This window comes from Jatrophihabitans sp. YIM 134969 (assembly GCF_054456675.1).
Genome location: NZ_JBTJEQ010000012.1, coordinates 1 through 57,671, shown reverse-complemented (window position 1 = coordinate 57,671; position 57,671 = coordinate 1). Strand labels below are relative to the sequence as shown.

The 57,671-nt window shown below is 72.1% G+C and carries 45 protein-coding genes and 1 pseudogene (1 of these 46 running past the window's edge); 28 read left to right on the top strand and 18 right to left on the bottom strand.

Annotated features, from left to right (window positions below; translation table 11 throughout):
* The 11 genes from ACXR2U_RS08695 to ACXR2U_RS08645 all read left to right on the top strand — a co-directional run.
* Positions 1 to 1,002, top strand: partial view of a sugar transferase gene (locus tag ACXR2U_RS08695; RefSeq protein WP_458824577.1) — the 3' portion only. Its footprint begins 543 nt before the window's first position; 1,002 of the gene's 1,545 nt are visible here — the last part of the coding sequence; the start codon falls outside the window, past its left edge; it ends in the stop codon at positions 1,000 to 1,002.
* A gap of 108 nt (positions 1,003 to 1,110) precedes the next feature.
* Positions 1,111 to 1,920, top strand: coding sequence for a glycerophosphodiester phosphodiesterase (locus ACXR2U_RS08690; protein WP_458824616.1), 810 nt, complete (start codon positions 1,111 to 1,113; stop codon positions 1,918 to 1,920).
* 92 nt (positions 1,921 to 2,012) lie between these two features.
* The gene (locus tag ACXR2U_RS08685; RefSeq protein WP_458824576.1) at positions 2,013 to 2,543 is read left to right on the top strand and encodes a hypothetical protein; all 531 of its coding nucleotides are present in this window, start codon (positions 2,013 to 2,015) and stop codon (positions 2,541 to 2,543) included.
* Positions 2,544 to 2,546: 3 nt separating this feature from the next.
* On the top strand, positions 2,547 to 4,448 hold the full coding sequence (locus ACXR2U_RS08680) for a DUF4012 domain-containing protein (RefSeq protein WP_458824575.1): 1,902 nt from the start codon (positions 2,547 to 2,549) through the stop codon (positions 4,446 to 4,448).
* Between the two features lie 64 nt (positions 4,449 to 4,512).
* Positions 4,513 to 5,352: a LolA-like protein gene (locus ACXR2U_RS08675; protein WP_458824574.1), complete on the top strand. Its 840-nt coding sequence runs from the start codon at positions 4,513 to 4,515 to the stop codon at positions 5,350 to 5,352.
* A 25-nt stretch (positions 5,353 to 5,377) separates the two neighbouring features.
* A complete protein-coding gene (locus tag ACXR2U_RS08670) occupies positions 5,378 to 5,932 on the top strand; it encodes a sulfotransferase family protein (protein ID WP_458824573.1) in 555 nt (184 codons plus the stop codon).
* A 17-nt stretch (positions 5,933 to 5,949) separates the two neighbouring features.
* Entirely contained in the window at positions 5,950 to 7,026 is a 1,077-nt protein-coding gene (locus ACXR2U_RS08665; RefSeq protein ID WP_458824572.1) for a glycosyltransferase family 4 protein, read from the top strand.
* Between the two features lie 46 nt (positions 7,027 to 7,072).
* The gene (locus tag ACXR2U_RS08660) at positions 7,073 to 8,158 is read left to right on the top strand and encodes a glycosyltransferase family 2 protein (RefSeq protein WP_458824571.1); all 1,086 of its coding nucleotides are present in this window, start codon (positions 7,073 to 7,075) and stop codon (positions 8,156 to 8,158) included.
* Positions 8,155 to 9,753 (top strand): hypothetical protein, encoded by a 1,599-nt coding sequence (locus ACXR2U_RS08655; RefSeq protein WP_458824570.1) that lies wholly within the window; start codon positions 8,155 to 8,157, stop codon positions 9,751 to 9,753. Before ACXR2U_RS08660 ends, ACXR2U_RS08655 begins: the two co-directional genes overlap by 4 nt.
* A gap of 2 nt (positions 9,754 to 9,755) precedes the next feature.
* Positions 9,756 to 11,393 (top strand): tyrosine-protein kinase domain-containing protein, encoded by a 1,638-nt coding sequence (locus tag ACXR2U_RS08650; RefSeq protein ID WP_458824569.1) that lies wholly within the window; start codon positions 9,756 to 9,758, stop codon positions 11,391 to 11,393.
* Positions 11,394 to 11,403: 10 nt separating this feature from the next.
* Positions 11,404 to 12,846 (top strand): hypothetical protein, encoded by a 1,443-nt coding sequence (locus ACXR2U_RS08645; protein ID WP_458824568.1) that lies wholly within the window; start codon positions 11,404 to 11,406, stop codon positions 12,844 to 12,846.
* Here ACXR2U_RS08645 and ACXR2U_RS08640 read toward each other — a convergent pair.
* On the bottom strand, positions 12,813 to 13,784 hold the full coding sequence (locus ACXR2U_RS08640; RefSeq protein ID WP_458824567.1) for a glycosyltransferase: 972 nt from the start codon (positions 13,782 to 13,784) through the stop codon (positions 12,813 to 12,815). The genes ACXR2U_RS08645 and ACXR2U_RS08640 overlap by 34 nt on opposite strands.
* Positions 13,785 to 13,847: 63 nt before the next feature.
* On the opposite strand from ACXR2U_RS08640, the gene ACXR2U_RS08635 reads away from it, so the two are divergent.
* The 6 genes from ACXR2U_RS08635 to ACXR2U_RS08610 all read left to right on the top strand — a co-directional run bounded on the left by ACXR2U_RS08635 (position 13,848) and on the right by ACXR2U_RS08610 (position 20,079).
* Positions 13,848 to 14,915, top strand: coding sequence for a glycosyltransferase (locus ACXR2U_RS08635; protein ID WP_458824566.1), 1,068 nt, complete (start codon positions 13,848 to 13,850; stop codon positions 14,913 to 14,915).
* A gap of 15 nt (positions 14,916 to 14,930) precedes the next feature.
* Entirely contained in the window at positions 14,931 to 15,860 is a 930-nt protein-coding gene (locus tag ACXR2U_RS08630; RefSeq protein WP_458824565.1) for a sulfotransferase family protein, read from the top strand.
* A complete protein-coding gene (locus ACXR2U_RS08625) occupies positions 15,857 to 16,774 on the top strand; it encodes a sulfotransferase family protein (RefSeq protein WP_458824564.1) in 918 nt (305 codons plus the stop codon). Before ACXR2U_RS08630 ends, ACXR2U_RS08625 begins: the two co-directional genes overlap by 4 nt.
* A 42-nt stretch (positions 16,775 to 16,816) precedes the next feature.
* Positions 16,817 to 17,596 (top strand): hypothetical protein, encoded by a 780-nt coding sequence (locus tag ACXR2U_RS08620; RefSeq protein ID WP_458824563.1) that lies wholly within the window; start codon positions 16,817 to 16,819, stop codon positions 17,594 to 17,596.
* A gap of 66 nt (positions 17,597 to 17,662) precedes the next feature.
* Positions 17,663 to 18,433: a sulfotransferase family 2 domain-containing protein gene (locus tag ACXR2U_RS08615; protein ID WP_458824562.1), complete on the top strand. Its 771-nt coding sequence runs from the start codon at positions 17,663 to 17,665 to the stop codon at positions 18,431 to 18,433.
* 101 nt (positions 18,434 to 18,534) lie between these two features.
* Positions 18,535 to 20,079: a lipopolysaccharide biosynthesis protein gene (locus ACXR2U_RS08610; protein ID WP_458824615.1), complete on the top strand. Its 1,545-nt coding sequence runs from the start codon at positions 18,535 to 18,537 to the stop codon at positions 20,077 to 20,079.
* A gap of 104 nt (positions 20,080 to 20,183) precedes the next feature.
* On the opposite strand, the gene cysC is transcribed toward ACXR2U_RS08610, so the two are convergent.
* Both cysC and cysD read right to left on the bottom strand, forming a co-directional pair.
* Positions 20,184 to 22,040: an adenylyl-sulfate kinase gene (gene cysC, locus ACXR2U_RS08605; RefSeq protein ID WP_458824561.1), complete on the bottom strand. Its 1,857-nt coding sequence runs from the start codon at positions 22,038 to 22,040 to the stop codon at positions 20,184 to 20,186.
* Positions 22,041 to 22,042: 2 nt separating this feature from the next.
* Positions 22,043 to 22,936, bottom strand: coding sequence for a sulfate adenylyltransferase subunit CysD (cysD, locus tag ACXR2U_RS08600; RefSeq protein ID WP_458824614.1), 894 nt, complete (start codon positions 22,934 to 22,936; stop codon positions 22,043 to 22,045).
* Positions 22,937 to 23,216: 280 nt separating this feature from the next.
* Between cysD and ACXR2U_RS08595 the strand changes: the two genes are divergently transcribed.
* The 3 genes from ACXR2U_RS08595 (at position 23,217) to ACXR2U_RS08585 (ending at position 27,763) form a co-directional block, all read left to right on the top strand.
* On the top strand, positions 23,217 to 24,812 hold the full coding sequence (locus ACXR2U_RS08595) for a sugar transferase (RefSeq protein ID WP_458824560.1): 1,596 nt from the start codon (positions 23,217 to 23,219) through the stop codon (positions 24,810 to 24,812).
* A 157-nt stretch (positions 24,813 to 24,969) separates the two neighbouring features.
* Positions 24,970 to 25,503, top strand: coding sequence for a hypothetical protein (locus ACXR2U_RS08590; RefSeq protein ID WP_458824559.1), 534 nt, complete (start codon positions 24,970 to 24,972; stop codon positions 25,501 to 25,503).
* 190 nt (positions 25,504 to 25,693) lie between these two features.
* Entirely contained in the window at positions 25,694 to 27,763 is a 2,070-nt protein-coding gene (locus ACXR2U_RS08585) for a DUF4012 domain-containing protein (protein WP_458824558.1), read from the top strand.
* 34 nt (positions 27,764 to 27,797) lie between these two features.
* On the opposite strand, the gene ACXR2U_RS08580 is transcribed toward ACXR2U_RS08585, so the two are convergent.
* Positions 27,798 to 29,147 carry a UDP-glucose dehydrogenase family protein gene (locus ACXR2U_RS08580; RefSeq protein ID WP_458824557.1) on the bottom strand — a complete coding sequence of 450 codons (1,350 nt, stop codon included), beginning with the start codon at positions 29,145 to 29,147 and terminating at the stop codon, positions 27,798 to 27,800.
* Positions 29,148 to 29,345: 198 nt separating this feature from the next.
* Between ACXR2U_RS08580 and ACXR2U_RS08575 the strand changes: the two genes are divergently transcribed.
* A complete protein-coding gene (locus ACXR2U_RS08575; protein WP_458824556.1) occupies positions 29,346 to 29,945 on the top strand; it encodes a MarR family winged helix-turn-helix transcriptional regulator in 600 nt (199 codons plus the stop codon).
* Here ACXR2U_RS08575 and ACXR2U_RS08570 read toward each other — a convergent pair.
* The 10 genes and pseudogenes from ACXR2U_RS08570 to ACXR2U_RS08525 form a co-directional block, all read right to left on the bottom strand.
* The gene (locus ACXR2U_RS08570; protein WP_458824555.1) at positions 29,922 to 30,932 is read right to left on the bottom strand and encodes a lysylphosphatidylglycerol synthase transmembrane domain-containing protein; all 1,011 of its coding nucleotides are present in this window, start codon (positions 30,930 to 30,932) and stop codon (positions 29,922 to 29,924) included. The two genes, ACXR2U_RS08575 and ACXR2U_RS08570, sit on opposite strands and share 24 nt — an antisense overlap.
* Positions 30,933 to 30,960: 28 nt before the next feature.
* A complete protein-coding gene (locus tag ACXR2U_RS08565; RefSeq protein WP_458824554.1) occupies positions 30,961 to 31,524 on the bottom strand; it encodes an arsenate reductase/protein-tyrosine-phosphatase family protein in 564 nt (187 codons plus the stop codon).
* Between the two features lie 36 nt (positions 31,525 to 31,560).
* Positions 31,561 to 31,932: a hypothetical protein gene (locus ACXR2U_RS08560; RefSeq protein ID WP_458824621.1), complete on the bottom strand. Its 372-nt coding sequence runs from the start codon at positions 31,930 to 31,932 to the stop codon at positions 31,561 to 31,563.
* 328 nt (positions 31,933 to 32,260) lie between these two features.
* A pseudogene (locus ACXR2U_RS08555) lies at positions 32,261 to 32,764 on the bottom strand (glycosyltransferase family protein); the annotation flags it as partial.
* Between the two features lie 43 nt (positions 32,765 to 32,807).
* Positions 32,808 to 33,587 (bottom strand): TylF/MycF/NovP-related O-methyltransferase, encoded by a 780-nt coding sequence (locus ACXR2U_RS08550; RefSeq protein WP_458824553.1) that lies wholly within the window; start codon positions 33,585 to 33,587, stop codon positions 32,808 to 32,810.
* 21 nt (positions 33,588 to 33,608) lie between these two features.
* Complete coding sequence (locus tag ACXR2U_RS08545; RefSeq protein WP_458824552.1) at positions 33,609 to 34,370, bottom strand: FkbM family methyltransferase; 762 nt, start codon at positions 34,368 to 34,370, stop codon at positions 33,609 to 33,611.
* Positions 34,367 to 36,229 (bottom strand): glycosyltransferase, encoded by a 1,863-nt coding sequence (locus ACXR2U_RS08540; RefSeq protein ID WP_458824551.1) that lies wholly within the window; start codon positions 36,227 to 36,229, stop codon positions 34,367 to 34,369. The genes ACXR2U_RS08545 and ACXR2U_RS08540 overlap by 4 nt, the downstream gene beginning before the upstream one ends.
* Positions 36,226 to 36,879, bottom strand: a complete 654-nt coding sequence (locus ACXR2U_RS08535; RefSeq protein ID WP_458824550.1) for a hypothetical protein — start codon at positions 36,877 to 36,879, stop codon at positions 36,226 to 36,228. Before ACXR2U_RS08535 ends, ACXR2U_RS08540 begins: the two co-directional genes overlap by 4 nt.
* 55 nt (positions 36,880 to 36,934) lie before the next feature.
* Complete coding sequence (locus ACXR2U_RS08530) at positions 36,935 to 38,170, bottom strand: hypothetical protein (RefSeq protein WP_458824549.1); 1,236 nt, start codon at positions 38,168 to 38,170, stop codon at positions 36,935 to 36,937.
* Positions 38,167 to 39,552 carry an O-antigen ligase family protein gene (locus tag ACXR2U_RS08525; RefSeq protein ID WP_458824548.1) on the bottom strand — a complete coding sequence of 462 codons (1,386 nt, stop codon included), beginning with the start codon at positions 39,550 to 39,552 and terminating at the stop codon, positions 38,167 to 38,169. Before ACXR2U_RS08525 ends, ACXR2U_RS08530 begins: the two co-directional genes overlap by 4 nt.
* Positions 39,553 to 39,798: 246 nt before the next feature.
* Between ACXR2U_RS08525 and ACXR2U_RS08520 the strand changes: the two genes are divergently transcribed.
* The 5 genes from ACXR2U_RS08520 (at position 39,799) to ACXR2U_RS08500 (ending at position 46,525) form a co-directional block, all read left to right on the top strand.
* The gene (locus tag ACXR2U_RS08520; RefSeq protein ID WP_458824547.1) at positions 39,799 to 41,307 is read left to right on the top strand and encodes a tyrosine-protein kinase domain-containing protein; all 1,509 of its coding nucleotides are present in this window, start codon (positions 39,799 to 39,801) and stop codon (positions 41,305 to 41,307) included.
* 318 nt (positions 41,308 to 41,625) lie between these two features.
* A complete protein-coding gene (locus ACXR2U_RS08515; RefSeq protein ID WP_458824546.1) occupies positions 41,626 to 42,696 on the top strand; it encodes an NAD-dependent epimerase/dehydratase family protein in 1,071 nt (356 codons plus the stop codon).
* A gap of 340 nt (positions 42,697 to 43,036) precedes the next feature.
* Positions 43,037 to 44,077, top strand: coding sequence for an NAD-dependent epimerase/dehydratase family protein (locus tag ACXR2U_RS08510; protein ID WP_458824545.1), 1,041 nt, complete (start codon positions 43,037 to 43,039; stop codon positions 44,075 to 44,077).
* A 3-nt stretch (positions 44,078 to 44,080) separates the two neighbouring features.
* Positions 44,081 to 44,605 (top strand): hypothetical protein, encoded by a 525-nt coding sequence (locus ACXR2U_RS08505; protein WP_458824544.1) that lies wholly within the window; start codon positions 44,081 to 44,083, stop codon positions 44,603 to 44,605.
* 36 nt (positions 44,606 to 44,641) lie between these two features.
* Positions 44,642 to 46,525, top strand: a complete 1,884-nt coding sequence (locus ACXR2U_RS08500; RefSeq protein WP_458824543.1) for a DUF4012 domain-containing protein — start codon at positions 44,642 to 44,644, stop codon at positions 46,523 to 46,525.
* A 27-nt stretch (positions 46,526 to 46,552) separates the two neighbouring features.
* Here ACXR2U_RS08500 and lysX read toward each other — a convergent pair whose 3' ends face one another.
* Positions 46,553 to 49,870 carry a bifunctional lysylphosphatidylglycerol synthetase/lysine--tRNA ligase LysX gene (gene lysX / locus ACXR2U_RS08495; RefSeq protein WP_458824542.1) on the bottom strand — a complete coding sequence of 1,106 codons (3,318 nt, stop codon included), beginning with the start codon at positions 49,868 to 49,870 and terminating at the stop codon, positions 46,553 to 46,555.
* 123 nt (positions 49,871 to 49,993) lie between these two features.
* Here lysX and ACXR2U_RS08490 point away from each other — a divergent pair, with 123 nt between their 5' ends.
* Positions 49,994 to 50,218 (top strand): hypothetical protein, encoded by a 225-nt coding sequence (locus ACXR2U_RS08490; RefSeq protein WP_458824541.1) that lies wholly within the window; start codon positions 49,994 to 49,996, stop codon positions 50,216 to 50,218.
* A gap of 121 nt (positions 50,219 to 50,339) precedes the next feature.
* Here the strand turns inward: ACXR2U_RS08490 and ACXR2U_RS08485 are convergent, their stop codons facing one another.
* Positions 50,340 to 51,200 carry an LLM class flavin-dependent oxidoreductase gene (locus ACXR2U_RS08485; RefSeq protein ID WP_458824540.1) on the bottom strand — a complete coding sequence of 287 codons (861 nt, stop codon included), beginning with the start codon at positions 51,198 to 51,200 and terminating at the stop codon, positions 50,340 to 50,342.
* Positions 51,197 to 52,222: an aldo/keto reductase gene (locus ACXR2U_RS08480; RefSeq protein ID WP_458824539.1), complete on the bottom strand. Its 1,026-nt coding sequence runs from the start codon at positions 52,220 to 52,222 to the stop codon at positions 51,197 to 51,199. Before ACXR2U_RS08480 ends, ACXR2U_RS08485 begins: the two co-directional genes overlap by 4 nt.
* A gap of 101 nt (positions 52,223 to 52,323) precedes the next feature.
* On the opposite strand from ACXR2U_RS08480, the gene ACXR2U_RS08475 reads away from it, so the two are divergent.
* A complete protein-coding gene (locus ACXR2U_RS08475; protein ID WP_458824538.1) occupies positions 52,324 to 52,896 on the top strand; it encodes a TetR/AcrR family transcriptional regulator in 573 nt (190 codons plus the stop codon).
* An 84-nt stretch (positions 52,897 to 52,980) separates the two neighbouring features.
* Here the strand turns inward: ACXR2U_RS08475 and ACXR2U_RS08470 are convergent.
* A partial coding sequence (locus ACXR2U_RS08470) for an NAD-glutamate dehydrogenase (protein ID WP_458824537.1) occupies positions 52,981 to 57,671 on the bottom strand: 4,691 nt, incomplete at its 5' end.

Genomic DNA, 57,671 nt, shown 5'->3' with positions numbered 1-57,671 from the left:
GGCGAGTGGAACTTCCGCACCGTCGTGGCCGGCACCAGCGACAGCGTCCGGCACTTCGTCGAGGTCACCCAGCGCAACCCCGAGAGCGGCATGACCGTCATCGGCGCCTGCGTCGAGGACGCCGAGGTCGGCTCCGAGATCGCTCCCGGTGTGCCCGTGCTCTCCGGCGTCACCACCATCGCCGACGCCGCGGCCCACGCCGGGGCCGACGTCGTGGCCCTCGCCGGCTCCGGCCTCGGGCCCGGCCTGATCCGCGAGCTGGGCTGGTCGCTCGAGGGCAGCGGTCGCGACCTGGTGATGGTCCCCGGCCTCACCGAGGTCGCCGGCCCCCGCCTGCACGTCACCCCGGTCGACGGCCTGCCGATGATGTGGGTGGAGAAGCCCGTCCTACGGGGTTACAAGCGCATCCTCAAGCGCGGCTTCGACGTCGCCGTGGCCGGCACGATGCTGTTCTTCCTCGCCCCCGTCTTCGCGGTGATCGGGATGCTCATCAAGGTCGACAGCAAGGGCCCGGTGTTCTTCACCCAGACCCGCTTCGGCAAGACGGGCCGGGAGTTCCGGATCTGGAAGTTCCGCTCGATGGCCACCGGCGCCGACAAGCAGCACCTGTCCGTGATGACCGAGGCCGGCAGCGAGGAAGGCAAGCTGTTCTTCAAGGTCAAGGCCGACCCGCGCGTGACGAAGGTCGGCAGGGTCCTGCGCAAGCTCTCGATCGACGAGCTGCCCCAGCTCATCAACGTCGTGAACGGCACCATGAGCCTGGTCGGCCCCCGGCCGCAGTGCGACCACGAGGTCGCCGCCTACGACGGCGCGACCAGCCGCCGGCTGTTGGTCAAGCCCGGCATGACCGGCCTCTGGCAGGTCAGCGGACGTTCCGACCTCACGCCCGAGGACGGCGTCCGGCTCGACCTCTACTACGTCGAGAACTGGTCGCTCGCCATGGACTTCGCGATCATCGGCCGCACCGTCCACACCGTGCTCCGGGGCCACGGCGCGTACTGAGCGCCGCCGCGTTCCACGCTCCCCGGTTCGACGCCCGGCCCGGTTAGGCTCCTCACCGTGGTCGAGCCACGGCGCACGAGCCGGCTGATCCTCCCCCGCGGACGACCCATGGTCGTGGCGCACCGTGGCGCCTCGGCCAAGATCGCCGAGCACACGCTCTCGGCGTACGTCGCGGCGATCGAGACCGGGGCCGACGCGGTCGAGTGCGACGTCCGGCTCACGGCCGACGGCGTGCTGGTGTGCGTCCACGACCGGCTCATCGACCGGGTCTCGAACGGCCGCGGCGCGGTGAGCGAGCTGGAGCTGGCCAAGCTGCGCGAGATGGACTTCAGCTCCTGGCACGCCGAACTGCCCGACAACGCCGACGACCTCGTCGACGAGGAGCCCTCGGTCCAGAGCGTGCTCACGCTGGAGGAGCTGCTCGCCCTGCTCGCCGACGCCGGACGGCCGATGAGCGCGCTCATCGAGACCAAGCACCCGACCCGCTACGCGGGACAGGTGGAGAAGGAACTGGTCCGCATGCTGGAGCGGTTCGGGCTCGCGGGAGCGGACGCCCCACGGCTGGGACGGGCCGTGGTCATGAGCTTCGCCAAACCGGCGCTGCGGCGGGTGCGGCTGCTCGCACCCGAGCTGCCGTTGGTGCTGCTGGAGAAGAAGACCCTCAAGCCCAAGCGGGTCGACGGCTCGCTGCCCCGGGGCGTGCGCATCGCCGGAGCCGACCTGAAGCTGCTGAAGAAGGACGAGGACTACGTCGCCCGGGTGCACGCCCGCGGCAACCGGGTCTTCTGCTGGACGGTGGACGAGCCCGCCGACATCGATCTCGTGCTCGGGCTCGGCGTCGACGGTGTCATCAGCAACCGGCCGGGTGACGTGGTCGCCGCCGTGCGCGCCCGGGGCGAGGCCGCGAAGACGGGGTGATCCCCGGATCTTCACCCGGAAGACTTTTGCGCAGGAGCCTCACCCTGGGTTAACATCAGGGGCAGACCTTCCGCTCTGATCGGAGATGCGCCGTGTCCCGCTTCGCCCGCACCGTCGGTACCACCACCGCTGCCGTGGCCCTCACCGGTCTCGCGGTCTTCGGAGGCGCGGCGACCGCCTCCGCGGACCCCACTCCGGGCTACCCGGGCGGATACCCCGGTGGTTACACCGGCGGCGGCACCCCGGGCGGCATCGACACCACCAACCCGCGCCCCGGCGGGCCCGTGACCGTCACCGCCTCGTGCAGCAGCGGCGCGAACGCCACGCTCACCTTCGACGGCAAGCAGATCGGCACCGCACCGGTGAGCAACGGCACCGCCGTGGTCACCGGCACCGTCCCGGCCGGCGCGAGCGGCAGCCACACGGTCGTCGTCACCTGCGACAGCGGTCAGACCTACACCTTCGCGGTGACGGTCGGTGGCAGCTCCGGCAACCAGTCCGGCTCCCTCGCCTCGACCGGCGCCAAGGTCGCGAGCGTCACCGGCGGCGGGGTCGCGCTGCTCATCGCCGGCTTCGGCCTGGTCTACCTCGCCCGCCGCCGCAGCCCCGGCACCGCCGCCTGATCCTTGCCCGCACCGGACGACGACGCGGCCCCGCCGCCCCGTCCACCCTCCCGGCTCGTCCGCGGGGCCCCCTCGGCGACGTCACGTCCTGAGGGCGTCCCCGCCGACGCCGCGTCGGCGCGGCCCTGGCGGCGGCGGCCGGTCGTGATGGTGGGCGGTGGGGTCACCCTGCTGCTCGCCGTCGGACTGGTCTGGGTCGTCGTCACCGGCCTGCTCGCCCGCAACCAGCTCACGAGCGCGCGGTCCGAGGCGAGCGCGCTGCAGACGGCCCTCGCCCGCGGCGACGCCGACCAGTCCGACCTCGACGCCCGCATCCGCAGCATCGCGGCTCACGCCCACGACGCCCACCGGCTGACCACCGGGCCCGCCTGGGCGGTCACCGCGGCGCTGCCGTGGATCGGCCGCCCGGCCGAGGTGACCCGCGGGCTCACCGCCGCCGCCGACCAGCTCGCCGCGACGTCGCTGCCGGCGCTCGGTCGCGTCGCCGACCGGGTGGCATCGGGCGGCCTGCGCGACGGTGGCCGGATCGACCTGTCGGAGATCACCGCCCTCACGCCCGACGTCACGACCGCGGCGCAGGGTCTCGCGACCGCCCGCGCCCGGATCGACGGCCTGCCCGCCTCCACCTGGCTCGGCCCGGTCGACCGCGCCCACGACCAGGTGGCCGGGCAGATCGACGGGCTCGCCGCGAGCCTCGGCTCGGCCGACACCGCCCTGCAGGTGCTGCCCACCATGCTGGGAGCGAAGACCCCCCAGCGGTACTTCGTCGCGTTCCAGAACAACGCCGAGGCCCGCGGTACCGGCGGCCTGCCCGGGGCGTTCGGGATCGTCACCGCGGTCGACGGCACGGTCGCGTTCGAGCGCTTCGAGTCCGACGACGTCTTCCTCAAACCGGACCTCGTCGACGTCGACGGTGACGTCGACTTCGGCGACGAGCAGGCGGACTACCTCGCCCAGTACGGCAACGACCTGCCGTTCGGCGACTACCGCGAGAGCAACGAGAGCCCCCACTTCCCCTACGCGGCCCGGATCTGGGCCGCGATGTGGCAGAAGTACTCGGGCGAGAAGGTCACCGGCGCGGTCGCGGTCGACCCCACCGCGCTGAGCTACCTGCTCGCCGCCACCGGCCCGGTGGAACTGGCCGACGGCACGTCGTTGTCGTCCGCGGACATCGTGGCCGTCACCCAGAAGGACGTCTACGCGAAGTTCCCCGGGCTGGAACCGGCCGCGGTCGCCGCGCGCAAGGAGTTCCTGCTCGATGTGGCCTCGCGCACCGAGAAGGCGTTGCTCGGCAAGGGCGCCAACACCGCCGAGCTGCTCCGCGGCGCCTCGCGTGCGGCGTCGGAGCGGCGCCTGCTGGTGTGGAGTGCGGACCCGACCGTCGAGAACGTCCTCGCCGGCACCGCCATCGGGGGCGCCCTCCCCCGCACCGACCAGCCGTTCGGCCTGCTCACCGTGCTCAACGTCGCGGGCAGCAAGCTCGACTACTACCTCGACCGCCGCGTGAGCTGGACCAGCACCGGCTGCGGCGACACCCGCGACGTCACCGTCCGCATCACCGTCACCAACCGCGCGCCCGCCTCCGGACTGCCCGCGTACGTCATCTACCGCGCCGACGACCCACCCGCGGGCACGCCGGTGGGAAGCAACCGGTGGGTGCTGGACTGGTTCGCCACCGACGGCGCGCTGCTGCAGAGCATCCGGGTCGACGGCCGGCCGGGGGCGGCGATGGTCTACCAGCAGCGGGGCCACCCGGTGTTCCGCACCCTGCTCGAGACCGCGCCCGGTGATTCCCACACCGTCGTCCTGCACCTGCGCGAACCCCGCGGCACCCAGCCGGTCACACTCCTCGCCCAACCGCTCATCCGCCCGCTGGTCCAGAGCGCGTCCGGCGACAGCTGCTGAGAAGTCCCGACGGATGGTCTGCCGGGGTGGGCAACCGCTGCGGTGATCGCGCACCATGGCGTCCATGCCGTCGTCGCACCACGTGAGCTCCTGCACCGGCCGCCGCCCGGCCACCCGCTCCGCCCGCACAGCCGCCGCGGTCCTCGCCGCCGGCGCCTCCCTCGCGTTGGTCGCGGGGTGCGCGTCGTCGTCGACGGGCGGCACCGGCACGGCGGACGCGCGTGCGGCCGCTCCCGCGGCGGCCACCTCCGCCGCAGCGACGCCGACCCTCGTGGGCCTCGCCACGCGGGTCGCCACCGCGGTCTCCAGCGCGACCTCGGTCCACGTCGAGAGCGACCTGTCCGGGCTGTCGGTGCTGCCGGTCGCGGTCGGCACCGTCGAGGGCGACGTCGCGCTCGCCGGCGGCAAGCCGACGGCAGCCGACGGCAGCGCGGGCGGCTTCGGCCTGCGCTACGCGAACGGCAGCGCGTGGGTCCAGTTGCCGACGAGCTCCACCCGGTGGTGGCTGGTCTCCCCGGACTCGTCGAACCCGATGATCGCCGCGGCCGCCTCGAAGCTCGCCGCTGCCCGCGCGACGCTGATCGGTCTCGATCCCACCGCCCTGCTCGGCGCGGCCTCGGGCCTGCGCGAGATCGGCCCGGCCGAGGTGGGCGGCGTCGCCGCCACGCAGTACGCCTTCACCCTCGACCCGGAGGCGGTGGCCTCCGCCCTCGGCGTCACGCTGCCGGCGGGTGGCGCGAGCCCGGTGCCCGTGAAGCTCTGGCTCGACGCCTCCGACCGGCCGGTGCAGGTGACGGCCTCGCCCACCGTCCGAGGCACCGCCACCCCGCTGACCGTCACCCTCTCGGCGTGGGACGCGCCGGTGACCATCACCGCGCCCCCGGCCGCCCAGGTCGCATCGTGACGGTGGGGACCGACATACTGGCCGTGTGTTCGTGTTCGGTGTGGGTCTGAACAAGACCGGGACCACCTCGCTGGCAGCCGCCTGCAAGATCCTGGGCTTCCGCACCCTGCACCACCACGCGCTGCGCCTCTCCCCGGCCGAGATCAACGCCCGGCTGGACCGCGCGGCCGCGGAGCAGGTCTCACCGTTCCGTCACGCCGCCCGCCTGCGGACGTTCCGCGCCTTCTTCGACGTGCGGGCCGTGTCCCGCCACTTCGACCACCTCGACCGGCAGCTGCCCGGCAGCAAGTTCGTCCTGCACACCCGCGACGTCGAGGCCTGGCTCGACAGCCGGGCCCAGCACGTGGCGCGCAACGCGGAGTCCGGTCGCAGCGCCTGGACGGCCGAGGACCGTGAGGCGTCGCGCGCGCTGTACGAGCGCCAGACCGCGCGGGTCACCTCCTACTTCGCCGACCGCCCGGGCGACCTGCTCACCATCGACGTCACCGCCGGGCAGGGCTGGGACGTGCTGTGTCCGTTCCTCGGCGTCCCCGTGCCGGATCAGCCCTTCCCGTTCGCGAACCGCGCCCCGGGAAGCTGAGCCCTACCCTGTCGCTCGTGCTCCCCCGCCGCGACCGCAAGCGCGAGGTCGGCCCGCCCACCGAGGTCGTGCTGATCAGCGACGACCCGGCCGGGCGCGGCGGGATCGCCAGCGTCGCCCGCGGCATCGTCGAGGACCTCTCCCCGCTGCCGGTGGTCGTGCGGCCGTCCTACCGGCTCGGCGCCCCTCGGGGGGTCCGCGTGCGACTGTTCGCGGCCTCCGTCGCGTTCCTCGTCGGCCAGGCCCGACGCCGCCGGTCCACCAGCGTCGTCCACCTGCACCTCTCCCAGCGCGGCTCGTTCCTGCGCGAGGGCGCGCTGGTCGCTCTCGGTACGCGCCTCGGCTACCGGGTGGTGGTCACCCTCCACGGGAGCGGGTCGCGGGAGTTCCTTCAGGCTCATCCCCGCCTCACCCGAGCCGTCCTCCGGCGGGCCGACCGGGTGTACTGCCTGGGGCCGGCCCGCGCCGCGGACGTCCGCGCGATCACCGGCGTGCCCGCCGACGTGCTCAGCAACTACGTCCCGGTGCCGACCCCGGCCGAAGAGACAGCCCGGTCGCCGCGTCAGGTCGTCTTCGTCGGCGAGGTGTCCGAACGCAAGGGGATCGACGTCCTCTCCCGCGCGTGGGACGACATCCGCCGACGGGTTCCCGAGGCCTCCCTCGTCGTCGTCGGCACCGACGGCGGGGCGGCGGGCCTGCTCTCGGGTCGGCCAGGGGTGACGCTCGCCGGTCAGTTCACCCCGGCCGAGGTCGAGCGCATCGTCGGGTCCAGCGCACTGTTGGTGCTGCCCAGCCGGGCCGAGGGGCAGCCGATGGCCGTGCTCGAGGCCATGGCGGCCGGCACCCCGGTCGTGGCCACGGACGTCGGCGAGGTCGCCTGGACCGTCGGCGACGGCGGCCTGGTCGTCGCGCCGGGAGACGCCGGAGCGCTGGCCGACGCCGTGGTCCGGCTGCTCGCCTATGACGGGGAGCGCGCCACCCGCGGTCGGCGGGCGGCGGACATCGTCGCCGCCCGCTTCTCGACCCCGGTCGGACGGTCGCGGTACGCGGTCGTCTACGGAACTGCGGGTTCCGACACCGCCGCGAGACCGTAGCTGAGAGGTCGGGGACGCCGTGGGCCCGCTCGTTTATGGTCATCGGGTGTCGTCAGACGGGCGGGCAGCGGATCCTGCTGCGGCGCCGGCCGGGGGCACCTCGACCGGCGACCCGACCGTCAGCATCGTGCTGACGGCCCACGACGACGCCGACCGCATCGCCGCGACGATCGAGCAGGCCCTGGCCCAGGACTTCACCGACTTCGAACTCATCGTGGTCGACGACGCCTCGACCGACGGCACCGCCGAGATCGCCCGCCGCACCCTCGGGACGTCACCCCGTCACCAGGTGCTGGCCCTCCCCCACAACGGTGGCGTCGCCGCGGCACGGAACACCGCTCTGCAGCACACCCGCGGCCGGTTCGTGTGGTTCGTCGACAGCGACGACCGGTGGCCGGTGACCGCCCTGCGGACCCTCGCCGCCGCCGCCGGCCCCGACGTCGACGTCGTCATCGGCCGGGCTCAAGCCGTGCGGGCGGGTGCGCCCGCCGCCACCGCCCGGGTGGTCGACGGCCTCGACGAGGACAGCCGCCACCCGGCCGCCGACGTGGTCGACCTGATGGTGCGCGGGCGCATGCTCGGCTACCTCTGGAACAAGCTGATCCGACGGGCCGTGATCCCCGCCGACGCGTTCCCGACCACGATGACCTCGCGGTCGGACTGTGCCGGGTTCCTCGCGGCGCTGCAGGGGAGCGGAACCGTCCGCCTCGTGCCGGACGTCGTGTACACCCACGTGCTGCGCCCGGGCTCGATCACCACGAGCAGTGCGGTGGATCTCTCGAACCTGCTGACCGTCAGAGACGCCATCCGGGACGCCGCCCTCGCCTCCGGTCGTTACGACGCGTCGTCGCCTGCACTCGTCCTGCTCGACCACTGGTGCGTCTACGCCAACATCATCTCGACGGCCTCGCGGGTCGGCAGTACGGACCCGGCGGCAGCGGAGCTCGTCACCTGGGCCGCCGCTCAGATCACCCCCCGGAGCCTGCTCACCGTCGCGCGGGTCTCACCGCGCACGGCGCTGCGCTGCGCCGGGCTCCGCTACGCCGGCGGGGCGGCACCGGCCCTGCGTCGGGGCCGCGACCGGGTCCGCGGCATGCGCCTGGCGCCGCGGACGGCCGGCACTCCGCGATGACCACCACCTCCGCCCGGGTGACCAGGGGCGCTGCTGTTCCGGCGACCACGCCCTCCGTCGCCCGGCCTCCGGCCGACCTGTCCGAGGTCGACATGTCCCGTGTCGACCTGTCCGACGACGAGCTCGGTCGCTCGTCCGTGGTCGCCGTGGTCACCGGCTTCGTCCTCCTGCCCGCGGTGCTGTACCTGCTCGCGTTCGGGGCCGCCACGGGACCCCTGGCCGCGGTGGCGACCACCGGCACGCTGGTGCTGTTCATCTACGCGGTCTCCCTCGTGAGTCCCGTGCTCACGGTGTGCGCGATCGGCGGGGTCATCCTCTGGCAGAACACCGCGCTGGGCCTGCTGTCCGGCGTGTTCGGCACCGACGCGCCCTTCGAGGCCATCGAGGTCAAGACGATCTTCCTGTTCACGGTGGCGGCGGCGGCGCTGGTCTCCCACGGCGGCGAACTCCGCCGGATCGTGGCGTTCCGGTGGTTCGTCCCGCTGGCCCTGCTGCTCGCGGGGAGCCTGCTGCTCAACCCCGACCTCGCGGCGGTGGCGTACCTGCGCAACTTCACGACGATCATCACCGTCCCGATCGTCGGCATGTGGCTGACCACCCGCCTCGGGTGGCCAGCCACGCGGATCGTGTTGATCCAGATGGCGAAGGTCTCGCTGATCGTGCTGGCCCTCGGCGCGCTGGGTGAGCGGATCCTCGGGACCGATGCCTGGCGGGAAGCACTGAACAGCAAGTCTCTGTCGAGCCTCAACGGCGTGTCGCAGTCCACGACCTTCTTCTTCTTCCGCCTCCCGCGCAGCGGGTCGTTCGCCATCGAACCGGTCCTGGCCGCGTTCCTCGTGGGCGGCGCCGTGCTCGCCATCGTGTTCCTGGAGCGCCGGCTGACCGCGGGCTGGCTCCTCCTCGGTGTCGTCCTGCTCCTGCTCACCGCGGGCAAGGGCGCGACGGTCATGGTCGTGATCGCGCTCGTGGTCCGGGGGCTGCCCGCTCTCTGCCGGTTCGTCCAGCGCCACGGGGCGGTGAGCACCGTCGGCCTGTGGTCGGCGATCGCCGTCGGCGGCCTCGCCTACATCGCCGTGGCGCTGAGTCCGCGGTTCGCGGTCGGCCTCGCCACCCACCCCAACGCCTACCTGCGCGGCGGCAACAGCGCGGTCTTCCACATCGCCGGGTTCATCCTGGCCCTGCGCGACTCCGTGACCCATCCCGTCGGCTTCGGCCTGGGCGAGGGCGGCAACCTCACCCGGGCCCTCGACAAGGAGAGCCTGGTCGGCAAGAACATCCGCGTCGGTGGCGACACCGCGCTGGGCGCGATGCTCTACCAACTCGGACTCATCGGCGCCGGGGCGTACGTGGCCGCCTGTACCGGTATCCTCCGGGCGGTCGACCGCCACCGTTGGCAGCTCGTCACCGCGGTCCCGTTGTTCGTGGCGTGGGTGGCGGGCTGGGTCTACCAGGAGGAGATCAGCGCTCCGGCCGAGGCCTTCCCGATCCTCATCGTGGTCGGCGCCGTCCTCGCCGTGCGTGGTCCGCAGCAACCGGCCCCGCCGGTGGAACAACAACCCCACGGCAGGCTGTCGTGGGCCGGAGGGAACGGATAAGCGTGGAACTGCGCACCCTGCTCAAGACGCTGCTGACACGCTGGAAACTCATCGTGGTGTTCGTGCTGCTCGGCCTCGGCGCCGGTGTCGCCCTGACCGTGACCGCCACGCCGCAGTACCAGTCGAGCGCGCAGTTGTTCGTCTCGACCAACAACGTCGAGGGGAGCAACCAGGTCAACCAGGCCCTCACCGGCAACAGCCTCGCGGCCGACCTCGTGCAGTCCTACGTCGGCGCGATCCAGAGCGATTTCATCGCCGTGCCGGTCGCGACGGATCTGAACTTGTCGTACGGACCATCGGGCCTGCTGAAGCGCCTGGATGTCACCGCCCCCAACAACCGGGTGCTGATGACCATCACCTACACCGACACCAATCCCCGGCGCGCCGCGGACGTGGCGAACGCGATCGCCAAGAAGTTCCAGAGCGGAGTTGGCACGCTCCAAGCGACGCCCGGCACCTTGCCGACGGACACGACGAGCGCTTCCGCGTCCCCGGGCGCGACTCCGACCACGACCGCGGCCCCTGCGGCCGCTCCCACGGGTCTGGTCAAGGTCACCGTCCTCTCGACCGCCGTCGCGAACGGCACGCCGATCTCGCCGAACCGGACCACCAACCTCGTCATCGGCATCGCGGGAGGCCTGATCCTGGGCATCGCGATCGCACTGCTGCGCGACTACTTCGACACCCGGGTCAAGGACCCGCGCGTGCTGGAGGATCTCGCCGCCGCCCCGCTGATGGCCGTGGTGTCGTTCGACCGGTCCGCGCCCGACCGCCTCATCGCGATCCGCGAGGACCCGCACGGCTCGCGCGCCGAGGCGTACCGCCAACTGCGGTCGAACCTGCAGTACCTCGACGTCGACTCGGTGCCGCGCATCATCGCGGTGACCAGTTCGCTCGCCGGTGAGGGCAAGACCTCCACGGCGATCAACCTCGCGGCCTCGATCGCCGAGGCCGGCAACCGGGTCTGTCTCGTCGAGGCCGACCTCCGCCGCCCGACGATCGCGAAGGTCCTCGGCCTGGTGAGCGACGTCGGGTTCACCACGGCCCTCACCGGCAAGGCCGAGATCGAGGACGTCCTCCAGAACGCCGGGAGCAACCTCGCCGTCCTCACCGCCGGTGAGATCCCCCCGAACCCGACCGAGCTGCTGGTCTCGCGCGGAGCCCGCTCGATCATCGACTACATCGCCGACCACTGCGACTACGTCGTCATCGACGCCGCACCGCTGCTCCCGGTCGCCGACGGCATGGAGGTGGCGTCGATGGCCGACGCCACCCTGTTCGTCGCGCGCGCGGGCACCGTGCGGCGGGAGCAGGTCCGGCGGTCGATGGAGACGCTGCGCCGGGTCGGCGTCACCCGCATCGGTGTGGTGCTCAACGGCCTGAGCGCCAGCCGCAACACCAGCGGTTACAACTACGCGTACTACTACACCGCCCAGGACTCGAAGGACTCCGGCCGCGAACGCAAGCACGCGGAACGCGCGCGCCTCGCGGCTGAGGCGGTGGAGGCCAACGCCGTGGCGGAGAAGAAGGACGCCGCCACTCCCCTGGACGAGACGGGTGCCCACACGCGCGAGCTCGACGTCTTCGTGACACCGCGCGGAACGGCTGTCGACGCCGACAGCGACTCCACCCAGTCGTAGGGGAAACCCCGTGCTCGTCGAGACCGCCCCCGCACACCCACCGCGCCGGCGGCGGAGGGGACGACGCCTGGCCTGGGTGGCGGTGGCGGTGCTCGTGACCGCGATCGGTCTGCTGGCGCCCGTGGTGTACGACCACGTGAACACACCACCCCCGGTGCCCGTCACCATCGACCTGGGGAGTCAGCCCGAGGGGACGATGCCCGAGTCGTACGCGGGTTTCTCGTTCGAGAAGACCGATCTCAAGAGCGGGCTGTTCGCGCCCGGGTCCGAGCTGGCCGACGTGTTCACCTCGCTCGGTCCGCAGGTCCTGCGCATCGGGGGCAACTCGGCTGACCGGTCGAGTACGCCGGGGCGGCTGCCGGGGACCAGCGGGGGCGCGTACGTTCCCGATGCCTCCGTGCTGTCCGACCTCCACGAGTTCCTCGAGCAGACGAAGTCGACCGCCATCTACACGATCGCCCTGCAGAACAACACCGCGAGCAACGCCGCCAGCGAGGCCGACACCGTCGCCCGGGCGCTGGGTTCCACGCTGGCCGCCTTCGCGATCGGCAACGAACCCGACCTGTACAAGACCGACCTCCCGGCCCAGCCCTGGACCCCGCAGAGCTACGTCGGTGCAGCGGCTCCCCTCGACGCAGCGGTCGAGTTGGCGGTACCCGGCGCTGAGATCGTCGGACCCGACGCCGCGGGCACCTCGTGGTTCCCGCAGATGCCTGCGGCCATCAGCCGTTTCCACGCGATCACCCAGCACTACTACTCGCTGGGCTGCAAGTCCTCGGGGGACAAGGAGCAACAGCGCGACCGGTTGCTCTCCAACGCCGCGACCGGTCTCGACGCGACCAAGATCGCCCAGCTGACCAAACAGGCCGCGGCGTTGGGCAAGCCACTCTGGCTGGACGAGGCGAACTCGACCTCGTGCGCCGCCGACACCGACCAGCTCGCCAACACCGGCGCGGCCGCCTTGTGGGCCGTCGCCTTCATGTTGAGCACGGCGAAGGTCGGCGTGGTCCACGTCGACTTCCACTCCTCGCTGAACAGCTGCAAGAGCTTCTCGCCGGTGTGCGTCGACAGCAAGGACAACTCGCTCCGGGGTCAGCCGTTGCTGAACGCCATGCGCCTGGTGGGGCTGGTGGGATCGGGGACCTTCCTGCCGACCACGACCACACCCGCGTCGTCGCAGACCCCGAGCTGGGCGGTCCGTCACTCCGACGGCTCGGTGACGATGCTCGTGCTCAACCTGACGGCGAAGGCTCTCTCCGTCACCGTTCCCGGCGTGTCCTTCGTGGGCGCGGCGAGTCTGGACGCCAGCTCGCTCGCCGGACGGGTGACCTCCGTGAACGGCACCTCACAGCCGGGTCCAGGGGTTGCGGCGCACGTGGAACCGCTGACGGGTCGACCGACCACCGTGACGGTCGGGGCCTACTCGGCGTCGGTCCTGACCCTGCCGTCCTGAACGGACTCCTCGACGTTCGTCTCGGAGGGGAGGTTGACGCGTCGGAGGGCGGCCGTGATGGTGTCGGCGTCGAGATCGGGCGCCTCGACGACCTCGGCGAGCCCCAACCGTTGCAGCAGGCCACAGATCTGCGCCTGGTGGTCGTCCACGTGCTCGCCCCGCGCCCGCCGCCGCGGCACCACCACGGGGTAGATGCCGCGGTCGACCATCTTCAGCACGGAGCCGACGCCGGCGTGCGTGACCACGACGTCGGCCTGTTCGAGCTGGTCGTCCATCCCGCGCCCGTCGAGGTAGTCGACCACCTGACCGGGGAGGTCGGTGCGGCCGCCGCTCTCGCCCACCTGCCAGGTGGTCCGGGTGTCGGCGAACGGTGTGTCCCGCACGGCGTCGAGGAGGCTGTCGAACCGGTACGGCCGGATCGTGCCGAGCGTGACGAACAGCCGCGGGTTCTCGACCGTGGGAGCCTCGACGGGCTCGCTGCGGTAGGTCGCGAACACCGACGCCGTCGGCTTCCACCGGCGCCGCGCCCACGACTCGTGCTGGGTCCGCAGTTGCACCATGTGCGAGGCCGCCAGGATCCGGCCGGTGAGCGAAGGCCCGTCGGTCCGCGAGACGCTCTCGATGTAGGTCGCGGGGAGCCCGCGCAGCCGCAGCGCCGGCAGCACGCCCACCGCCACCGCCGCGCCGGTGCTCACGACGTGGTCGTACTGCGAGACGTCGATGCGGCGCAGGACCGCGGCGAGCGCGCGGATCGTTCCGGCCCAGTCGCGCGGTGCCACGTACGGGACGAAGAAGCACCGCTTGCCGGCGAGCAGGGAGCGGCTCTGAACGGAGTCGAACGTGATCCACAGGGACTCGTCGTCGACGTCGAAACGGGTGCTGATGCGCGCCAGTTGTTCGAGGTGCCCCCCTGTCGAGGCGACGAACAGGAACCGCACAGCCGGTATGGTAACCGCGGCGTACGCGCGTCTGCTCCACCGTGTCCAGGGGAAGTTGGTCCGATGCTCTCGGTGTTGCAGTCGGTCACCGTCTGGCAGCGGTCGCAGAGTTCGGCGCAGTACGTCGAGCACCTCGTGGCCGGTCCACCGACCGACGTCCGGACCTCGTTCTTCGATTTTCCTCGTGTGTTCCTCCACCGCTACGACGTGTTCCACGTCCACTGGCCCGAGCGCATCTGGCGCACGGCGTCGCCCGCGCGGTCGCGGCTCAAGGCCGCGTTGTTCCTGCTCGCCCTCGTGGTGATGCGACTGCGTCGGACCGCGATCGTGCGCACGGTCCACAACGTGGCTCCGCACTCGGGGGCGGCGTGGTGGGAACGTCCCGTGCTCCGGCTCGCCGACCGGTGGACCGACGTGGCGATCCTGCTGAACCACGACGTCCCGGAACGGTTCGCGGGCCGGTTCATGGTCACGATCCCCCACCCGCACTACGGACCGGTCGTCGACCGCGTCCGGCCACTGCCGCCGCCCGAGGCCGGACGCCTCCTGTACTTCGGCCACATCCAGCCCTACAAGAACGTCGACCACCTGATCGAGACCTTCGCGGCCGTCGACGATCCGGCCGCGACGCTCTGGATCGTCGGACGACCCGCGGACGACGACACGGCGCAGCGACTGCGTGCCGCCGCCGCCCGCGATCCCCGGGTCCACCTCGAACTCGTCGAGGTCCCCGACGCCGATCTCGTGGCCCACATCGCCCGCGCCGAACTCGTCGTGCTGCCGTACCGCAACCTCTACAACTCCGGCAGTGTGCTGATGGCGCTGTCGGTGGGCCGACCGGTTCTGGTGCCGGACGTCGAGACCATGGCCGAACTGCGGGACGAGGTCGGACCGGAGTGGGTCCGCACGTACGCGGGTGAGCTCCGACCCACCGATCTCGTCGACGCGCGACCCACCTCCACACCGGACCGTGAGACGCTTCCCGCGATGACCCACCGCAACTGGGCTCACGCCCGGGAGCGGACCGAACTGACGTACCGCTGGGCCGTTCTCGTCCGCACCGACCGTTACCCCGAGCCATCCCACCGCGCGCCGCTGCCCGCCGCGTCCACCCCCGCACCGCAGCTCTGAGAGGAACGAAGGTCCATGCTCCATGCCCCCCTCACCGACGACGAGCGGGATGCGGTCGCGCAGCACCACTTCGTGTTCGTCGGTGGCATGCACCGCAGCGGCACCACGATCCTCGCCGAGGCCATCGCGTCGGCCGTCGACGGCGCGGGCCTCGAGGACACGAACGTCATGATGGACGAGGGTCAGTTCCTCCAGGACGTCTTCCCGCTCGGGCGCGACATGGGCGGGGTGACCCGGTGGGCCCTCGACGACCGCGCCTACCTGGACGAACGCGACTACGAGTTCGTGCCCAACGTGACCGCCCGCCTGTGGCGCAGCTGGAGCCCGTACTGGGACACCAGCAACAAGATCCTCGTCGAGAAGACGCCCCTCAACATCACCCGCACCCGCTTCCTGCAGGCCGCGTTCCCGCGCTCGAGCTTCGTGATCATCACCCGCCACCCGGTCACCCAGGCGCTGGCCGCCCGCAAGTGGTCGAAGACCCGTCCCGGCCACTACGGGGTCGGGCTCCCGCTGCTCGTCGAGCAGTGGGTGCGCGCACACGAGGCGTTCGCGATCGACCAGCAGTTCCTGCAACGCACCTACGTGGTGCGCTACGAGGACCTCATGCACGACCCGATGCAGGTCCGCGCCCAGCTCGAGCAGTTCCTCGAGACCGAGATCCCGCCGACCACCTTCGAGAAGGTCGACCCCCTGCGCGCGCTCTCGTACTCCGACGCCTGGATCCGGGCCACCGCCCCGGGCGCCCTCAAGAGCAGCGTCAAGTCCCTGCGCGACCTCACGCCGGCGGACCGCGCCCGCAGCCGCGCCCTGCTGAAGAACGTCGCCGAGACCTCGGTGCTGCGCCACCACCGCGCCTCCATCGCCGCCGAGTTCGGAGGCCGGGTCCGGCGCCTGGGATACGACGTCAACCAGCTCGACGTCGCCGAACCCTGGTTGCAGTGAGCAACGGTCCGGTCAGGTACCTGTTCGTCGGCGGGTTGCAGCGCAGTGGCACCACCGTGCTGGGGCGGGCCCTCGCCGAACACCCCGATGTGACCGGGCTGGTCGGGACCCCGACCCGCGAGGACGAGGGTCAGTTCGTGCAGTCGGTCTACCTCGACGACCACGCCATGGGCTCGCGGCACACCACCCGACTCGATCAGGGGACGCGGTGGGCGTTCCACCCCGAGGCCCACCTGACCGAGGCCGATCTCTCCGGCAGGCCCGAGGCGCGCGCCCGTCTCGAGGCCAGCTGGGCGCCGTACTGGTCGGACCCTGGTGCAACGGTCCGGGTGGAGAAGTCGCCGAGCAACCTGACCCGCACCCGGTTCCTCCAGGCCACGTTCCCCGGTGCCCGGTTCGTCGTCATCACCCGTCACCCGATCGTGCAGGCGCTGGCCATGCGGAAGTGGGCCACCCGTGCGCGTCGTTTCGGTTTCCACTTCGAGCAGTCGGTGCAGCACTGGCTGACGGCCATGGAAACCTTCACCGCCGACCGCCCGCACCTCGAGCACGTGGCGGTGGTGCGCTACGAGGACCTGGTGGCCCAGCCGGGTCCGACGTTCGCCGAGGTGACCACCCTCGCCGGACTCACCCCCGAGCAGGTCCCGCTCCTCGATCGACTCACCGATCAGAACGCTCCGTACTGGCGCTACTGGTCGTGGTGGACGGGAACCGACCGGGAGGTGCCGTTCCAGCGGCTCGACCCGCGGCCGGGTGGCGGCAACCTCATGCCGGGCCTGGCCGAGCGGGGTGTGGCCACGGCGATCGGGGCGCGCACCGCGGCGCGCATCCGGCACCGCTTCGGTGAGCGCGTGGCAGCGTTCGGCTACGACGTCGACGACGTGACCCGCGATCCGCGGGTCGCCCTACCCTGACCTGGTTCCACGGTCCTGCCCGTCACGTCCGAGAGGCGACGCGTGTCGTTCCCACCGCACCCCGGTCCCGCCCGGCTGTTCCACTTCTCGTACCACAAGTGCCTCACCGTGTTCTACAAGGGCGTCATGCGGCGGACGATGCGGGCGACCCGTCCGTTCGGACCCGAGCCCTACGTCCACCTCAACAGCCACGTCGACCGTCTGCCCGACGCCGCGGCGAACCACCGGTTGGTCTCGGTCAACAACCACCACGTGCCGTTGGACGGGTTCGGCGACGTCCGCGCCTCGCGGTTCATCCGCGATCCCCGTGACCTGCTGGTCTCGGGCTACCACTACCACAAGCGTGGAGCCGAGCCCTGGTGCCTCGTCGTCGACCCGTCACCCGTGGACTGGGCCGTCGTGAACGGGACGATCCCGGCCGCGTTGCCGGCCGGCACCTCGTACGCCGACTTCCTCACCGCGGCGTCGGTCGAGGACGGGCTGCTCGCCGAACTCGACTTCCGCCGAGCCCACTTCGACTCGATGATGCAGTGGCCGCAGGACGATCCGCGGGTCCTGCTGCTGCGGTACGAGGACGTGCTCGGTCACGAGCAGGAATCCTTCGACCGGCTCCTCGCGCACTACCGTGTCGGTCCGGTCGAGCGTCGGGTCGGTCACCACTACGCCCGGAAACTGTCGGCGGGCGAACGGACCGGCGGCCGCTCGACCGCGCACATCCGCGACCCGCGCCCACGTCAGTGGGAGTCGCAGCTGACCCCGCGCGTGCTGGACACCCTCGATGAACGGCACCCGGGTCTGCTCGCCCGCTACGGGTACGTCTGACCGCGGGACCTGTCGGCGCCAGCTGTGAGCTCGCAGCGCACGCGAGCGGGCTGGTGCGCCTGACGTGTGTTGTATCGTTCCCGTGCTCCGGGTCGCCACGCCGCAGCCCGTTGCTCGATCCCCTTGGCAGGTGCCCCGACCGTGATCGTGTCTCACCGACACCGCTTCATCTTCTTGAAGACACGGAAGACCGCGGGCACCAGCGTCGAGATCGCGTTGTCGGAGTACCTCGGTCCCGACGATGTGATCACCGCGATCGGTGCCGCCGACGAGGCTCTCCGGCGCGAGCGCGGATGGCCCGGGCCGCAGCACGACCGTTGGCCGCTGCACCTCTACCGCCGCCCGGAGCTCGCCAGGCTCGTCCGCACCCGCCGGCCGGCCCGGGCCTACAACCACATGCCCGCGGCCGAGGTGCGTCGGCTCGTCGGCGAGGAGGTGTGGACGAGCTACCGCAAGGTCACCACGGTGCGCAACCCGTTCGACGCCGTCGTCTCCTTCTACCACTGGCGGATCCGCAAGATCCCGGTCGACCAACGGCCCACGCTCTCGGCGTTCCTCCGGAGCGACCAGTTGGAGCGGCTGACGCGGAACTGGTCGACCTACACCATCGACGACCGGGTCGTCGCCGACCACGTCTGCCGGTACGAGGAACTCGACGCGGCGCTCGCCGCCACCGGGACCGCCCTCGGACTCCCCGGCCGGTTGTCGCTGCCCCACGCCAAGGGTCAGGTCCGACCGGACCGCCGGGCGGCCCGTGAACTGCTCGACGACGCCGACCTCGCCGTGGTCCGCGCCAAGTTCGCCCGGGAACTCGAGACGTTCGGCTACCAGCCGTGAAGCACCGGTGGCCCGCGCCGGAGAGCGGGGAGTCGAGCCCCGCGGTCCCGGTCATCGCCGCCACCGCGAACCCGGCCCCCTCGGACCCGGCGCCACCGGACCTGACACCGGCGGATCTCTCGGCCTCGCAACCCGCGTCCCCGGAGCCCGCACCCGCGGAACCCGCACGCTCGGACGCCGCGGACCGCGACGGGCTCGGAGACCGCGGGCTCGGGCGCCGGGCCTCCCGCGGGGCCGCCACCATGATGGCCGGGCAAGGAGCGCGGCTCGTCGTCCAGACCGGCGGCCTCATCCTGCTGGCTCGCCTGCTCACCCCGACCGACTTCGGGCTCGCCACGATGGTCACGGCGATCATCGGGATCGGGGAGACCCTGCGGGACTTCGGTCTGTCGATCGCCGCGTTGCAGGCGCGGCACATCTCGCGCGAGGAGCGCGACAACCTGTTCTGGGTGAACACCGGTATCGGCGCGTTGCTGACCGTCGTCGTGATCGCCGCGGCTCCGGGGATCGCCGCGCTCTACGGGGACGACCGGCTCCGGGAGGTCACCCTGGTCCTGGCCGTGACCTTCCTGCTCAACGGCATGACCGCCCAGTACCGCGCCGGCCTGCAGCGCGAACTGCGGGTCTTCATGGTCAACGTGTCCGACGTCGCCGGCCTCGCAGCCGGCCTCGTGGCGGGCATCCTCATCGCGGTCGCCGGCGGCGGCTACTGGGCGATCGTGTGGCAGCAGGTCGTCACGTCGGTCGTCACGCTCGTCATCGCGGTGGTCGCGGCCGGTTGGCTGCCCCGCTGGTACCACCGCGACACCTCGATCAAGCCGTACCTGTCCTTCGGGATGAACGTGCTGGCCGCCCAGATCATCGGCTACATCGCGAAGAACGCCGACTCGGTCACCATCGGCATCCGCTTCGGGGCGACCCCGCTCGGCCTGTACAACCGCGCCTTCCGGTTCCTCGCCCTGCCGCTGAACCAGCTCAACGCTCCGTCGACCCGAGTCGCCACACCGGTGCTCACCAGGCTCCGCGACCAACCCAAGCGGTACGCGGACTACCTGCTCACCGGCCAGACCGTCCTGTTGCACTCGGTCCTCGCCGTCGTCGTCTCCATGGCGGCGCTGGCCGAACCCGGCATCCGGCTCATCGTCGGCGCGCAGTGGGTGCAGTCGGTCCCCCTGTTCCAGATCCTCGCGCTCGCCGGTGCTTTCCAGACCTCGGGCTACGTGACGTACTGGGTCTTCCTGTCCAAGGGCCTGGCCAAGACCAGCCTGCGGCAATCCCTGATCAGCCGGCCCGTCGCCGTCGCCACCGTGGTCATCGGCTCGTTCTGGGGCATCGAGGGTGTGGCCTGGGGATACACGGCCGGTGCCCTGTTCAACTGGCCGTTCTCGCTCTGGTGGATCTCCCGGGTCACCGACGCCCCCGTGCGGCGGCTGTGGTGGAACGGCGTGCGCTGCCTGTTCGGCTACGCGGTGGCGGGGGTCGCCGGCTGGGCCGTGTCGGAGCTGCTCCAGGGCCGACCGGACATCCTCCGCATCGCCGCCGGCCTCGTCGCGATCGTGGCCGTCATCGTCCTGCAGGCGCTCGTGTGGCCGTCGTTCCGCCGCGACCTCGGCCTCATCCGGGCGGCGGGCAAGTTGCTGCGCTGAGCCGCCCCCACCGGGGGACCGGGCCACAGCTACCTCGCGGGCCGGAATCCCCTCGTCTCATCAGGGTTCCCCTGCCTGCGAGGCAGGCAAAGGCGGGGTCGCGCTCAGCGGGAGAGCAGACGCTCCACGAGGTCGACGACCGTGGCCGCCTGGGTGGCGGCGTCGCCGGTCTCCGGCCGCAGCAACAACTCCGGTGAGAGCGGCGCCTCGTAGGGGTCGCTGATGCCGGTGAAGTTGGCGATCTCGCCGGCGCGGGCCTTGGCGTAGAGACCCTTGGGGTCACGCGCCTCGGCGATCTCGATCGGGGTGTCCACGAAGATCTCGGCGAACGGCACGTCGCCGGTCTCGTGGCTCTGCCGGACACCGTCGCGGTCGGCGCGGTAGGGGCTGACCAGCGAGACGAGGGCGATGACCCCGGCGTCGGCGAACAGCTTGGCGACCTCGCCCAACCGGCGCACGTTCTCGGCGCGGTCCTCGGCCGAGAACCCGAGGTCGGCCGACAGCCCGTGCCGGACGTTGTCGCCGTCGAGCAGGTAGGCCGGGCGGCCCGAGGCGACGAGGCGGCGCTCGACCTCGGTGGCGACGGTGGACTTGCCGGACCCGGACAGGCCGGTGAACCACAGCGTCATCCCGCGGGTGGCGCGGTCGGCCCGGCCGACGGCCGAGTTGTGCCACACGACGTTGCTGTCCTGCGCGGTCGGGCCGGTGATCATGCCGCCCGCGACGGTGTTGTTCGTGGCTTCGTCGACGAGGATGAAGCTGCCGGTGTCACGGTTGCGGCGGTAGGGATCGAACAGCAGCGGGGCCTGCGTCCGCAGCTTGACCCGGCCGATCTCGTTCATCGACAAGCTCGTGGCGCCTTCGTCGCGGTGCAACGTGTCGATGTCGAGGCGGTAGTCGAGGTCGACGATCGAGGCGCGGGTCGAGCGGGTGGTGTGCTGGATCGTGTACCGCTGACCCGCCTCCAACGGCTTGTCACCGGTGAACCAGCAGATCATCGCGTCGATGTCCTGCGCGACGTGCGGGCGGTTCGCAGGGCGGCAGATCATGTCGCCCCGCGCGATGTCGATGTCGTGCTCGAGTTCGATGGTGACCGCCTCGTTGGCGTACGCCTCCTCGAGCTTGCCGCCGCCCGGCGCCCAGACGGCCTTCACGGTCGAGTTGAACCCCGAGGGCAGCACGGTGACCTCGTCGCCGGGCTTGAACACGCCGCCGGCGATCGTGCCCGCGTAGCCGCGGAAGTCGTGCAGTGAGGAGTCGCGCGCCTGGTGCGGACGGATGACGTACTGGACCGGCAGCCGGTTGTCGATGAGGTTGCGGTCGGAGGAGACGTAGAGGTCCTCGAGGTGCGCCAGCAGGTTGACGCCGTCGTACCAGGGCATGCTCTCGCTGCGGTTCACGACGTTGTCGCCGCCGAGCGCCGACACCGGGATGAACGACAGGTCGCCGACCTCGAGCTTCATCGCGAACTGCTCGAACTCGGCGCGGATCTCCTCGAACCGCTCCTGGCTGTAGTCGACGAGGTCCATCTTGTTGACGCACAGCACGAGGTGCGGGATGCCGAGCAGGCTCGCGAGGAACGCGTGGCGCCGCGACTGTTGCAGGATGCCGTTGCGGGCGTCGACGAGGATCAGCGCGACGTCGGCGGTCGAGGCCCCGGTGACCATGTTGCGCGTGTACTGGATGTGGCCCGGGGTGTCGGCGATGATGAACTTGCGCTTGGGCGTGGCGAAGTAGCGGTAGGCGACGTCGATGGTGATGCCCTGCTCCCGCTCGGCGCGCAGGCCGTCGGTGAGCAGAGCGAGGTCGGGGGTGTCGCTCCCGCGCGCGGTGCTGGTCTTCTCCAGCGCGGCGAACTGGTCCTCGAAGATGGCCTTGCTGTCGTAGAGCAGCCGCCCGATGAGCGTGGACTTGCCGTCGTCGACCGAACCGGCCGTGGCGATACGCAGAAGCTGGGACACGGTTAGAAATACCCTTCCTTCTTGCGGTCTTCCATGCCGGCTTCACTGATGCGGTCGTCGGCGCGCGTGGCACCTCGCTCGGTGAGCCGCGCCGCGGCGACCTCGGCCACGACGTCGTGGGCGTCGGCGGCCTCGGACTCGACGCAGCCGGTGCAGGTGGCGTCGCCGATGGTGCGGAAGCGGACCGTGGCCTCGAAGGGCTTCTCGTCCCCGCGCGGCTGGATGAACCGGTTGACCGCGAGCAACATGCCGTCGCGTTCGACCACCTCACGGCGGTGCGAGTAGTAGAGGTTCGGCAGCTCGATGCCCTCGTCCCGGATGTAGGACCAGATGTCGAGCTCGGTCCAGTTGGAGAGCGGGAACACGCGGATGTTCTCGCCCTTCTTGTGGCGCCCGTTGTAGAGGTTCCAGAGCTCGGGGCGCTGGTTGCGGGGATCCCACTGGCCGAACTCGTCGCGGAAGCTGAACACCCGCTCCTTGGCGCGGGCCTTCTCCTCGTCGCGCCGGGCCCCACCGAACACCGCGCCGAACTTGTTCTCAGCGATCCCCCGCAGCAGTGACACGGTCTGCAGCCGGTTGCGGGTGGCGTTGGGGCCGGTGTCCTCGACGACCCGGCCGGCGTCGATGTCGTCCTGGACGCTGCTCACGACCAGGCGCACCCCGAGCCGTTCGACCGTGCGGTCGCGGTAGGCGATGACCTCGTCGAAGTTCTCGCCGGTGTCGATGTGCATGACCGGGAAGGGGACCGGCGCGGGCCAGAACGCCTTGGCGGCGATGTGCAGCATCACCACGGAGTCCTTGCCGCCGGAGAACAGCATCGCGGGGTTCTCGATCGTGGCCACGACCTCGCGGATGATGTGCACCGCCTCGGCCTCGAGCCTGGCCAGGTCGGACATCTCGTACGTGGCGATCACGGTGGTGGACTCCAGAGGAGAGCGGCTGGGGGTGCCCGGGCAACCGCGCCACGGTACCGGGGCCGGGTTACACGGACACAGCCCGCGGTCGACCAGCTCGTGCGCCTCCGACGAAGGATCGGCGCCGGACGTCGAGATGGTCATGTCGAAGGCCTGAAGCATGTCCGATCAGGCACTGCGCGGCGCCTGCACCTCCCGTATCCTTCGACGGCTGCCACGATGCACGACCGCATCGCACCGCCCCAGCCCGAGGAGACGTCCCGTGTCGGGAAACGTCGGATCGACCAGCGCGGCCGGCGTGCGACCCGACCCAGAGGACCGGAGCGCACCCGCGGTGGTGAGCAACGTCCTGCTGCCGGAGGTCTCGAGCGCGGCCGAGGTGCTGCACCCGGATGTGCTCGGAGGCGGCGTCCGTGACAGCGCGGTGTGGAAGACCCCGCCCGGCGCGTCGCGCACGCACCGGTGGTCGCGGCAGTACGGCCTCGCGCTGCTGGTGACCGACCTCGGCGCCGTCCTGGTCGCGGTGTCGCTGGGCTACTTCCTGCGCTTCGGCACCGACCGGGGCACCGGGAACCAGGTGACCTACTTCGTCGTCGGGTCCGTGGTCGTCGTGACCTGGCTGATCGCGTTGTCGGGCGTCGCCGCCTACGAGATCCGGCACATGACGTCGGGCTCCGAGGAGTTCAAGCGGGTCATCCGCGGGACGTTGTGGGCCTTCGGCGGCGTGGGGGTGGGCTGCTACCTCCTGGGCATCGACATCTCGCGGGGCTTCATCGCGGTCGTCTTCCCGCTCGGCCTGTTCCTGCTCATCCTCATGCGCTTCATCCTGCGTCGGCTCGTCGGCTCGATGCGCCGCGAGGGCATGTGGGTGTACCGACTCGTCGCGGTCGGCAACCTCGACGCCGTCACCCACCTGGTGAACGCGACGACCAAGTCCAAGGGGGCCGGCCTGCGCGTGGTCGGGGCATGCGTCCCCGGCGCCGAGCCCGGTACCGAGATCGCGCCCGGCGTCCCGGTGCTCGGCGGACTGCGCCACGCGGCCCACGCCGCGGAGCGGATCGACGCCGACGTCGTGGCGGTCGCCGGGACCGAGCTGGGTTCCCGTGGCGTGCGCGAACTCGGGTGGGAGCTCGAGGGCACCGGCCGCGGCCTCATCATGGCGCCCGGACTCACCGAGGTCGCCGGGCCCCGCGTGCACGTCAGCCCGGTCGAGGGCCTGCCGCTCATGTGGGTGGAGCAGCCCCAGTTCACCGGGGTGTCCCGCGTGGTGAAGCGCCTCGTGGACGTCTTCGGTTCCCTGGCGATCATGGCCGCGGCCAGCCCGGTGCTGCTGCTCACGGCGATCGCGGTGAAGGTGACCTCCCCCGGGCCGGTGCTGTTCAAGCAGTCCCGCCTGGGCACCGGGGGCACCGAGTTCCTGGTCTGGAAGTTCCGCAGCATGTACGTCGACGCCGAGAAGCGGCGTGACGAGTTGTGGGACCGCAACGAACAGGACGGCGACGGCGTGCTGTTCAAGATCGCCGACGACCCGCGGGTGACCAAGGTCGGCGGCCTCATCCGGCGGCTGTCCATCGACGAGTTGCCGCAACTGGTCAACGTCCTGCGCGGCGACATGTCGCTCGTCGGGCCCCGGCCGCTGGCCACGGTCGACTCGACGTACTCCGGTCACGCCCGTCGGCGGCTGCTGGTCCGCCCCGGCATGACCGGCCTCTGGCAGGTGAGCGGCCGCTCCGACACCACCTGGGAGGACGCGGTGCGCATGGACCTCTACTACGTGGAGAACTGGTCGCTCGCGTTCGACGTGACCATCATCCTGCGCACCATGTGGACCGTCCTGCGGCGCAGCGGCGCGTACTGACCCTCTGCTGTTCCCTACCGAACCGCCCGGCAATACCACCGGGCCGGAGTCGTTACCAGTTGTTCACAACAATGATTGGACCTGGGCCCTCAGGTCTGTATAAGCTTCCGCACGTTGCTGAGGCAACGCCAAGACCCACTCCGGAAGGAACCACCCCATGAAGCTCACCCGACTGGTCGCTGCGGCCGGCCTGCTGGTTGCCGCGGGCATCGGCGGCGTCGTCGTCGCCACGCCGGCCTCGGCCTACCCCGACGGTGTCGTCGGCACGGCCACCATCAACTCGACCGTGTTCGCCCCGGGCGACACCGCGGTCGTCACCGTCGAGAACACCACGCCCGGTGGCCTGACGATGCAGATCTTCTCGGCCCCCGTCACGATCGGCACCGGCACCACCGGCGCCGACGGCAAGGGGTCCGTGTCGGGCGCGATCCCGGCCGGCTACAAGGGCGTCCACACCATCCAGGTGACCGGCGCCGGCGGCGAGATCTACCCCTTCACCGTCACCATCACCTCCAAGACCGGCCCCGGCAAGCCCAGCAACACGGACGACAACGGGCCTGGTGGACTGGCCAACACCGGTGCGGCCGTGACCGGCATCGGCATCCTCGGCGGCATCCTCGTCGCCGGCGGTGTGTTCTTCGTGGTCGCCGGCCGTCGCCGCACCACGGCGAACCAGACCCCTTCGGTCTGAGTCGGTTCGCCTCAGCAACGTCTCGAGAGCGGCGTCCCCTGCGGGGGGCGCCGCTCTCGGCGTTTCCGGGCCAGGTCCGGATGGTTCAGCCGCTGAGCGACACCGGGATCGCTGAGCGAGGTGTCGTACAGTTCACCCGCCTCGATCCCGCCGTGGCCCACCTGCCCCGGCCGCCCCGACGACGGAGACGATGACCGAACCGCCCCGCCCGACCGGTCCCCTCGAGCCGGAGCGACCCGACCCGCCGGATGAGCCCGGGCGGAGCGATCCGGCGAAGTCCGGCTTCGACGGCGCCTTCGAGGGCGAGGCGTGGGACACGCGGCCTCGGCGGCGGCGTTCGTCGTCGTCGTCCTCGTCGTCGTCGAAGTCCTCGGCCGCGAGCGGCCGTTCGAGCCGCCGGCGGTCCTCTTCGTCCGAGTCCGCGTCGCGGCCGTCGACCCGGTCGTCCGGTTCCCCGAAGGCCAAGCGTCGGGGCAGTCGGCGCGCCCGCCACGTGCGGGCCGTCCTGCGTCACGTCGTGCTCGGGGTGCTCGGGTTGGGCCTGGCGTGGATCGTCGTCACCGGCGTGCTCGCCGCCTACCAGCTCCAGCAGGCCCGCTCGGACCTCAGTGCGTTGCGGAGCCAGATCACGGCCGGCGGGACCGACATCGGAGCCCGCGCCGACTCCCTCGCCGAGCACGCCCACCACGCCGCCGTGCTGACCCGCGGCCCGGCCTGGGCGACGCTCGCGGCCATCCCCTACGTGGGCGACCCGGCCGACGCCGTCCGCGGGATCACCACCCAGACCTCGACGCTGGTCGACGACGCCGTCCCCGGCCTCATCGCCGCGGCGGACGACGTCAACCCCCGGACCGTCTACCAGAAGGGCGCGGTCGACCTCACGGCCCTCCAGCGGGCTTCCGGCCCGGTGCACCGGGCCGCCCTCGCCGCCGACGCCGCCAACCAGTCTGTCGCGGCGCTGCCCCGCTCGACCTGGTTGCCGGCGGTCGACACCGCGACCGACCGACTCGCCGGGCAACTGTCGAGCCTGGGCAGCACCCTGCGGACCACCGACCAGGCCCTGCGGGTGCTCCCGACCATGCTCGGCGACGACGGCCGCACCCGGAAGTACTTCATCGCCTTCCAGAACAACGCCGAGCTCCGCGGCACCGGCGGGCTGCCCGGCGCGTTCGCCATCGCCACCGCGACCAACGGCAAGGTCGCCATCGAGTCGTTCAACTCCGACAGCCTGCTCGCCGGGAAGATCCCGAGCGGCGTCGACTTCGGCAAGGCCTACAACCTGCAGTACGCCAACCCGACCGTGGCCCGCACCACCGACACCCCGTACAACACCTACGTCGACAGCAACGTCAGCCCGAACTTCCCCTACGCCGCCCAGATCTGGCTGGCGATGTGGAAGAACACCCACGGCGAGCAACTCGACGGCGCGCTGACCGTCGATCCGAGCGCGTTGTCCTACCTGCTGGCGGCCACCGGGCCCACCACCGCACCCGACGGCGTCCAGGTCACCTCGAAGAACGTCGTCGCGCTGCTGCAGAAGGACGTGTACGCCCAGTTCCCCGCCCGCGGCGAGAACTCGGCCCGTAAGCAGTACATCCTCGACGTCGCGTCAGCGGTCGAGAAGAAGGTCCTCAGTGGGGCCCGCAACGGCCGCGCCCTGCTCGACGGCCTCGCCCGTGGTGTCAGCGAACGCCGCATCGTGGCGTGGAGCACCGACCCGGGCGTCCAGTCGGTGCTGGCATCCGCACCGATCGGCGGCACGATCTCCGCCACCGACCAGCCCTACGGCATGCTCGTGCTCAACAACGGCGCCGCGGGCAAGCTGGACTACTACCTCGGCCGTTCGGTCGACGTCACCCGGAGCGGGTGCGGTGACACCCGCGACGTCACCGTGACGATCAAGCTCACCAACAACGCACCGACCAGCGGTCTGCCGCCGTACGTGACCGACCGGATCGGGGCGATCAACCAGCCGACGGACCTCGTCGTGGGGCAGAACCGCACGGTCGTGAACTGGGTCGCCACCAAGGGGGCGTTGCTCACCGGCGCCACGCTCGACGGCAGGACCTCCGGCGCGGGCCTGTTCGACGAGGAGGGTCACCCCTCGTTCCAGATGATCCTGGAGATCAAGCCCGGCCAGACCCGCACCTGGGTGCTGACGTTGCAGGAACCCGCCGGCGACCAGCCGATGACCGTCGTCAGGCAGCCCGGGGTCCTGCCGCTGCAGGTCGACGTCGACGCCCGCGTCTGCGCCGGCTGAGCGCGCCCGACGCGGGCGGGGGACGGCCTCCCGGCTACGGGCGACCGAGCGCGGAGTACGACCAGTCCTGGCCGCGCCACTCGATCGGGTCGAGCACGTTGCGGCCGTCGACGATGTTGCGGTGCCGGACCAGCTCGCCGATCGCGGACGGGTCCATCTCGCGGAACTCCTGCCACTCGGTGAGCAGCATGACCAGGTCGGCGTCGGTGACCGCTTCGGCCAGCGTGTCGGCGTAGCCGAGTTCGGGGAACTTGGCGCGGGCGTTGTCCATCGCCTTGGGGTCGTACAGCGTGACGTTGCCCGAGAGGCGCTGGACGAGGTTCGCGACGTCGAGCGCCGGCGAGTCCCGGATGTCGTCGGAGTCGGGCTTGAACGCCGCCCCGAGCACCGCGACCTTGGCGCCGCGGAAGGTGCCGTGCAGCAGGTCCATGCCGATCTCGACGGTGCGGACACGGCGACGCTGGTTGATGGCGTCGATGTCGTGCAGGAACGACACCGCCTGGTCGACGCCGAGTTCGCCCATGCGGGCCATGAACGCCCGGATGTCCTTCGGGAGGCAACCGCCACCGAACCCGAGCCCGGCGTTGAGGAACTTGCGCCCGATGCGGGCGTCGTAGCCGATGGCGTCGGCGAGGCGGGTGACGTCGGCGCCGGTGACCTCACACACCTCGGCCATGGCGTTGATGAACGAGATCTTCGTGGCGAGGAACGAGTTCGCCGCCACCTTCACCATCTCGGCGGTCGGGTAGTCGCAGACCACGAGGGGCGTCCCGGTGGCGAGCACCGGTGCGTACGCGGCCCGCATCTGGGCCTCGGCCCACGCGCTGCGGACGCCGAAGACCAGGCGGTCCGGGCGCAGGGTGTCCTCGACCGCGAAGCCCTCCCGCAGGAACTCGGGGTTCCAGGCGAGCTCGACCTCGGCGCCGGCCGGGGCGGTCTCGACCAGCATGGCGGCGAGGCGGGCCGCGGTGCCGACCGGCACGGTCGACTTGCCGACGACCAGGCAGCGCCGGTCGAGGTGCTTGGCCAACTCGGTGAACGCCGAGTCGACGTAGGTGAGGTCGGCGGCGAGCTCGCCCGCCTTCTGAGGCGTGCCGACACAGATGTAGTGGACGTCGGCGAAGGCCGCGGCCTCGGCGATGTCGGTGCTCCAGCGCAGCCGGCCGGTCTCCTGGGCCGTCGCGAGCAGCTCGGGCAGCCCGGGCTCGTAGAACGGCACCTCGCCGCGACGCAGCATCTCGATCTTGTGCTCGTCGACGTCGACGCCGATGACCTCGAACCCGAGCTCCACCATCGACACGGCATGGGTGGCCCCGAGGTAACCGGTCCCGATGACGCTGACGCGGGGGTGTTCGACGACGGCGGGGCTGTTCTGGTCACTCACCCCGGCAGGGTATCGGCCGATGTGCGCCGGGAACATGACCGGCTCAGGTCGGACGACGACGTCACGCACCGCCGTCGTCACCGGACACGTGCCCGTCGAAATTCTCGGCCGCGGAGAGTCACTTCCTGTCATCTGTTCCGTTGGGCAGGGTGTACGGGCGCACTCCGGACGCCCGTCCCCCCTTCGACGGAGGTCGCTGTGGCTGGACACCCCGGGCCTGCTGGTCAGGCTCTGCCCGCCGGACACGACGGTCACGACGCCGCCCGCGCGCTCGGACTCGTCCTGCTGCTGGGCGACCGCCTGCGCACGGTGCTCGCGGCGCGCAGCGGCCTGACGGCCGTCGAGTCCACCGCGCTCTCGCACCTGGCGATGTCCGGGCCGCTCACCCAGCGCCACCTCGGCGACCGGGTCGGGCTCTCCACCGGGGCCGTCACCGGACTGGTCGACCGGCTCGAGCGCCACGGGGTGTGCCGCCGCGAGCCGCACCCCACCGACCGCCGCTCGAGCTACGTGACCCTCACCCCGCAGGGGCGGACGGTGCTGGCCGACGCCACCGGCGAACTGCTGGCCACGGCCGAGACCGTGCCGGGTCCGCGGCGCCACGCTCTCGCGATGGACCTGCAGACGATCGCCGCCGCGATGAACGAGAGGATCACCGGACGCCCGCGCCCGGCCTCGGCGCCCCCGCAGAACGGGACGTCGCCGCGGCCTTCCCACTCCTCGACCCCGCCGCAGCGCCCGCAGCCCTCGCCCGTCTCGCAGCAGGTCCGGGTCTCACAGCAGGTGGCGGCGTCGTAGGTCGCGTACCGCCACCGCCCCCGGCAGGATCGGCAACCAGAACGTCAGCAACCGGTAGAGCAGCACGCCGGTGACCGCCGGCCCCGAGGCCACCCCGAACAGCGTCAGCCCACTGACCAGCGCCGCCTCGATCGCGCCCAGGCCGCCGGGTGTGGGGGCGACGGCCGACACCGCAGCACCGGCCAGGTAGACGAACGCGACGGTGACGACGCCGACCCGGCCGTCGAACGCCAGGATCGAGAACCCCAGGCACGCGATCTCGGCCACGGTGATGAGCGCGGAGCCGCCGAGCAGGAGCGCCGCCTGCCGGGGGGAGCGCAGCGCCGCGGCGAACCCGGCCCGCCCCTCCCGCAGCGAGTTCACCAACCGGTGGACCAGCCCACCCCAGCCGTCGACGTGGCGCCGGCGGTACCAGTACCCGGCCGCGGCGAGGCCCGCGACCGCGAGCACCAGGGCCACGACGACGATCACGGCGAAGTGGTCCGGCAGCTTCAGCTGCGGGTGCGGGAAACGGCCGACCAGCGCGCCGGCCGCGGCGAGCAGCGCCAGGTGCACCACGACGCCGGCGATGGCGTCGAGACCGAGGGCGGCGGTCGTCTCCCCCACCGTGGCCCCGCTCGCCCGCAGGTAGGCGCCGGTGACGCCGAGGCTGCCGAGGTTCGCCGGGGCGATCCGGCCGAGACACGCGGCGGCCAGGCACGCCTCCGAGGTGCGGCCGAGCGGCAGGCGGTGCGTGGTCGCGCCGGCGAGCGACCACGCCGCGCCGGGGAAGGTCAGGGCCGCGCACACGATCGCCGGTGGCAGGTACCACCAGTGGGCGTCGTCGAGGCTGTTGAGCGTGCGCCGCAGTTCGTCGACCTGCGGCAGCAGCACGTGGACGGCCACGCCCAGCACGACCAGCACCAGCACCGGCCGCCACCAGTGCCGGGACCGGGTCGGGCTCGTGGTGCCGCCGCCCGTACCCGGGTGGGCGTCCTCGGCGCTCACCGCGGGCGGCGTCACAGGGGACGGCGGGTCAGCGGCCGGCGGGCAGGCCGAGGAGGCGGGCGGTGCCGTCGACCGTCTCGGCCACCTGGGCCACCGCCACCCGGGCCGCCTCGATGCCGGCACCGAACGGGTCGCCGATGTCGTCGGCGCCGGGTCCGGCCGGCTCGACCTGGCCGCGCATGCCCGCGACCGCCCGGACCGCCTCGGTGCGGTCCTCGGGCCGTTGCGCGCCCTCGACGTGCGCGCCGAGCCGGACGAACTCGCGCATGGTGAACGCGCGTCGCATGGTCGCGGGCACACGACGCAACACCCGGTCGCGGTGCTCGGTGGTCGCGGTCAGCACGAGGTCGGCGTCCTTGATCATCGCGTCGGTGAGCCACACGCCCTCGTGGCCGTCCGAACTCACCCCGCGTTCGGCGAGCGCGGCCGCGGTCGGCGCGTCCACGCCGTACCCCTCCAGCGCGTGGGTGCCCGCACTCACCACGGTGAGCGAGTCCTCCGGGCGGGCGCGGTGGCGCAGCAGCGCCTGCGCGGCCGCCGACCGGCACACGTTGCCGGTGCAGACGTAGAGGACGGTGAAGGTGCCGGACACGGCGGCAGTATGCCAGTCACCGGTCACGGCGGGAGGTCAGGACGCGGCGGCCGTGACACGGCCCTCGACGCCCGTCAGGACGCGTTCGAAGCGGTCGGTGATGGCGTCGATCTCGAACTTCTCGGTCGCGATGGCCCGGGCCCGACGCCCGATGTCCTCCGCCTCCTCGCGGCGCAACCGGGCGAGCCAGGCCACCGCCTCCCGCACCCCCGCGGCGGTCGGCGGGCAGACCAGACCGCCCGAGGCCCGGACGTCCGGGGCGCACGGGTTGTCGGGCGGGGCGAAGACCAGCACCGGGCGGCCGGCCGCGAGGTAGGACAGCACCTTGCTCGGGATCGAGAACAGCGCGGCGTCGGGCTCGAGCTGCGCGACGAGGACGTCGGCGCTGCCGAGCATGTCGGGCAGCACCTCGGCCGGGCTGGAACGGTGCGAGCCGGACGTCCGGACGTCCGGCGCGACCCAGGCGGTCGCGCAGCACCTCGGCCCCGGCGCCCTCGGAGGCGACCACCAGACCGGCGTCGAGTCCGGCCGCGACGAGACCGTCCGCGAGGTCGAGCAGCAGCAGCGGGTTGTGCTTGCGGCCGAGGGTGCCGGCGTAGAGCAACCGCAGTGCGACGTCGGGCAGCGGCCACCAGCCGTTCTCCCGGTCGCGGGGGGTGATCTCGTCGACCGGCGCCCAGTTCGGGATGACGGTGACGTGGTCGGTCCGCAGGCCCCACTGCCGGTAGCGCTCGACGAACGGTTCGCCGATCGCGACGACCGCGCCCGCCCTCCGCACCAGGTCCTTCTCGGTGCGCACGGCGTAGGCGCCCGCCATCCGGGCCGCGGGGGCCGGCAGCTTGCGGGCGGCCTCGGCGGCGACCCCGGCGCTGTAGACGTCCTGGTGCCAGAAGACCCACGGCAAGCCGGCCGCGGCCAGCACGTCGACCGCGACGGCCTGGGCGAACAGCGGGACGTTGCACACCACGGTGACGTCAGGGCGTTCCTCCACCAGCGCGACGCCGAGCGCAGCGCCGTAGGCCCGTTCGAAACGCAGCCGACCGCGCGGGGAGTAGCGCTCGAGCGGGACCTTGGCCTCGACCGACCGGAAGGACAGGCCGTCGGCGTCGCCCGGTTGCCGCGCGAGGACGCCGTGACCGCTGAGGTACTGGCCGCACCAGCCGTGCGTGACCTGGTGACCGCGGCCGGCGAGGCGGCGGGAGAGCTGGGCCTGGAACGGGTGGCCGCTGAAGTCGTGCACGTGGATCCGCACGGGGACCTCCGGGGGAAGGGGTCGGTCGGGGTCAGGCCGGCTTGACGACCAGGCGCGCACTGTTGTCGATGCGCACGAGCAGCGCGGCCTTGTCGGCGAAGTAGTCGTCGACCGCCTTGCGCGCGCCCTGCCAGTAGCCGTAGTCGTCGAGGATGAGGATGCCGCCGGGCACGAGGCGCGGGTAGAGGATCTCCATCTCGGCCTTGGTCGACTCGTGGAAGTCGGTGTCCAGCCGCAGCAGGGCGATCTCCTCCGGCAACTCGTGGCTGACCAGGGTCTCCTCGACCGGGCCGACCACGTAGGTCTGCCGGTCGGTGGGGTAGCCGGTCGAGCCGACGTTGGCCTGCACGGTCTCGAGCGCGACGCCGGTGACACCGGTGGCGTCCTTCTCGGGCTTGGCCAGTTCCGAGTCGAACCACGCCGCGCCGGTGGTGCCGGTGATCGTGACGTCGTCCGCGGTGGGCGGGGTCATGCCGGTGTAGGTGTCGTAGAGCCACAACCGCCGGTCGGTGTCGCCGCTGCGGATGAGTTCGTGGGCGACGACCATCATGCTGCCGCCGCGCCACACCCCGCACTCGACGATGTCGCCGGGGATGCCGGCCTTCGCGACGTACCGCACGGCGTCGCGCAGCGCGACGATGCGTTCCGGGGTCGTCTGGGTGTAGCCGGAGACCTCGCGGATCGCCTGCACGGCGTCGGCGTCGAAGTCGTGTGTGAGCGGCACCAGCGGGCGTTTCACGCGATAGCCGCGGTGTTGGACGGCGCTGGTCACGGTCTGCCGGGCGCGGAACGCCGTCCGGAAGTTGGTCATGGCGGTTCTCCTCGAGGGACGTCAGGTGGTGGCGTGGTCGGCCGCGCGGACGAACACGCCGTCGCACTGCAGGAGGCGGCCGCTGGTGCGGTCGCTGAAGCCGGGCTCGAGCAGCCACAGGGTCATCCCGGCGGCGGTGAGGCGCTCGACGATCTGGGGCATGAGGGTCTGGCCCTCGTAGAGCTCGACCAGGGACATCTCGACCTGGACGACGGCCGCGGTGGCGAGCGTGGCCGAACTGCCGTCCAGCACAGCGGATTCGTAACCCTGGACGTCGATCTTGAACGCGCAGCGCGCCGGGTCCAGGCCACGGTCGGTCACCAGCGTGTCGAGTGTGAAGGCCTCGACCTCCTCGCTGGTGCGGTACGCCGACTGCGGGTCGGCGTCGAGGTGCGCTGCGGTCATCGGCAGCACCGAGGAGGAGTAGGAGTTCGCGGCGACGTTGACGCTCACCGAGCCGTCGGTGTCGGACACCGCCGCCCGTACGACCGCCCACCGTGGGTCGGAGGCAGCGTGTCGGGCCAGCTGGGTGTGTGCATCCTGCAACGGTTCGATCGAGAGGATGTCGCCGGCGTAGCCGTTCACGCGCAGCGCACGAGCGAACTGGCCCTCGTTGGCGCCGATGTCGACCACGGTGGTGACACCGGCCCGTTCGAGGACCTGCCCGAGTCGGTAGGAGTACGGGTTGCGGGAGACGTCGAGCCCGACGCGGTTGAGCGAGCGCCGCGCCAGGCTGCGCAGACGGGGTGGGACGAGGTGGACGGGATCGGCGGTGGCGGTCATGCGATGCGCTCCGTGACGGGGTCGGGGGATGTGGTCGAGGGGAGGGAGTGCGCGACGGCGTCACGCAGCCGGTCGTGCACGGCACCCGGCGAGAGCTGGTCGCGGACCAGGTCGATCGCGTTCTGTCCGGCCCGGGTGGCGAACTCGTTGTCGCGCAGCAACCGTTGCATGCTGCGCACGATGTCGTCGTGGTCGAGCGTGGTGACGCACCCGGCGCCCGCCGCCGCGACGAGCGGTGCCAGCGCGACCTGGTCGGTCACCAGCACCGGACGTCCGCAGGCCATGGCCTCGGCCACGGCGACGCCGAAGTTCTCGTTGTCACTGACCAGCGCGAACACGCCGGGCAGGCTCCACAACGCCGTCTTGGCCTCCGGCCCGATCCAGCCCGGACGCACGATCTGCTCGCGGCGCGCGGCGTTCGACGCCGCGGTGTCGACCCGGCTCTCCCAGTACGGCTCGCCGGTTCCCGCCAGCACGAGCACGTCGTGGGGGCCGGCGGCGGCGTCGAACGCGTCGACCAGCCGGTCGAGGCCCTTCTTGAGATCGAACCGCCCGACGAACGAGACGATCTTGCCGCCCTGATCGAGGGATTCCCGCAACCGGCGGCCCAGCGGCCCGAGGGTGAGCAACGCGGTCTCGACCGGCACCGTCGTGGTCAGCGTCGTCGGGCACGGCACGACCTCGGTGGCCGGGCTCGCGCCGAAGGTCACGAGCGCATCGGCCTCCCGGGCGGTGACGCACCAGACCGCGGCGCCGTCGAGCACGCGACGCCAGAGCGGCGCCAGCAGGTGCTTGACCCGGGTGTGGTGGTGTTCGACGTCCCACGGGTCGAGGCTGCCGTGCGGTGCGGCTGCCCAGGGCACGCCGTGGCGGCGGGCGAGCACGGCGGCGGCGAGGCCCGGCAGGTGGAAGAAGCTGTGCGAGACGACCAGATCGGCGTCGCGGACGGCGTCGCGCAGCCGTCGCAGTTGTGCGGCGTTGCCGTACACGCGGCCGAGCACCGAGCCGGGGGCCGCGAGGTCGACCGACGCCAGTTCGGCCAGCCGGCTCGCGACGGCACCCGGTCGGGTCACGGTCGCGATCACCCGGGCGGACTCACCGCCAGTGCCGCCCCCGACCCCGAGCCAGGCGGCGAGCACCGGACCCGGCCCGCCGAACGCGTCGTCGACCGTGGGCAGCACGTGTACGACCCGGGTTCCGCGCTCGCGGACCAGGGTCCGGGCCGCCGGTCCGAGCGGGACGGCCGGGTTGCCGCCGTACCGGGTGGCCGGTTCGTACCAGCCGGGGGTCAGCACACTGCCGAGCTCGGTGCGCACCCCGGCGGGGACCTCGGTCCCGGCGGCCACCCGGTTGGCCGCGTGCAGGAACACGCGGTCGCCGATCACGACCGGTTCGGCCGTCGGACGCGTGCCGTCCGGCGTGACGTCGTGGGTCATGACGAGGGTGTCCCACCCGGCCACGGCCGCGCCCACGCCGAGGGTGATGCCGCCGCTGCAGTCGAGGCGGTGACGGGTCGTCACCGTCGCGCCCGCGCCGAGCGCGAGTCGCCCGGCGCTCGGGCCCGCGCCGTGCAGCGACGGTGCGGCCGAGACCCAGTTGCGCGGGCCGAGGCTGGCCCCGCCGTCGAGACGCAGCTCGCGCACGTGCCGCACCACCGAGAACGCCCCGACGTGGGCGCGGTCGGCCACCGCGAGGTGGTCGACGTCCACCAGCAGCAACGGATCGATCCGGGCGCGCGGGTGGACGTCGTGTCCGAGCCGACGCAGCGCCCCGTTCTTCAGCGGGCCGGCCGGCAGCAGGCCGGCCGCGGTGGTGGCGAGGCCGCGCAGTGCGCCACCGTGACGGGCGGGCGCGCTCACAGCGTCGCCCGTGCGTCGGCGCGTTGGAACAGCTCGCCACCCTCGACGGCCTTGATGTTCTTCGCCGGCACCCCGGCGTAGAGCCGGCCGGGGTCGGTGAGGCCCGGGAGCACCACCGCCCCGATGCCGGTGAGGCTGCGGGCGGGCAGCACGGCTCCGGCGACGACCCGGTTGGCCCCGTTGAGCAGCGCGTACTCCTCGATGCGGATCGGCGCGCACTCGAGCTTGCCGCTGGCGTGGCTGACGTGGTGGGTCAGCAGGATCGAGCCCATGCCGCCCGCGATCGAGAACCGTTCGAAGCGGACCCCGCCGGAGCAGTCGACGTGGTGGCGGTTGACGATCGCGGCGCACTCGTCGAGCTGGAGGGTGGCGGCTTCGGCGGTGGTGCCGATGAACGTCGGCGCCGCGGAGAACCAGTTGAGTTGGCCGATCGTTGCACCCTGCGCCAACGTGACGCGCGTGAGGCCGCGGAAGACGTTGCCGACACCGACGATCGCGCCCGGTCCGGCCTCGAAGCGCGCGACGCCGGTGACGAGGGACGGCCCGATGCCGGCCGTCGGATCGACCGGGTGGCCGAGCCGGCGCAGCACCAGGTTCTTGAACCGCGAGGCGGGGAGGGCGAACACGAGGAGCGTCAGGATCTTCGTCACCGGAACCTCTTGCATGTGAGATTTCTGTTTGTCTTTCGGTGAAAGACACAGTAAATCAGCGGGCGGGAGCGGGCACCTCGAAGACGTCCGACGTCGGCCGGACCACCGCCATGGCCAGCGACGCCGCCGACCACGAGAGCGCGAGCGCGGCGAGGAACACCCACGAGGAACGGGTGATCAAGGCAGCGGCCGTGCCCGCGGCGAGCACGACGAGCATCACGGCCCGGCCGACGCTGACCTCGCGGTCGCGGTGCCGGGCCCGCAGGTAGTAGGTCTGCACCATCCCCGCACCGACGGCCGCGTAGCTGAAGCCGAGGACCACGACGAAGGATGTCTGCAGGTGGACACCGCCGACCAGGAACCGCAGCGGGTCGACCGCCGTGGCGATCAACGTGACCACGGTGAACGCCGCGGCCGCCACGACCGCACCGGCCGCCGCGACCCAGGCCAGCCGGCGGGCGTCCGCCTCGTCGGCCGCGCGCATCGGCGGGATCAGGACCGCCCGCAGGGCGAGGACCAGGACCACGACGATGCCGAACGGGACCTGTGCGGCCCGCAGGGTCCCGCTGAAGGCGAAACCCAGCTGGGTGGTGACGAGCAGCTGGGCGATCTGCCCCGAACCGTTCACCGCGGCGATCTCCAGGCCGTACCGCACACTCACGGCCTCGAACACCGGAGCCCGGGGGGTCCCGGCGGGGCGACGTTCCCGCACCGCCAGGACCCCGGCGACCAGCAGCGATGCGGCGGCCCACGCCGCCGTGGCACCGGCGACTCCCCACGGGGCACCCGCACGCCACCACACCACGACGCCACCCGCTTGCAGGGCGCCCAGCGTGACGTCGACGAGCAACGCGTTCGACGCGTTGCCGTGTGCAACAGTCCGCACTCGCCAGTAGTCGACCCGGGTGAGGGCGGGCGCGAGCGCCAGAGCCACCAACCACGGATCGGGCGTCCAGGCGAGCCAGCCCACCACGGCGATCGCCGCTCCCGAGATGGTCGCGAGGTCGAGCACCCGGGCACCCGCCGCGTACCGGGCGTCCCGTGACTCCGGTGCAGCCTGCAACAGGCGATCGCCGGTGCCGGCGGCCGACATGCTCTGCGTGAGCTGGACCGCGACCGCGACGGCCGCGAAGATGCCGAAGTCCCGGAGCGGCGCAGCCGCGGCGACCACGAGCACGACCACGACGTTCGTGATGCTGTTGACGGCCTGGTCCCCGACGACGACGAGCAACCGGGCGCGTCCGACCGGCCCGGCCGCCGGAGCCCGGTGCCGCGCGACCACGGCGGTCACCGCGCCCCCACGAGCACGAGGCCCGTGGCCTCCTGCTCCCGGGCGTCGTCACGGTCCTTCTGCACGAGTGCGACGAGGATCCCGACGGGGACGTAGAGGAACCGGTCGGTCAGCAGGTTCTCCACCATGCCGAACAGCAACCACGCCGAGATCGACGCCGCCGCGGCGAAGGCCAGTGGGTACCGCTGCCCGAGGCGCAGGGCACACCGCAGCGCGCCCACGGCGAAGGCGACGAAGCAGCCGAACAGGATGATGCCGCCCGCCGCGAGCAACTGGCGGTAGATGTTGTGGGCGTCGAGACCGACCTGCATCCCGATCCCGAAGAACGGGGAGTGCCGGAAGTCGGCCGTCCCCTGGGCGCCGAGGGTGGCGCGGACCTGGTCGCTCGCGTCGACGCCGGCGCCGTTGCTGAGGCGCACCGAGGTGAGCAGTTGCGACACGGCGTCCGGGTACAGGCCGAACACCACGAACATCAGGCCGAACAACCCGCCGACCACGAGCGGCAGGCGACTGCGCAGGTCGCGCACGAGCACGAGCGTCAGCGCGCTCGCGAGCACCACGCACACCGCGCCGCCGCGGGAGCCGGACTCGTAGGTCGCGGCCAGCAGGGCCACCAGCGCGACCGAGGCGAACACGTTCAGCCGGCGCCGGCCGCGGGTGAAGGCCCAGAACACGAACGGCACCGCGAGGCAGGCGCTCGCCGCGAGGTGGTTGGGGTGGACGGTCAGGCCGGCCTGGCGACCCCCGGAGTCGGGCACGATGAACCCGGCGCTGATCGCGGTGACGCCGAGGCTGTCGGTGACGGCGACGATCCCGGACACCGCCGTCCCGGCCACGTAGGCCAGGGCGAGACGTTTCAGCACCCGGCGGCCCTGCAGCTGCGCCAGGACGCAGAGCACCGGCAGACCGATGAGCGAGACCAGCCACCGTCCGCCGATGCCGACGTTGGTGAAGCCCAGGTCGGTGGTGCCGCCGACCGCGTCGAGGGTCAGGCGACTCGCGAGGTACTCCGGGTCGATCGGGATGAGTTCGTGCGCAGCGGTGAGGGCCGCGACCGCGCCCACCAGCACGAGCAGCCACGCCGGGAGGACCACGCGGGGGATCTCGCCGAAGGTGCGCCCGCTGAACAGGAGGAACACGACCGCGCCGGCGAGCGCGACGTCACCGGGCCGCAGACCACCGAACGCGACGGCGTTCCACGGTGCGGTGCCGGCGGCGACGACCGCGAGCACGGTGCCGATCCGCGCCGGGCCGGAGCGGGTGGCGACGGCCACGGCCAACGCGGTGATGACCGCGATCGATGCCCAGCGCAACGGTCCGTCGAAGCCGAGCGCGACGGCGGTGGCCGCCAGCATGATCAACAGGTAGACCGTCGTGAGCACGGCGTCGCTGATCGCATTCGTGCGACGGGCCTCGAAGCGGCGCCGGCGATTTCGTACCGGACGAGAATCTTCCACCGGAGAATTCACCACTGCGCCATTCCTCTCCGGTCGGGGTCGATTCGGCGTGACCGTACCGAGGAATTCCTCGCCCTGCGCGTCGAGCGATTCCCGGTTAATGTCCGCACGCACCCACTTGTCGAGAGCGCCGAGAACACCCGGCGCACCCCCCGTCCCTCGGAGGCCGCGATGGCGGTACGTGACTACCTGCGAGTGCTCGCCCGGCGTTGGAAGATCGTCGTCGCGTGCCTGGTCCTCGGCGTCGCCGTGGCACTCGCCGTGTCCGCCCTGAGCCCGCGCCGGTACACGGCCACGGCCGACGTGCTGGTCTCGGCCGAGGCGACCTCGAACCAGACCGACAACAGCCAGGGCAGCTACTTCGCGCAGTCCCGGGTGAAGTCCTACGTCGCGGTGGTGACCTCGCCCGACGTGCTCGACAAGGTGCGCACCGACCTGTCGCTGCCGCTGTCGAACGAGCAGCTCAAGGACCGGATCACCGCGACGGCGCAGAGCGACACCACGCTGATCTCGATCAGCGCGACCGACACCTCCCCCGCGCTCGCGGCGAGCATCGCCAACAGCGCGGCGCGGGCCTTCAACTCCGTCGTCGAGCAGTTCGAGACCCCGGCGGACTCGTCGACCTCGGCCATCAAGCTGCTCATCACCAACCCCGCGCTCGCCCCCTCCTCACCGCAGAGCCCGAACGTCCCGGTGAACGCCGCCGTCGGGCTGTTCCTCGGCATCCTGGTCGGGCTGTCGGCCGCCGCGCTGCGCGAACTGCTCGACGTGACCATCAAGGCGCCCGAGGACCTCGCGACCACGGCCGGCGCGCCCCTGCTGGCAGCGATCGTGTCGGACCCCCAGACCCACCGGCAGCCGGTGGCGGCCAAGGTCAACGCCCGTGGGCCGCGGGCCGAGGGTTTCCGGCAGCTGCGCACCAACCTGCAGTTCGTCGACGTCGACCACCCGCCGCGCGTCATCTCCGTCAACAGCGCGGTGCCGGGCGAGGGCAAGACCTCGACGGCCGTCAACATCGCCTCCGCCCTCGCCGAGAGCGGCGCCCGGGTCTGCCTCATCGACGCCGACCTCCGGCGGCCGTCGGTCGCGGACCTCATGGGTCTGGTCGGCACGGTGGGCCTGACCAACGTGCTCATCGGTCAGGTCCCGCTGTCGGAGGCACTGCAGGAGGTCGGGGCGCTGCGGGTCCTGACCTCCGGGGCGCTGCCGCCGAACCCGTCCGAACTGCTCGCGGCCAACCACACCCGCGACGTCATCCGGTCGATCGCCGCGGACCACGACTTCGTCATCGTCGACACGGCCCCGCTGCTGCCGGTGGCCGACGGCGCCGAGATCGCCGCGGCGGCGGACGGCTCCATCCTGGTCGCGCGGTGGGGCAGCACCTCGTTCGCCCAGGTCCGACGTAGCTCCGAGGCGCTGGAGCGGGTCGACGCCCGCCTGCTGGGCGTGGTCCTCAACCGGGTCCCGGGCCGCTTCGCCGGCGCCTACGGCTACACCTACTACGGCAAGCGGCCCAAGTCGGCCACCCACCGTCGCGGCGGCGATCCCGGGGTGGCGCTCACCGACGAACGGGCCACCGAACGCGGCGCCGGAGCCGCGGCGCCCGTGGACGAGACGATCGTCCCGGTGCCGGTCAGCCCCGCGGCCGAGCAGGAGGACCGCCGCAGCTTCGCCTCCTGACCGGTTCCGCCCCGCACATCCACCGGAAACGCCCCGCGCCACTCGGCTCGGGGCGTTTTCGCGTCTTTTCCACCGGTCTCTTCCGCTCGGCGGCGCGTCTTCTCCGCGTCAAGAGATCGGCGGTGGAGACGTTCCCCGTGAGGAATTCGGGAATGGCAGAAACAATGGCTGCCGATCTTCCCGAGGAAAGATCACTGAATGGTCACGGTGATCCAATTCGCGTCACCACGGAAGTGAGGTGGGCGTTAATTTGATCGACAAGGGGCTGCACCCCTCGCACTGCACGTCCCCCGCTCAACTCGCCTGTAGGAGGCGTCCATGCCCGAACACATCGATGCCGTCGTCACTGGAGCCGGAGGCTTCATCGGCGGTCACCTGGTCCGGTCCCTGCTCGAGCAGGGCATGACGGTCCGCGCGGTCGACCGTAAGCCCCTGACCGGCTGGTACCAGGTACACCGCGCCGCAGAGAACGAAGTTCGTGACCTCGTCCTCCTCGAGGAGTGCCAGGCATCGGTGCAGGGCGCAACGGTCGTCTACAACCTCGCCGCCGACATGGGTGGTATGGGATTCATCGAGACCCACAAGGCCGAGTGCATGCTCTCGGTGCTGATCTCGACCCACATGCTGGTCGCCGCCCGCGACGCCGGTGTCGAGCGGTTCTTCTACTCGTCCTCGGCGTGCGTGTACGCCGCCGAGCACCAGACCTCGCCCGACGTCGTCGCGCTCCGTGAGGCCGACGCCTACCCCGCGATGCCGGAGGACGGCTACGGCTGGGAGAAGCTGTTCTCCGAGCGCATGTGCCGGCACTTCCTCGAGGACTACGGCCTGCAGACCCGGGTGGCCCGCTTCCACAACGTGTACGGCCCGGAAGGCACGTGGACCGGTGGGCGCGAGAAGGCCCCCGCCGCCATCTGCCGCAAGATCGCCGAGTGCGTGCTGTCCGGCGACCGCACCATCGACGTGTGGGGCGACGGCAACCAGACCCGCAGCTTCATGTACATCGACGACTGCGTGGACGGCATCCAGCTCATCGAGCGCGGCACCGACCCGCGGCCGGTGAACCTCGGCAGCAGCGAACTCGTCACGATCAACCAGCTCATCGACATCGTCTCCGACATCGCCGGCATCCGGGTCGACCGTCGCCACGACCTCACCGCGCCGCAGGGCGTCCGGGGACGCAACAGCGACAACACCGAGATCGTCGCCCGGTACGGGTGGGAACCGACGATCTCCCTGCGCACCGGCCTCGAGCGCACCTACGCGTGGGTGTTCGACCAGGTCCGCGCCGAGGCCAACGGGGCGTCGACCACGCACCTGTTCGGCCGGCACCACGCACGCACCGAGAACGCCACCGGGTTGCGCAGCGTCCCCGACGCCGCTGCGTCCTGACCCCCGCTCACCACGGCACCCCGACGGTCCGACGTGTCCCTCCCGAGCTCCCGCCCCCGCCCGCGGCCGCGCCACCAGCACCCGGCCGCACGACGTCGGGGCCGGCCTTCCGTGATCCGGTCGGCCGGTCCCGCCGCCCGCGCGGGCTCGACCCGCCCGGCCACGAGATCGTCATCGTCGAAGAGGTTCCCACTCGTGGATTCTCACGACCGACTCACTCGAGAACACCCGACGTTCGTTGCCGAAACGAGCCCGGCTCGGGTGGATCGCTGCCGGGCGCAACGACACGATGACCGGGCGCCGTCTCCCCCGGACGGCACCGCGAGAAGGGCCGGCATCCGTGACCTCTCAGACTGACGCGTTGGTCGTGGGCGCCGGCGGCTTCCTCGGCGGCCACCTGGTCCGTTCCTTGCTCCTGCAGGGTTTGCGCGTGCGCGCGGTCGACGCGCGTCCGGTCGAGGGCTGGCTGCAGGTGCACGACGGGGCCGACAACCGCCGCGCGGACCTCGCCCAGGTCGAGAACGCGGTCGCCGTGACCAGTGGTGTCACGACGGTGTACGACCTGGCGGCCGCGGCGTCCGACGCCCCCCGGGTCGACCGGATGACCGGCGTGCTCGCCGACACCCACCTGCTGCAGGCCGCCCGCGACACCGGCGTCGACCGCTACGTGGTCGGGTCGTCGGCCGTCGACGTCCCCCCGGCCCTGGCCGCCGCCTCCCCCGACGACCGGTGCTGGCGGCACCTGTTCACCGAGCGGATGGCGCGTCACTTCCACGAGGACTTCGGCCTGCAGACCCGCATCGTGCGCCTCGGGCCCCTGTACGGCCCGCGTGGCGGCGACGCCGGCCCGGTAGCCGGCCGTGCTGTCGTGACGACCGTGGTGGAACGCACCGCGATCGCCGTCGCCGAGCGCAGCCGCACGGTCGAGATCCCCTACCGCGCCGAGGATCCTGCCTCACAGGTGTACGTCGACGACGCCGTCCTCGGCCTGCAGCTGGTCGCCCACGGGGCGGACTCCTGCGGCCCGCACGTCGTCGTCGATCCCGACCCGCTTCCGGTCGCCGCCGTCGTCCAGGCCGTGCTGGCCGCGGCCGGCGCGCACGCCGAACCCGTCTACACCGCCGAGTACGACGTCCCCCGCGTCATCGGCGACACGAGCGCGCTCGTGGAAACCCTCGACTGGGAGCCGGACATCCCGCTCGCCGCCACCCTGCACCCGTTGTGGGCGGCGGCGTCGCGTGACGTCCGGCGTGGCCCCGACCGGCTCCCCAGCGTGTCCGACCGGTGGACGCACCGCCGCTCCGCCGTTCCCTCGTCGGCCCATCCGGTCCGAACGACGTCCCGGGTGGTCGGTCGCCACCGCTACGAGAATGCAGGCTGAACCATGATCCGTCGTCTCCTCGCCGTGATGTGCGCTCTCACGTCCCTCGCCGTCGGCGTGGTGCTGTTCTCCCCGGCCGCCTCGGCCGACCCCTACCCGCCCACGAACCCGCCGTCGCTGGCCGCGAGCGCCTACGACCCGTGCGCCGGGGCGTCGAACGCCCTGAGCGGCAACGGGTTCCGCGCCGGCGAGGCGGTCCGGGTCGTCCTGATCGGCCGCGGTGAGCTCGGCCGCCCGGTCGCCGACGCCAACGGCAGCTGGCGCCTCACCGTGCTCATCCCCGCCAACGCCCGCGGCGCGGAGGTCATCACCGCCACCGGTCTGACCTCCGGCCTCTCGGCGTCGGTCGGGCTCGACGTGCCGTGTGTGCTCGGCCAGTCGAGCACCTCGGTCGACGACGGCGGCGGTCTCGCCTACACCGGTGTCGCCGTCGGCGGGGTGCTGCTCGCCGCGGCCGTGCTGCTCGGCGTGGGCGGCATGTTGCTCGTCGCCGGCCGTCGTCGCCGCGCCGGCGCCACCCTGTCCTAGTCGAGTCGACCGGTCCCGAGCAGCACTGTCATGGCGGTGAGCGCCCGACACGTCAGCGAGCTGCCCGCTCGCCGGTCGGCCCTGCGCCTCTGGTTCCGCGCCCGACGCCGGCAGCGTCTGGTGCACAGCCGTCACCGTCGGCTGCTGCGCCGGTACGGCCCGACCTGGTGGACGCTCGTCGCGAGCGCGACGCTGTTCATCGGTGTCGTCGGCTACCTCACCGTGACCGCCGTGATGGTGCGCAGCCAGATCACGCAGTTGCAGTCCTCGCTGAGCACGATGCAACAGTTCGTGCGGGAGGGGAAGTTCGCGGATGCGCAGCGGGCCGCGGCGGACGCCGCCCCGGCCGCCGCCCGCGCGCACTCCCTGACCGACGGCCCGGTGTGGGGACTCGCCGCGGGCGTCCCCTGGGTCGGGGCGCCGCTGTCGTCGGTGCGCGAGACCACGGCGGCGGTCGACCAGCTCACCGGGTCGGTGCTGCCGTCGTTGACGCAGGTCGCGGGCAAGCTGGACCCGGCCGTGCTGCGGCCCGACGGTCGCACCGTCGACGTCGCGACCCTCCGCCGCATCGCACCGACGTTGCACAGTGCATCACTGCAGACCAACGGCATCGAACAGCAGGTCCTGAGCGCTCCCGGCCACACCTGGTTGCCCCTCGTCGACAACGCGCACGCGACCGTCTCCGCGGCGGTCTCGAAGTTCGCGGGGTTGCTCCGCGGTGCCGACCAGGCCGCCTCGATCGCCCCCGGTCTGCTCGGTGCCGACGGACCCCGCAAGTACTTCGTCGGATTCCAGAACGAGGCCGAGGTGCGCGGCTCCGGCGGGTTGCCGGGCGCGTTCGCGATCCTGGCGGCCGACCACGGCCACGTCACCTTCGAGCGGTTCGAGAGTGACGTGGCACTGCTCTCCTACCGCCCGGACGGCATGGTCAAGACCGGCCTGGACTTCGGCCCGGACTACGACGCGCAGTGGAAGGGCTCGGACCCGACGTCGCTGTACGTGAACAGCAACCTCTCGGCGCACTTCCCCTACGCCGCCCGCATCTGGGTCGCGATGTGGGAGAAGGTGAGCGGCGAGCACCTCGACGGTGCGATGGCGATCGACCCGACCGCGTTGTCGTACCTGCTGGCCGTGACCGGTCCGGCGCAGGTGGCCGACGGCACGGTGGTGACGGCCGAGAACGTCGTCGACCTCACCCAGCGGGTGGCGTACGCGAAGTACCCCGACACCGTCGCCGGCGGTCTGGCCCGCAAGGAGTGGCTCAAGAGCGTCACCGCGGCCTCGGAACGGCAGTTGCTCTCGGGTCGCGGCGACGCCGCCGCGCTGGTGGCGGCGCTCGCCCGCGGCGTCGGCGAACGCCGCGTGCTGGCGTGGAGCTCCGACGCGGACGTGCAGCAGGCCCTGGCCCGCACGCCCGCCGCCGGCATCGTGCCGGACGACGCCGCGCCGTTCACCGGGATCGTGATCAACAACGCCGCGGCCGGCAAGCTCGACTACTACGTCGACCGCCGCTTCGACTACCTGCGCACCGGGTGCGGCTCGACCCGCGACGTCATGGCCACGCTGACGCTCACGAACAACGCACCCGCGTCCGGCCTCCCGCCGATCGTCACGCGCCGCCTCGACAGTGACGCCGCGAAGGCGCAGAAGGGTGACACCCGGATGTTGGTCGACTACGTCGCGACCGACGGCGCGGTGCTGAAGTCGCTGACGGTCGACGGTCGTCCCGTCGCCGCGGCGCGCTACACCGAGCGCGGACACCCGGTCTACCGCATCGACCTCGAACTCCCCCGCGGCACGACGGTCGAGATCGTCGTCCACGTCACCGAGCCCGCGGGCGGCGGCGGCCGGCCGACCCTCCTGCTCCCCCCGGGCATCCGCCCGGTCCCGGTCACCGTCAACGACCAGTCCTGCTCCTGACGCCGCGCCCGAACACCGGACCCGAGCTCAGCGGACGTAGGGGAACGCGAGGGTCTGACGGATCGAGGCGCCGGTCAGCATCATGACCAACCGGTCGACACCGAGGCCGAGGCCGCCGGTCGGGGGCATGGCGTACTCGAGCGCGGTGAGGAAGGCCTCGTCGACCTCCATGGCCTCGGGGTCGCCCGCCGCGGCCTTGGCCGACTGGGTGACGAGCCGCTCGCGCTGGTCGACCGGGTCGATGAGCTCGGAGTAGGCCGTGCCGAGTTCGGCGCCGAAGGCCACGAGGTCCCACCGCTCCGACAACCGCGGATCGCACCGGTGGCGACGGGTCAGCGGCGATCCCTCGATCGGGAAGTCCTTGTAGAACGTGGGGAAGGTCGTCTGCTTCTCGACGAGGGCGTCGTAGAGCTCGTTGACGAGCTCGCCGGCGTTGGCCTCGGACGGCGCGGCGACGCCGTGGCGGGCGCACACCGCGCGCAGTTCGTCCTCACCGGTGTCCGCGGTGAGCGTCGTCCCGGTGGCGCGTGACACCGCCTCGTGCACGGTGACGACCGGCCACTCCCCCGAGAGGTCGACGAACTCGCCGTCCCGTAGGGCGACCGGGCGTCCCCACACCGCGGTGGCCATCTCGAGCACGACCTCGCGGGTCAGCCGGCGCATGGTGTCGTAGTCACCGAAGGCCTCGTACGCCTCGAGCGAGGTGAACTCCGGGTTGTGGGTGGCGTCGGCGCCCTCGTTGCGGAAGTTGCGGTTGCACTCGAAGACCTTCTCGACGCCGCCGACGCACAACCGCTTGAGGAACAGCTCCGGCGCGATCCGCAGGTAGAGATCGGTGTCGTACGCGTTGATGTGCGTGGTGAACGGCCGCGCGTTGGCCCCGCCGTGCACGGCCTGCAGCATGGGTGTCTCGACCTCGAGATACCCCCGGTTCACGAACGCGGTGCGCAGGGCCAGCACGCCGACCGACCGCCGCTGCAGCATGGCCCGGGCGTCGTCGTTCACGATGAGGTCGAGGTAGCGCTGCCGCACGCGGGCGTCGGAGTCGGTGAACCCCGCGCGCAGACCGGGCAACGGGCGCAGGCACTTGCTGGCCATGCACCAGGAGTGCGCGAGCACCGACAGCTCACCGGTCCGCGACCGGACGACCTCACCGGTCACCGAGATCTGGTCCCCGAGGTCCACGGCGTGGCGGAACAGCCACGAACCGTCGTCCCCGACATCGGCCTTGGACACCATGACCTGCAGGCGTTGCTCGCCTTCGGTGAGTACCGCGAAGACCAGTCCGCCGAGGTCGCGCACCACCCGGACGCGCCCGGCGACCGACACGACGGCGCCGCTGGACCCTCCCGGTTGCAGCGCGCCGTGGGCGGCCACGACGTCGGCCAGCGACGCGGTGCGTGGCACCCCGACGGGGTAGGCCTGCTCCCCCGCCTTCTCGAGCAGGGCGATCTTGTCCAGACGGGCCTGCTGCTGCTGGGTGGGGCGCCGGACCGGTCGGACGGCCGTGTCGCGCAGGGCTTTCTCCTGAGCGAGCGCCGCGACGGCGAACGGCACCTCGTCCTGGCCGTCGTACCGGACCGCGCCGTCGACCGCGCGGGTGGGTGGGATCCCCGCCGCGGGCAGGAACCCCTCGGCCTTCCCGGCTGCGACCGACACCCGGGTCAAGGTGAGCGAGGAGTCGTAGCAGAGGAAACGCGGTTCCCAGCGCGGCAGGTACCGGGCGTTGGACCGGTACAGCGACTCCAGTTGCCAGAACCGCGACGCGAACGTCAGCACCGCGTTGGTGGCGCGCACCATCGGCCCCGCACCGACCCGTTCGGCCGCGGAGAAGACCCCACGGAACATGGCGAAGTTGAGAGAGATGCGGCGCACGCCGAGGTCGCCGGCCCGCAGCGCCAGCTCCGAGACCATCGCCTCGACGAGGCCGTTCTCGCAGTCGCGGTCGCGCCGCATGAGGTCGAGCGACAGACCCCGGCGACCCCACGGCACGAACGACAACAGTCCACGCAGGCGACCCTCGGCGTCGTGGGCGAGGACGGCGACACAGCTGCCGTCGACCGGGTCGCCGATGCGTCCGAGGGCCATGGAGAAGCCGCGTTCGGTGTCGTCGCCCCGCCAGTCCTCGGCGCGCCGGTCGATCTCGGCGAGTTGCTCCGCGGTGAGTTCGGCGTGCCGGCTGATCGTGATCGTGTAACCGGCGCGGGCGACCCGCTGCACAGCCCGACGCACCGGCTGCATCGTGGGGCCCTCGAGGGTGAAACCGTCGACGTCGATGATGGCTTCGTCGCCCAGCGGGATGGCCTTGAGCCCGGCGGCCACGTAGGCCTCGGCGCCGCGGGTGCTGGCCGAGAGCACGGCCGGGAACCAGCCGTACCGACGGGCCTCGGCGAGCCAGGTCTCGATGGCCGGCGCCCACGCGCCGGGCGCCCCGATCGGGTCGGCGCTCGCGAGGCTGACGGAGTTCAGGACGCGGTACGTGACGGCGGCGTCGTGGCCGGGCGCGAACACCACCGACTTGTCGTGGCGGGTGGCGAAGTAGCCGAGCGAGTCGTCCTCGCCGTGGCGCAGCAGCAGGGCGCGCAGGTCGAGTTCGTCCTGCGCGGTGAGCCAGTGCTTGGAGCGGGTGGAGCGCAGGAAGACGTACGCGGCAGCCACGAGCGCGGCGGCGGAGACGACGCCCGCGACGATCGCCACCCAGTGGTGACCGACCTGCCCACGCCAGTTGGCCTCCCCCGAACTGGGTTCGAGCCCGACCGCGACCCGGATGCCCCACACGACGCGGCGCCACCCGCCGTCGAGTCGGTTCGGGAAGACCTCGGTGAGCGCGACGGCCAGCACCATCGACGCCGCGATGCCCGAGACGAGCACGAGCAGGGCGCGCCAGCGGGCTCCGGACTCCAGCCGGGCCCGGAAGGCGCGGCGCGCGAGCAGCAGGCCGACCAGCGCCAGCACCGGCACGACGGCCGAGACGGCGAGGTCGACGTACTGGCCGGGCGTGACCCGCTGCTCCGACAGCCCCAGCGCCGAGCCGACGATCAACAGCAGCGACGACCCGGCCGCGAGGGCCTCGAACACCAGCAGGACGAGGAACCCGAACCGCAGGCGCCGCCGCACCGCCCCGCCGAGCAGCGCGAGCAGGACGAACGAGAACAAGCTGGGCCCGACGGGCAGACCGCTCCACCCCAGGACGTCGGACACGACGTCGATCGGGCCCGAACGCGGGAAGGCCAGGGCGAGCAGGCACCACGCCGCCGCCACGACGACGAACTTCCCGGTCCACCCGGCGAACGTGTCGCGCCAACCGCCCACGCGGGTGGCGGTGTCGCCGGACGCAGCCGTCACGCCCCCGACGATAGGGGGTGGTTCCTGTGCCCCGCGTGTTGCACCGCACCACGGGTGCGCGCATCAGTGGTGCGTCTGCGGTGTGTCAGCCCCGCCGACGCACCACGTGCCTGTCCTCCACCCGTGATCGGCCTGCGAGGACTGCTCCGCGACGACATCCGGGCCCACGACTTCACGCCGTGGGACCCGGTCATGTGGGAGCAGTGGGTGACCGGCAGCCGCACCTTCCGTCCCGAGTTGTCGGTACTGCTGGTCCGCGACGACGACCCGAGCGGGTGGTGGCCTACGCCCAGCACGCCGGGTTCGAGGCGTACGCGGCTGCGACCGGGCGCCGCGAGGCCCACGTGACGCGGGTCGGCGTCCCTGCACGTCGACGCCCAGAACCCGACCGGCGCGCTCGGCGTCCACGAACGCGCCGGGTTCGTCGTCGAGCGCCGGTTGGCCGCGTACGCCCTCGAACGCGGGCCGGTCAGCCCGGGATGACCTCGTCCGCCAGCCACGCCGCGACGCCGTCGGGGTACGGCGCGGGCAGGCTGAGCACGACGTGGGGGAACCCCGCCTCGACGGCCCGCTCGACGGCGCCGCGGGTGACGCCCGGGTCGTCGTAGGCGACCGGCAGCACGATCGAGCGGGTGATCTCCGCGGGGTCGCGGCCGATCTCCGCGCAGAACCCGTCGAGCACCCCGCTGCGGGCCACGCAGTCGGCGAGGTCGCCACCCGGCACGTTCCAGACGTCGGCGTACCGGGCGACGACCCGCAACGTCGACGCGGCGCGGCCACCGACGACCACCGGCGGGCCCGGGCGTTGCACGGGCTTGGGGTTGCCGAACGCTCCGGTCACCTTCTGGAAGCGGCCGTCGTGGTCGAACGGGACCTCTGAGGTCCAATGGCGTCGGATGATCTCCAGCGACTCGGCCAGGCTGGCGACGGCGTCGGCCGCGGCGAGGTACGGCAACCCGTTCGCGTCGTACTCCTGCCGCGCCCACGGGACACTCGGCCGCGACCCGGCGCCGATGCCGAAGTCGAGCCGGCCACCGGAGACGATGTCGACGGTCGTCGCGATCTTGGCGAGCATCGTCGGCGGGCGGAACCGGTTGCTGGTCACGAGGAGCCCGAGCCGGATGCGGCTGGTCAGCGCGGCCATCGCCGAGAGCAGCGTCCAGCCCTCGAAGATCGGGCCGTCGAGGCCGCCGGCGATCGGGAGCAGGTGGTCGAACAGCCAGGCGTGACCGATCCGTGGCTCGGCGTCGGCCTCGCGCCAGACCCGCAGGAGGTCGTCGTACCCGACGCCCTGGGGCGCCGTGGCGATGCCGACGTTCGGCGTGGTCACGCCGCGCGCCGCCGCAACGTTGCATCCAGCAACGACGGCCGGGTGTCGATCTTCTCGTCCGCAGCCAGATCAATGCCTGGTGCAACGATCTTGTCGATGGCGTCGAGGACGTCGGCCGGGAGCACGGTGTCCGCCGCGGCCAGCTGCGACTGCAGGTGCTCGAGGGTGCGGGGTCCGACCAGCGCACTCGTCACGCCGCGGTGGGCCGTCACGAAACCCAGGGCCAGCTGGATCAGCGTGAGCCCGGACTCGTCGGCCAACTCGGCGAAACGTTCGACAGCGTCGAGCTTGGCCCGGTTCACCGGGAGGTCGAGGTCGAAGCGTGCGGGCATCACCGTGGAGCGGCTCGTGGTGATCTCCTGGCCGCGTCGGACAGCGCCCGAGAGCCAGCCGCTCGACAACGGGCCCCACACGAGCACGCCCAGGCCGTGGTCCTCGGTGACGGGGAGGACCTCGGCCTCGGCGCCGCGGTTGAGCAGCGAGAAGTGCAACTGCTCGGTGACGTAGCGGCCGAGCGCGCGTCGCTCGGAGGTCCACTGCGCCTCGACGACGCGGTGGGCCGGGAACTGCGAGCTGCCGAAGTACTGGATCTTGCCCGCGCGCTGCAGGTCGGTGAGCGCTCCGAGCGTCTCCTCGTCGGAGGTCGTGGGATCCCACCGGTGGACCTGGTAGAGGTCGACGTGGTCGACCCCGAGGCGGCGCAGGCTGTCGTCGAGCGCGGTGGTGAGCCACCGGCGGGACGCGCCACGGTGGTTGCGCTCGTCGCCCATCGGCAGGAACGCCTTGGTGGCGAGCACGATGTCGTCGCGGCGGCCCGCGAGGGCCTTGCCCACCATCTCCTCCGACTGTCCCTGGCTGTAGAAGTCGGCGGTGTCGATCGTGTTGACGCCCGCCTCGAGCGCGGCGTCGACGATCGCGGTGGCGTCGTCCTGGGTCGTGTTGCCGACCCGGCCGAAGTTCATCGCCCCGAGGGCGAGGGTGCTGACCTGGACGCCGGTGCGTCCGAGGGTGCGGTACTGCATGGGGTCTCCTCTGGCATGATGGAAGCGGAACGTTGTTCCGGTCGTCGTGGAACGATACGGAGCGCTGTTCCGGTTCGCAACCGCCTGCCGTCCGGAGACCCGTGACCACCGCCTCGCCCCGCAAACGCGCCGACGCGCGCCGCAACGAGCAGACCCTGCTCGACGCCGCCGCGGCCGTCTTCGTCGAGTCCGGCGTCGACGCGCCGGTGCGCGAGATCGCGACCCGTGCGGGCGTCGGCATGGGCACCATCTACCGCCACTTCCCCACCCGGGCCGACCTCATCGTGGCCGTGTTCCGGCACCAGGTCGACGCCCTGGTCGCGGCCGGCCCGGCCCTGCTCGACTCGGCGGCGTCGCCCTTCGACGCCCTGGCGTCCTGGATCGACCGGTTCGTCGACTTCCTGGTCACCAAGCACGGCCTGGCGCGGGTGTTCCAGTCCGACGACCCCGGTTCCGCCGCCCTGCACGCCGACTTCGTCGAACGCCTGGTGCCGGTGCTCGGCACGTTGCTCGACGCCGCGGTCGCGGCCGGTCAGGTCGACCCCGGCACCGACCCGTTCGTCCTCATGCGCGGCGTCGGCAGCATCTGCGCAGGCTTCCCCGCCGACCAGCACGACGCCGCCCGCGCCCTCGTCGACCTGCTCGTCGCCGGCCTGCGTCGGTCCCCCGCCTGATCCGGTCCCGTCGTCGTCTCGCTCGTCGTCTCGTTCGTGTTGACGGGTCGGGCGCGTCAGGCGCGTCAGGCGGGTCGGGCGAGGTCAGGTGGGGAGGCCGCGCAGGACGCGGAGGGCGACGGAGAGGACGGCGAGGTCGCCAGCGGCGGGTTCGGAGGCCAGGGCGGAGTCCAGCGTGACCAGGGCGCGTTCGACCCGTTCGGTGTTGGCCGCGGCCCAGGTCTGCATCCGCTCGGTGGCGGGGGCGGTGGGGTCGCTGCCGCGCAGGACGGTGCGGGTGAGGGACGACAGCGCGGCGTAGAGGTCGTGGCGCAGCGCCGAGCGGGCGAGGGCGTGCCAGCGGTCGCGGCGGTCGAGGCCCGTGATGCGGGTGAGCAGCGCGTCGACGTGGAAGTGCTCGGACAACGCGAAGTGCAGCGCGGCCACCGCCTCCACCGGCTCGTTCTCGGCCTGCGCGATCTCGACGACGTCGAGGAGCAGGAACCCCGACAGCAACGCCGAGACCCGGTGCGCGAGGTCGGTGGGCAGGCCCGCGGCGACGAGGGAGGCCGAGTCGGCGTCGAGGGCCTCGCGTTCCACACCACACACCAACTCGTGGACGTGCGGCAGCAGCGCCGCGACGGCCGGACGGAACCGGGAGATCTCGGCGGTGACGTCGGCGATCGGGAAGCGACTGTCGAGCAACCACCGGGTGGCCCGGTCGATCACCCGACGGATCCAGCGCAACGCCGCGACCTGGGCGTCGGTCGAGACCGTGTGGTCGAGGGCCTCGACGTCGGCCCAGAACGACTCCAGGTCGAACACCTCGCGGGCGACCGTGTACGCCTTGAGCACCTGCTCGGCCGGCGCACCGGTCTCCTCGACCGCCCGGAACACGAAGGTGGTGCCGGCCCGGTTGACGCAGTCGTTGACGACGGCCGTGGTGATGATCTCCCGGCGCAGCGGGTGGCCCGCGAGCTGCGGGCGCAGCCGCTCGACGATCTCCGCCGGGAAGTAGCCCACCAACGCCCGGTGGAACCAGGGTTCCTCGGGCAGCGAGGTGGCGATCAGCCGACGGGTCAGGCCGTTCTTCACGTACGCGACCACCACCGACAGCTCCGGCGAGGTCAGTCCCTGGCCCGCCTCGGCCCGCTCGGTGAGCTCGGCGTCGTCCGGCAGGAACTCCAACGCCCGGTCCAGTTCGCCGGTCGACTCCAGCTCGCGCAGCAAGCGCGCGTGCACGCCGATCAACGCCGGTGCGGTCGAGCGGCTGACACCGAGCAGCACGTTCTGCCCGTAGTTGTCGGCGAGGACCTGCTTCGCGACGACGTCCACCTGGTCCAGCAGCAGCGGGTTGCGTTCGGCCGCGGGCAGCGCGCCCGAGGCGACGGCCCGGTCGAGCAGGATCTTGATGTTGACCTCGTGGTCGGAGGTGTCGACGCCCGCGGAGTTGTCGATGGCATCGGTGTTGATGCGACCACCCGCGCCCTCGGGTCCACCGTGCAGCGCGTACTCGATGCGGCCGAGTTGGGTCAGCCCGAGGTTGCCGCCCTCCCCGACGACCTTGGCCCGCACGTCGCGACCGTCGGCGCGCAGGACGTCGTTGGCCTTGTCCCCCGCGGCGCCCTGGGGCTCGTCGGACGCCTTGACGTACGTGCCGATCCCGCCGTTCCACAACAGGTCGACCGGCGCGACGAGCAACGCGTGCAACAGTTCCGCGGGCGAGAGCGAGACCGCCTGCGGACCGAGACCGAGAACGGCGCGGACCTCGGCGGAGACGGGAATCGCCTTCAGCGTGCGGGGGAAGACGCCACCACCGGCGGAGATGAGCGCCTGGTCGTAGTCGGCCCAGCTCGAACGCGGCAGCGCGAACAGCCGCTGCCGTTCGGCGAACGAGGCCGCCGGATCGGGGTTCGGGTCCAGGAAGATGTGGCGGTGGTCGAACGCGGCCACGAGCTTCAGCGCCCGCGACTGCAGCATCCCGTTGCCGAACACGTCGCCGCTCATGTCACCGATGCCGACCACCGTGACCGGGTCACGCGCGACGTCGACGCCCATCTCGCGGAAGTGGTAGGTCACCGACTCCCACGCGCCGCGCGCGGTGATGCCCATGGCCTTGTGGTCGTAGCCGACCGACCCGCCCGAGGCGAACGCGTCGCCGAGCCAGAAGCCGTACTCGTGCGACACCTCGTTGGCGAGGTCGGAGAACGTCGCGGTGCCCTTGTCGGCCGCGACGACCAGGTAGGCGTCGTCACCGTCGTGCCGCACCACCCGTTCGGGCGGCACGACCCGGGCGGTGCCGTCGGCCGACAGCACGTCGTTGTCGGTGACGTCCAGCAGGCTCGAGACGAACTCGCGGTACGCGGCGCGACCCTCGGCCAACCAGGCGTCGCGGTTCGTTGCATCCGGCAACCGTTTCGCGACGAACCCGCCCTTGGCACCCACCGGCACGATGACGGCGTTCTTGACCATCTGGGCCTTGACCAACCCGAGCACCTCGGTGCGGAAGTCCTCCGGACGGTCCGACCACCGCAACCCGCCCCGGGCCACCGGCCCGAACCGCAGGTGCACACCCTCGACCCGGGGCGAGTGCACCCAGACCTCGGCCCACGGCTTCGGCAGCGGCAGGCCCTCGATCCGGTGCGGCGCGAGCTTGATCGCGATGGCCGCGCGCCGCTCCCCTGCGGGGTCGCGCCGGTAGGCGTTGGTGCGGGTCGTCGCCGCGATGAGCCCGGCGAACGTGCGCAGGATGCGGTCCTGGTCGAGGCTCGCGACGTCGGCGAGCGCCTCGGCGATCCGGTCCTCGGTCGACGCCTGGTCGTCCGGACGGCTCACGCCGACCAGGGACGGGTCGAACCGTTCCTGGAAGAACTCGACCAGCAGCCGGGCGATCGCCGGGTGCTCGGCCAGGGTCCGTTCGAGGTAGCCCTGGCTGAAGCTGACGCCCGCGATGTTCGCCTGCCGCAGGTACTTCGCGTACGTCCGCAGCACGTCGGCCTGCCGCCAAGTCAGTCCGGCGCGGACGACGAGCGCGTTGAAGCCGTCCTGCTCGACGCGTCCGCGCCAGAGCAGCGCGAGCGTCTCGACCAGTTCGTGCGCGCTGCGGTCGTCGAGCGGGACGCCGGCGGGCAGCCGCAGCCCGAAGTCGTACACCCACGCACTGCCGCCGCCGGCGAGCCCGATCTCGTAGGGACGTTCGTCGAGGACCTCGAAGCCGGTGTCGGTGAACATCGGCAGCGCCCGCGCGAGCGAGAGGGTCGCGCCGGTGCGGAACACCTTGAGCCGGCGGTCGGCGGGGTCGTCGGCCGGCGGTCGGTAGAGCGAGAACGCGAGACCGTCGTCGGCCGGCAGCTGCGCGAGCTGCACGAGGTCGGTCACCGCGGTGGACGGTGCGAAGTCCTCCTTGTACGCCTCGGGAAGCCCGACGACGAACCGTTGCACGATGCCTTCCGCCCGTTCCTCGCCGACGGCGAGGGTCAGCAGGTCGGCGAGGTCGTCCGACCACCGGCGGATGACGGCCTGCACCTCGTTCTCGACCGTGCTGCGTTCGGGGTTGGGGATCTCCTCCCCCGGCCGCAACGCGATGAGGAACTGCATGCGGGCGAGGTCGAGTTCGGTGATGCGGTCGTCGCGACCGATGGCGGTGCCCGGCCAGTTGCGCGCGATGATCTCGCAGACCCGGCGCCGGGTCTCGGGTCCGAACCGGTCGGCCGGCAGGTACACGAGCACCGACACGAAGTCGTGGTTGAGGTGGACGCGGGCGAACACCCCGACCCCGCCGTGGTCGGCGCGGTCGACGACCAACTGCGCGAGCCGCAGCAGATCGGGCGTGGGCGCCTCGAGCATCTCGTCGCGCGGGAGGGTGCGCACGGCGGCGGCGAGCCGGCGGCCACTGTGGCTGTCGGCGCGCACGCCGGAGGTCGCCATGATCTCGGCGATGCGCTGCCGGACGACCGGGACCTGACCGAGCGTGTAGTCGGCCCGGTCGACGATGAGCCCGAGGAACACGTGCAACCGGCCGTCAGCGGGATCGACGACGGTGACGCAGTCGTAGTGCGCCGCGCGTCGGATCCGTGACACCAGCGGCGACTTGAAGATCACCAGCGGGTTGCCGCTGCGGAACGCCGGCAGCAGCTCCGACGGTGAGATCACCGCGCCACCCGGGCGCAGCACGCCCTCGCCGGAGGTCCGGGGGGAACTCGACGGGTCGGCGCCGAGCTCGGTGGCGGTGAACGCCGCGTGCCCGACGATGAGGTAGTTGCCGTCGGCGAGCCAACGCAACAACTGCCCGGCCTCGGCGCTGGTGTCGCGGTCGAAGTTGCCCGGGTCCTCGACGAGGTGATCGGCGAGCGTGCGCATCGCCGCGTACATCGGCGAGGCGTCGGTGACCGCCTGCGACACGTCGACCAGTGCTGTGTGCAACCGTTCCGCCACCGTCGCAGCGGTGTCGGGGTCGACGGCCGGGATCTCGACGTGGATCCACGACTCGGTGATCGCGCCGTCCGGCAGCGGCGCGGTGTCGGCGAGGTCGTGCACCTCGGTCAGCACACCCTCGGCGTCGCGTTCCACGATGAGTGCCGGGTGGACCAGCGTCAGCACCGTGTGGCCGCGGTGTTCGAGTTCGGCGCGGACCGACTCGACCAGGTAGGGCATGTCCGGGCTGACGATGTCGAACGAGGTGACCGGCCCGAGGTCGGTGGCGAACCCCTCGTCGGTGGCGCGGACCGCGATGCTCGCGCCCGGGCGGACCCGGCCGGCGAGCCCCGCCGCGGCGGCGGCGCGGGTGAGCCCCGCGA

Coding starts and splice junctions, on each gene's coding strand:
- ACXR2U_RS08630 (WP_458824565.1), top strand. CDS start 14,931: ATGCTCCATGCCCCCCTCACCGACGACGAGCGGGATGCGGTCGCGCAG.
- ACXR2U_RS08520 (WP_458824547.1), top strand. CDS start 39,799: ATGGCGGTACGTGACTACCTGCGAGTGCTCGCCCGGCGTTGGAAGATC.
- ACXR2U_RS08505 (WP_458824544.1), top strand. CDS start 44,081: ATGATCCGTCGTCTCCTCGCCGTGATGTGCGCTCTCACGTCCCTCGCC.
- ACXR2U_RS08690 (WP_458824616.1), top strand. CDS start 1,111: ATGGTCGTGGCGCACCGTGGCGCCTCGGCCAAGATCGCCGAGCACACG.
- ACXR2U_RS08515 (WP_458824546.1), top strand. CDS start 41,626: ATGCCCGAACACATCGATGCCGTCGTCACTGGAGCCGGAGGCTTCATC.
- ACXR2U_RS08635 (WP_458824566.1), top strand. CDS start 13,848: ATGCTCTCGGTGTTGCAGTCGGTCACCGTCTGGCAGCGGTCGCAGAGT.
- ACXR2U_RS08585 (WP_458824558.1), top strand. CDS start 25,694: ATGACCGAACCGCCCCGCCCGACCGGTCCCCTCGAGCCGGAGCGACCC.
- ACXR2U_RS08655 (WP_458824570.1), top strand. CDS start 8,155: ATGACCACCACCTCCGCCCGGGTGACCAGGGGCGCTGCTGTTCCGGCG.
- ACXR2U_RS08545 (WP_458824552.1), bottom strand. CDS start 34,370: ATGACCGCCACCGCCGATCCCGTCCACCTCGTCCCACCCCGTCTGCGC.
- ACXR2U_RS08590 (WP_458824559.1), top strand. CDS start 24,970: ATGAAGCTCACCCGACTGGTCGCTGCGGCCGGCCTGCTGGTTGCCGCG.
- cysD (WP_458824614.1), bottom strand. CDS start 22,936: ATGTCCGACCTGGCCAGGCTCGAGGCCGAGGCGGTGCACATCATCCGC.
- ACXR2U_RS08675 (WP_458824574.1), top strand. CDS start 4,513: ATGCCGTCGTCGCACCACGTGAGCTCCTGCACCGGCCGCCGCCCGGCC.
- ACXR2U_RS08550 (WP_458824553.1), bottom strand. CDS start 33,587: ATGACCAACTTCCGGACGGCGTTCCGCGCCCGGCAGACCGTGACCAGC.
- ACXR2U_RS08480 (WP_458824539.1), bottom strand. CDS start 52,222: ATGCAGTACCGCACCCTCGGACGCACCGGCGTCCAGGTCAGCACCCTC.